Here is a 57,671-nt window from a genome sequence, read left to right as displayed (position 1 = left end):
TCTGGTAATCGTTCTTTGATTTCTGATAATACTTGAGGGTTGTCTGATTTGATTTCTTCTGCCAAGTAAATGCGCTGAACTTCTAATTCTTCTAAAACATTATTCAGTACTTGCATAAAACTTGGAATACCATTATCCACAGCTAGATCGATTTTTTCAGTAGTCATTGGTACAGGCATTCCTGCATCACCAATACTCAATTTATCAAAATGACCCATTTGTGCGATAACTCGAGAAATATCTGAATTGATTACTTTTGACTTTTTCATACTAAAAATATCCTTTCTTTAATCCAATTCATTTTTATAAGGAATCGATGGTTGTGCGCCAAAACGTTGAACAGTAAGTGAGGAAGCTTTATTTCCATAACGAATTGCCTCTTCCAAATTACTAAAATCTTTTGCCAATAGACTACTCATTGCACCAATGAATGTATCACCAGCTGCCGTTGTATCCACAGCGTTTACTTTAAACGCTTTAACGATACCATTTTTCCCATCTTTTAGCGCGTAAAAAGCTCCTTTGCTTCCAATCGTGATGATCACGACTTCTATTCCTAACGCATGAAGTTTAGATGCTGCTTCTTGTAGACTTGCTTCGTCGCTGATCGTCACGCCAGTTAAAATCTCTGTTTCTGTTTCATTCGGTATGATCATATCTGTTACTTTTAGTAATTCTTCTGGTACATTTTCTAATGCCGGTGCTGGATTCAAAATCGTTTTGACTCCTGCCTTCTTCGCAATCTTGAAAGCTTCAATCGTGCTTTCTATAGCGCTTTCAAATTGAGCAATGATAAAATCGCTCTTTTCGATGATTGCTTGGCTTTTTCTAACTTGTTCTGGGGTAAACGCGTTGTTTGCGCCCGCATGGATCATGATACTATTTTCACCTTGATCGTCAACGATGATGTAGGCTTGACCAGTCGCTTCGTTTTCTAATGTAGCCACACCAGTTAAATCAATTTCTTCTTGGCTTAACAGCTCACTCATTGTTTTTCCAGCTTCATCCGTTCCTACTGCTCCAATAAAATAAGTATCTGCTTCGGAACGTCTAGCGGCTACAGCTTGATTTGCTCCTTTTCCTCCACCTGCTGAAAAGGTTTCTCTTGTATGGATCGTTTCTCCAGGTTTAGGCATATGTTTCACTCGAATCGTACGGTCTAGATTGATACTACCGATAACTGTTACAGTGTTCATTTTCACCACTCCATTTACATTATAAATTAGTTCAAACACTCTTTTAACAACGATTAAAACGTTTTAATTTTTACAAAAAGAATATACCACAGATTGAAAGTGATTTCAAGAACTCTGCTACTAAGTGTAATTTTTCTGAATTTTCTGTCGCAATTATATGACGAAAAGAGAATATGGAACAAATCTAAAAATCAGGTTTGCTACCGACTCTCGAATAAACGGCATCCAAAAGTCAGTTTTTTCGGAAATTTCAAAAAAAAAAGATCGTGAGGCAAAAGTAGGGAATACTTTTGCTTCACGATCTAACAAGAATAAACAGTGGGCGCAGAAACAACTCTTACGAGAAATAAACCGAAATTCACAAAAAGTTGAAAGCCCGTGAATCTCTACTTATTTCTCGGAGTGAAATACCTCTGGTCCGACCACTTGCTTCTATACGTTTTTTTCAAAGAAAAGAACATTTCCATCACTGTTACTTTTGCACGAATTATTTTCCTGGTTCAGAGGCAATGATTGTTAGTTCTCCTTGAACAGTCCATTCGTTGATCTCGTTCGGTAGAATGAAGCTTGTTCCTTTTTCTAACAGGTATGTCTGATTATCCACGATCAATTCCCCAGCGCCATCGATTACCGTCGCCAATGTATAAGGTGCTTGTTTTTTGAAGGAAGTGATTCCTTTGATATCCCATTCATACACATTGAAAAAATCAGTTTCTAAGTAAGTAACAATAGAAGATTGTCCTTTTCGAACTTCTTTGATTTGTAATTCTGGAGTTTTTGCAGGTACAGTAGTCACATCGATCGATTGTTGGATGTGTAGCTCCCGTTTCTGACCGCTTGCATCTTTTCTATCATAGTCATACACACGATAAGTCGTGTCTGAACTTTGTTGTGTTTCTAAAATCATGATCCCTTTGCCGATTGCATGGATCGTTCCACTAGGAACATAGAAAAAGTCACCTTTTTTGACAGGAACTTTTTTCAACAAATCGTCCCAACGGCCTTCTTTGATCATTTCAGCCAATTCTTCTCTGGTCTTCGCATGATGACCATAAATGATCTCAGCACCTGGCTCAGCATCTATGATGTACCAGCATTCTGTTTTTCCTAGTTCTCCTTCATGTTTCATTCCATAGGCATCATCTGGATGGACTTGTACAGAAAGTTCATCTTCAGCATCCAATATTTTGATTAACAATGGGAAAACTGGTTCCGTTGGATGACCAAATAACTCCTTATGTTCTTTCCATAGATCATCTAATTTTTGACCTTTGAATTCGCCATTTTCTACAACGCTAACGCCATGTGGATGTGCGCTGATTGCCCAATCTTCCCCGATTTTGTCATTAGGGATATCAAAACCAAATACGGATTTCAGCCGGCTACCTCCCCAGATTTTTTCTTGAAAGACTGGTTTTAAAAACATAGGTTCTTGCATCATTCTAACTCCTCTCGATTTTCATGATTATTATAGCATTATTTGTTTAATAACGCTTTCTCTTTCAAAAAATTTTCAACGATCTCATCGCGACATTCAATATACGCCTCACGATGGTCTTCTGGATGGACACGATTGGATAAAAAGATGAACGTAGTTTGATCGATCAAGTCAATCAATAAAAATGTACCCGTATAACCAGTATGAAAGAGAATTGGATGATGATCGGTCACATCTCTTTTCAAATCCCATCCCAATGATCGATCCCCGTTTTGAAGTGGTGTTTGATCTTTCAAAAGCTCCTGGATGGTTTTTTCTTCTAAAAACTGACCATTCGCAGTTTTCCCTTTATCCAGATACATTTTGACAAATTTGATGCTATCTTCTAAATCGATAAATAAACCTGCATTGCCTGCATGTTCTGCTAAGACTCTTGCTTTTGGATCGTGTGTGATTCCCCGCAAGACTTCTCCTGATGCCAATTGTTGCGTGGGTACGATTCGTTTGGATGGATATGGTAAAAAAAGGCTATTCATCATCCCTAATGGTTCCAACACTTGTTCTTGGAACAATTCTGTTGCTGGTTCTTGGAAAATCTCTTCCAACATGAACCCTAACAAGATCGTGCCTGCATCAGTGTATTTCACAGCCTTTCCTAACTGATCTCCTGGTTGAAGTTTAAGGTAAGCAGCAATCAACTCTTCTTGTGAAAGTTGATCACGATCAGGAATCCACGTTTGGATATCAGATGTATGGGTCAATAAGTGACGGATCGTGATTGTTTGATTGTCAAAAGCTGGTAAATAATCTGCAAGCGGACGATCCAACTCAATTTTTCCATCTTCCCACAAGCGCAAGACCAAACTAGTTGTCGCAATCACTTTTGTCAAAGATGCTGCATCAAAAAGCAAGTCTTCTTCCATAGGCTGGATCTCTGGGACAACCTGAGCGTTTCCAGCAAAGAAACGTTCAACTTCATCTTTTCGGATGAATGCGCCAACGACACCAGGATAATAGCCTTCTTCTAATTTTTTTAAAATCAATTGTTTTGTTTCTGGATACATGTTCCTCTCCCTTTCTTTCGAAGGATACTCTTTCATTCCATGCCCAAAGCATATAGCTTTCTTTCAGGAGAAACAAGATTTTTCCAATATTTTAGACTTTTCTGCTAAAAACTAAGGATGAAAAATATAAATAAAAAACTCCTACGTATCACATGTCAATACGCTAGGAGCAACTTTCACACGCTAATTTATTTTTTTTCTTCTTTAGAATCTGTCACAAACCACCATTCGATTCCTATAGCATCATAGATGGTCAATACTGTATGCTTTTTATCTAAGAAGAAATCAACTGAATATTCTTTTAAATGTTGGACAAGTTCTTCCATATTCTCTTGGCTGATCACAAACTTCAAAAAGTCTAAACCAATCACTTCGTGGGTCGGAAGTTGGATTGCTTCACTCGTTTCTTCAGTCAGACCAACATGGAAGTCCCCTTCATTTAAAACATACCATTCGTTTTTTTCGTTATGGACTTTTAAACCAAGTAAGTTTTCAAGAAACTTACGTTCTTTGGCACTATCGATTACATTTAAGTGGATTTTTTCAAAATAAGAGCCTGCTGATAATTTTTCGTACTTTTCTTCAGATTTTCGCAACAACGATTCTTGATCCAAATTTTCTGGATCTGCAGACTTCTCTACTGTTCCATCTTCGTGATAGATCTCTAATTCATTACCTTCTGGATCTTTTAATAAGATACCCATACGGCCTTGGTCTTCTAATGCTTTTTCAATTACGTAATTCGCCTTGCGGATACGGCATAGAATATCTGCCATTTCTTCTACGCTTGGAATAATCAATGAGAAGCGGTTGAGCTTTTTGATCTCCCCGAAGTGATCATCTGCTCTGGGGCTTTCTTCAAGCAATAGCATTTCACTGTCACGCTCTTCCGTTCCTAGAATAGCTAGTTCGTTTTCTTCCCGTTTCAAATCAAAGCCAATTGTATTCTTATAAAAATCAATCATTTTATCTCGGTCTTTCACCCGGATTGCCACGCTTTTCAAATAGGTAGCAGACCCCAATTTAAAATCTTTCATTATTCTTGCTCCCCTCTACGTCAAGCTTTATTTTAACGATGGTTCCCATTTCTTTCAAGCGATAAATAGCTTTTTATAAAAAAATGTGAGAATTCTCACTTTTTCATATAATTTTAATAAAATAGTGAAAAAACGATAGTTATAAACAATAAAACGCACGAAACAATCTATGTCTCGTGCGTTAATTTTCATTTTATGAGGCTTCTTCCTCTGAAAATTGACTGTTATACAAATCAGCATAAAATCCATCTTTTTCCATCAAAGCATCGTGATTACCTGTTTCAACGATCGAACCGTGATTCATAACGATAATGTTATCTGCATCACGAATCGTTGACAGACGGTGAGCTACCACAAAACTTGTTCGGTTTTCTAATAAACGATTCATCGCTTTTTGAATCAATATCTCAGTTCGTGTATCTACACTAGAGGTAGCTTCATCCAGGATCAAGACATCTGGATTAGCAAGGAATGCTCGTGCAATCGTAATCAATTGTCTTTGACCTTGAGAAATGTTGCTGGCATCTTCATTTAATACTGTATTATAGCCTTCAGGTAACTTGCGAACAAAGTCATCGACGTGGGCTGCCTTAGCTGCTTCGATTACTTGCTCATCCGTTGCATCTTCGTTCCCATACTTGATATTGTCATAGATTGTCCCTGTGAATAACCAAGTATCTTGAAGTACCATGGAGAACTGTGCACGTAAAACATCTCGTGAAAGATCTCTCGTGTCAACACCATCGTAACGAATGCTTCCGCCCGAAACATCATAAAATCGTTCTAACAGGTTGATCAAGGTTGTTTTCCCTGCCCCTGTAGGTCCTACTATAGCAACCATTTCTCCCGGTTTTACATCTAAACTGAAATCAGTCATCAATAAACTATCTGGAGAATAGCCAAATTGAACATTTTCAAAACGTACTTTGTAAGGTGTATCTTTTTCTACTGGCAATCCTGATTTTTCCTCTGTCATCTCTGCTTCGTCTAAGACTTCAAAAACACGTTCTGCAGAAGCAACTGTGGATTGGATCGTGTTCATCAAACTTGCTAGCTGTGTGATTGGTTGTGAAAATTGTGTCGTATATTGCAAGAAGGCTTGAACATCACCAAGGGACATATTCCCATTCGCAACTTTGACACCCCCAAGAACAGCAACAAATACATACCCCAAGTTTTTAACAAAGTTCATCAAAGGCATGATGATTGCTGAAATGAACTGAGCTTTCCAGCCTGCCGCGTATAGTTTTTGATTTTCTTCTTCAAAAACTTCTTGGTCTTTTGCTGTATGGTTAAATGTTTTAACGATCGTATGTCCACTATACGTTTCTTCTACCTGATTATTTAAAAGTCCTAGACTCTTTTGTTGATCAGCAAAGAATATTTGTGATTTTGGCGCAATGATCATGACGATGATCAAACTTAAAGGAATCATCAATAATGCGACCAACGTTAACTGCCAACTGATAGAAAGCATCATGACGATAACCCCGATCAATGCGACAGCACTCGTTACAAATTGCGTCAAGTTTTGTTGAAGCGTACTTGCAATGTTATCCATGTCATTGATAGCTCTAGACATGATGTCCCCATTTGTATGTGTATCATAGTAAGAAATAGGTACTCGGTTCATTTTTGCTTCTAGATCATGTCGTAATTCATACACTGTTCGTTGTGAAACTCTAGTCATGATAAATTGTTGTAAAAAGTTGAATACCGCAGAAATCAAATACATTACCATAACTGTCGCAATGATTTGTGCAATTTTGTCAAAATCAATCGGAAATTTTGATATCTGTTGGCCTGCTTGTATCTGTTTAGCACCTGCCATGACACCATTGAATATTTCCGTTGTCGCTTTCCCTAATACTTTAGGCGTTTGGATTTGGAAGATTACAGCTGCAATCGCCAACACAAAAACGGCAATGATTGCAACTAAACGTTTGGACATATACCCAAATAATCGTTTAACTGTTCCCCAAAAATTCTTAGGTTTTTCTCCTTTAACGCCAATGTTGCGTCCAGGACCATGTCCGCCACCCATTGGTCCATGAGAAGGTTTCGTATTTTCTTTACTCATGTAGATCCTCCTCTCTCAATTGCGAATGAACGATCTCTTGATACGTTTCATTTGTTTTAAGTAATTCATCATGTGTTCCTTTACCGACTAATTTCCCTTCATCTAATACTAAGATCGTATCAGCGTCCATAACAGTACTTACACGTTGAGCAACTAATACCGTAATGCTTTGTGTCATATTTTGTTTCAATGCTTGGCGAAGATTTGCATCTGTTTTAAAGTCTAAAGCTGAAAATGAATCATCGAAGACATAGACATCTGCTGGTTTGACTAAAGCCCGTGCAATAGCCAGTCGTTGTCTTTGACCACCAGAGAAGTTCCCGCCGCCTTGTTCTACATGGCTGTCTAACCCATCTTCTAATTCTGAGACAAATTCTTTCGCTTGAGCAATTTCTAATGCTTTCCAAATCATTTCATCAGTTGCATCTGCTTTACCATATTGCATATTTTCTCTGATCGTTCCAGAAAAGAGCATCGCTTTTTGTGGAACAAAGCCCATCAATTCTCTCAAATCATATTGCGTCACTTCACTGATACTTGTTCCATTGATCTTGATGGCACCAGATTCAATATCATACAAGCGTGGGATAAGATTGACTAAAGTCGTTTTCCCTGAACCAGTACCTCCGATGATTGCAACGATCTCCCCAGATTTGGCAGAAAAATCAATATCTTCTAAAGCTAATTTCTCCGCCCCATGATAGCGATAATTGACATGCTCAAAGGCAAGTGTGGCATTTTTTCCTGCAAGAGCCAATTTTTTAGGATCTTTAGGGTCATTGATTCCTATTTCTTCATCTAGTACTTCATTGATACGATCAGCAGATGCTTGTGCTCTAGGTACCATGATAAAAATGGCTGACAGCATCATGAAGCTAATCAAAATCTGCATCGCATATGTCATGAATGCAATTAGGTTCCCTACTTCTAAAGTCATATCTGCTATGTAGTGACCACCAAACCAGGTAATTGCTACATTTGTTCCACTCATGATCAATGTCATCATCGGCATCATCAATGCAACGATCGTGTTTACTTTAATCGCTGTATTCGTATAATCTTTATTCGCTAAATCAAAACGATTTTCTTCAAATCGTGTTTTATCAAAGGCCCGAATAACACGTACGCCTGTTAATCCTTCACGAAATACCAAGTTCAAGCGGTCTGTTTTTTTCTGCATACTCTTGAACAAAGGAACAGCAAAATACATGATCCCACCAATCAAGACTATCATGACAGGGATAACTACTAAGAAAATTTTCGTTAATTCATGATCTTTTTGATAAGCTAAGAAACTTGCACCCACCAATGTAATCGGGGCATTGATCATCATTCTTAGAAACATTTGCGTAACCATTTGGATCTGGGTCACATCATTGGTTGTTCGTGTAATCAAAGAAGCTGTTCCATATTTATCAAAGGCGTCTTTGGTCAAGCTTTCTGATTTTTTATAAACATCTGTACGTAACTGTTTTCCTAATTTCTGTGATTCTCGTGTTGCAAAATAGGTATTTGCAATTGCTGCAAAAATACTGATCAAAGAAAAGCCGATCATGACAAAACCAGTCTGCCAGATATAATCGACATCTCCTTTTGCTACCCCTTTATCAATAATATTAGAGGTCAGTGTCGGCAAGTAAAGATCTGCGAAGACTTGGATAACCATAAATATCGTAGCAGCAATTGCCGAAGTCAATGATATCCGTTTAAAAATTTTTAGCATGTAGTACCCTTCTTTCTATTTATATACTCCATTTTTCAACCAAGACAATTTCAATTTGAATTCTTCGATTGCTTGATCAACAGAGTAATCTTTGGATTTTGAGAATGTTTTATAAGAATGAGCGATTGTCGTAAAAAATGTACTCATCACTACTTGGATCAGTAATTCCATCTCATGGTCATTTTTGATTTTTAGTGTAGTGCGATCAATCAACTCAACCAATTCTTTCGCATCTTGTTTATGCTCTTCATGGGGGTGATGCTGATCTCCTCTAGCGTGGGGCACCACTTTACGAGAAGCACGATAATCCATATTCATGAACAAATTTCGATAAAAAGCAGCATTTTCTCCCACTAAGATATCGCGGATCATCTTTGTAAAATATAATTCGAATCCCTTGAACAAATCACCATCGGCTTCTTTCATCAATTGGATCATGTCTCTAGAACTATCACGTCGCACTGTTTCAAAGTAATAGAAATAAAGATCTTCTTTGTCCTCAAAATATTGATAAAAACTACCGCGAGGAATTTCAGCTATCTTCACAATATTAGCGATAGAAGCATCTTTTAACGAGACTCTTGAGAACTCAACTCTTGCTGCTTCTAACAGTCGTTTCTTTTTTTCTTCAGGCAAATGAAAAAAAGTCTGCTTAGGCATAAGTAGCCTCCTCCCTTCCAAAAATGACACACCGTCATATGACACTATGTCATTATAACACCAGGTAATTGTTTTGCAAGTGATTTGCATGATTTTTTTCATGAAAACAACTTTTTTTTTATTTAAAATGGAACCTTTATAAAAAAGCTTGATAGCCTTTTCCCTTTCAAGTAAACTTATTTTGTTAGTCACATAACAACAATTATAAAAGGAGAGATATTATGGCATCAGTATTAGTAGTAAAAGGTCACCCTTTAACTGCACAAGAATCTCGTTCAGTTAAAGCATTATCTGCTTTTTTAGATAGTTACAAAGAAAATCATCCGGACGATGAGGTTACCGTCCTAGAACTTTACCGTGATGATATCCCAGAAATCGATGAAGAATTGCTTTCAGGTTGGGAAGCCCTTCGTGCAGGTGCTGAATTCTCTACTTTATCCGAAAGCCAACAACACAAAATTGCTCGTTTCAATGAATTGACGGATCAATTTCTTGCTTCAGATAAAATCGTTATCGCCAATGCTTTATGGAATCTGAATATTCCTACAAAACTAAAAGCTTGGTTCGATACTGTCAATGTAGCTGGTAAAACATTCCGCTACACTGAAAATGGTCCAGAAGGATTAGTTTCTGGTAAAAAAGCATTGCATATCCAATCAAACGGCGGAGTCTACAATGGTCAAGACTTTGCTTCACAATATGTCAAAGGGATTTTGAACTTTGTCGGTATCGATCAAGTCGACCAATTATTTATTGAAGGTATCGACTATACTCCTGATCGTGCAGAAGAATTGATGCAATCAGCTTTGGATAAAGCCACAGAGTTTGGTAAAACATTCTAAATCGATCATCAAAAAAATTTTTTAAAAGAAAAAAGATTCAAAAATAGGAATTTCTGAACCGATCTCTAAAAAGTTAGTGAACTAGCTTTTAAAGATCATTACAGCCTATTTTTGAATCTTTTTTATAACTCGTTGTTTTTTTCTTCATATAAACTAGAAATAGTAGTGTACCATTCGAAGACATGTGAAATAATCACTTTCGCAGCAGCATATACTGGAATCCCTAAAATCACACCGATGATCCCAAATAATTTACCAGAAGTCAGCAACACTAGTAAAATGGTGACAGGATGAATTGCTAACTGATTTCCTAGAACAAGCGGAGAAATCAAACGCCCTTCGATTGTTTGCTCCAAAGCAAAGACGATCAGCACTTTCACTAACATCACTGGCCCTGCAACGATTGCTAAAAACACTGCTGGAATCATTGCTAAGAATGATCCTAGATAAGGAATAAGGTTTAAAAATCCTGCGACTATCCCTAGAGTAACTGCATAATCCAGACCAATAATCGCAAAACCGATCATAAACATGATTGCTACAGCAAACGCAACAGTTAATTGTCCACGGATATAAGAAGACACTTGGTCATTCATTTCCGCTAAAACTTTTAATGTTGGTTTCCGCATACGAGTTGGCAAGAATTTAACAAAATACGGTGCAAGTTGTTTCCCGTCCTTTAATAGATAGAAGAGAATAAATGGCATCGTCAACACAGCAACCAAAACCGTCGCTACAGCCCCGACAAAACTACCCAAACTTTGAACGGTACTTTTAGAGATATCTTGTAACATATCTCCAGCTGAGCTTACGAACTTTTCTCCCGCAGATTCCAATTGATCTCTAAACTGATTAAATAGTGGGTCCCTTAAAATCTCCGTCAATTTATTATCGATCGTATCTACATATTTAGGAAAATTCCCCACAAAACTGACTGTTTGCTCTTGGATTTTAGGAATGATAACCACTGATCCCCAAACGATCAAAGCCACAACGAGAACAAATAATCCAATGATACTGTAGATTCGCGGTATTCGTTGTTTCTCTAAATAATCGACCACTGGATTCATCAAATAGTACAAAATACCCGCTAAAATAATCGGCAAGCCAACAATCGCTAAAAACTGCCAGATTGGTTCAAATAAATAGGATACTTTCGTAAATAGAAAAACGATGAGTAACACTAAAAGCACCACTAATAATGACGTCACGACCTGATTATTCAAGAACCAACGCCAGAACCAAGAAATAGGTCTTGATTTTTTATTTTTTTCTTCCATTTTTCCACCTACTTGTATTTAATCTCTGTACCTACATGGAGTTCTGGAAGTTGATGTGGTGATAAATAGATACCATTTGCAATACCACTGTCTTCCGTATGACTATCAAAAATCAACGTGACGTGTCCAACAGAAGTCAAATTTTCATTCGCCATCGTTCCCACATAATCGATTGTATATTCTTGCTGATCAAAAGAGATCATTCCACCTTTCTTCAATTGAAAGGCTTCTTTTGAACTGATTTCTTGAATAATTGAGTAATTTCGCAAGGCAGATGTCGCTGTTTGATCGAATAGAATCAAGATTGGTTCTTGATCGCTCACTGCTTTGGCGCCAATTTCTTTTATCGTTGCATGAATCATAACATTCTCTCCCTCACTACAAAAGATTTCTTTGCGTACAAAACAAGTATAACATATTCTCTTTGTTTAACCGCCATGAATAGTTATGTGCTAAAATAAAAAAAGAAACCTATTTCATAAAATTTCAGGAGGGATAAAATGATGGAAAAAATCATTTTAGGGACATATACAAGACGTGTCAGTGAAGGAATTTATACAATCAATCTGGATAACGAAAAGGGTGAATTGACAGGTATAGAATTAGCAACGAAAGAAAATAGCCCTACTTATTTGACGAAAAGCAAGGCTGGTAATCTTTACACTGTCACAAGTATCGATGGACTAGGTGGAGCTGGTGCATACGATCATGAATTTCAGTTTTTGAATGCGGTAACAGAATCAGGAGCTCCTTTGTGCTATGTAGCCGTTGATGAAACAAGACAACTTGTTTACGGCGCAAATTACCACAAAGGTGAAGTAAATGTTTACCGTATTCTTGAGAATGGTGGATTAGAAGCTACAGATGCAGTGTTTCATCAAGAAGAAACTGGTCCGCACAAAAATCAAGAGCATGCTCATGTCCACTACACAGACTTGACGCCTGATGATCGATTAGTTGTTTGTGATCTGGGAACAGATCGTGTCTATACGTACGATGTGTCAAAAGAAGGAAAATTGACTGCTGTGGCTGAATTCGTTGCAGAACCCGGAACTGGCCCACGTCATCTTGTTTTTCATCCGACAAATCAAAAGATTGCTTATTTATTTGGCGAATTAGATAGTACGGTCCGCGTACTACAATATGATGCAGCACACGGAAGCTTTACTGAAAAACAAAAAATCAGTACTTTACCCGAAGATTTCCAAGGAGAAAACGGTGGCGCTGCGATCCGTATCTCTAAAGATGGCAATTATGTCTATGCTTCAAATCGTGGGCATAATTCGATTGCGGTGTTTGCTGTTTCGCCTGATGAGTGCACCTTAGAAAACATTCAAATCATTTCAACTGAAGGGGATTTTCCAAGAGATTTTGCACTGAATCCAGAGAATAACTATCTAGTATGTGCAAACCAAAACACGGATAACCTTACTCTTTATTCCCGTGATGCAGCTACTGGTTTACTGTCAGTACGCCAAAAAGATATTTATGCGCCAGAATGTGTCTGCGTTTATTTTGACTGATCATGGAGGAACGAAATGGATAAAGAAGAAGTTTTAGATCGTCTACGAGAAGACTTGGAGATCCCTTTCTTTCAAGGAAAACTTGAGGACAAAATCTACAGTGAAGAAGACTATCAGAAAATAAAAAATGATTTGATCAAGTATTTTGATGATTATGTGAGAAATGTGGAAAATTAAAAAAGCGTGTTGGTTTGAGTCACACTGAATCAAAACCATAACTAAAACGAACGAGGATGGTCCTTCTTACTGCTTGGGGCCATCCTTGTTTTGAATTCAAGATATCCCACATACGTTCTTTGCTCTTCCTTCATTTCGTGTAGTTTTTTATCATTGAGCAATGTTAAAAACATCCAAGTCCGTTGTCATTGAGAACTTCTACAACATTCGCCATTTGTTCATTTGATTTCTTTCAATAGCAAGCACTAGAAATAGCCCCTGTAAAAATAAGAAGGCAACCACAGAAATCGAACAGTAGATTCTCGTGCTTGTCTTCTTATTTCTCAGAGTTGGATACTTATTCGAACACGCTCTTTACTTAATAGCACCGACTAGTTGCTGAATAAATTTTTGAATGTCTTCTTTCGTGTTGCCATAACCAAAGCTGATCCGAATCGATTCTTTCAAGATTGGTGTGTCTTTTCCATACATTGCTTCTAATACATGGGAAGGTTCGATATTCCCCGCTGTACAAGCTGAACCAGTGGAAATAGCGATACCGTTAAGGTCTAATTTCATTAACAGCAAATCATTTACGACCCCTGGCAAACGAAGGTTCAGCACGTGAGGCAATTTATTTTCTAGGTCCCCGTTTACTTGAACGTCAATCCCTTGTTTTTCTAATTCCTCTAAAATCATTTGTTGGAATCCTGCGTATTTTTCACTTCTCGCTTCACGTTCTTCAACCGTTAGAAGTTCCGCTGCTTTTGCCATTCCCCATATTCCTGCAAGATTTTCTGTTCCAGCACGGCGTTTTTCTTCTTGTTCACCACCTAGAAGCATTGCGGGAATATTGGCCCCGTCTTTCTTATATAAAAAGCCGACCCCTTTAGGTCCATTGATTTTATGCGCTGAAACGCTTAGTAGATCAATACCTAGATCTTTGGGATGGATCGTTTGGTTGCCATAAGCTTGGACTGCATCGGTATGGAAATAAGCAGGATGCTCGCGCAGTCTTTCTCCTATCTCCTTGATTGGCATCAAGTTTCCGATCTCATTATTACCGTACATGATCGAAACTAGGATCGTATCTTCTCTTAAAGCTTGTTCAAAGTCTTCCAATGAAATATTTCCTTTTTCATCTACAGGTAAATATGTAACCTCAAATCCTTTTGTTTCTAAATACTTCATCGCATTCAAAACTGCAGGATGTTCGATGGCTGTAGTGATCAGGTGCTTGCCTTTCGCTTTTCTTGAAAAAGCTGTTTCTAGGATTGCCGTATTATCTCCTTCTGTTCCACCGCTGTTAAAAATGATTTCATGGTCATTCACCTGCAAAGTATCTGCAATGATTTGTCTAGCGGTCTCTAATTTTTCGTGCGCTAAGCGACCAAAACCATGGATACTTGACGGATTTCCGAATGTTTCTTGCATGATCATAGTCATTTCAGTGATTACTTGTGGATGCATCGGTGTGGTTGCCGCATGATCCAAATAAATTTTTTCCAACTTTTTTCATCCCTTCCAGATATAACTAGGCACATTCTAGCACAGAATATCAAAGTTACCAAAAATAAAAAATAAATTCGCTCAACTGCTTACTAAATAGAAGCTAGTTGGGCGAATTTCTATTTGTTCTATCGCTAACGATTAATCAAACTCTTTTTCTTCTAGACGGAACAATGGACTCATTGGTGTATTTTCGTGGATACGTTTTACCGCTTCTCCCATCAATTCAGAGCATGTAACGATCGTCAAGTTTTCTGGATGACGATCTTCAGTTGTGAAGACAGAATCAGTGATACAAATATCTTTGATTGGCGCGTCATCTAAGATTCGTTTTGCAGGAACAGATAATAATCCATGAGATGCACAAGCATAAACATCTTTCGCACCATTTTCTTTCAATACATTCGCTGCACGGGCAAATGTCGCACCAGTATTAAGGATATCATCTACCATGATACACGTTTTTCCTTGTACGTTCCCGATCACATAACCGCTATTCACATCAGCATCATCTGCGTGGTCTACGATTGCCAGTGTACTATTCAGATATTCAGAAAGGCTTCTAGCACGTTGGACACCACTATTTTTTGGTGAAACAACAACAATATCATCTCCCGTCAAACCAAGTTGACGATAATAATGAGCAAACAAAGGCATTGTAAATAAATTATCAACAGGGATATCGAAAAATCCTTGTACTTGGACAGTGTGTAGATCCAAAGTCAGCACACGAGTTGCACCAGCTTCTTCAATTAGATTAGCAATCAATTTCGCTGTGATTGGTTCGTGTGGTTTTGCTGTGCGGTCTTGTCTTGCATACCCATAATAAGGTAGTACGACATTGATCGTTTTGGCGCTTGCACGTTTCATCGCATCGATCATGATCAATAATTCGAGATAGTGATCATTTACAGGCGCATTGGTTGACTGTACGATGTACACATGATCGCCACGGATACTTTCTTCAATATTGATCGAAATTTCACCATCACTAAATTGTTTTACGACACTTTTTCCTAGTTCTGTCCCAAAGACCTTCGCAATTTTTTCTGCTAATGGACGATTCCCATTCAAACTAAAGATTTTCAACGTGTCATCCTGATACTTTTTACTCATGTAGTCCTCCCCAAACTTCTCTATTCTTCGATAGTTTAACATACTTTGCCAATATTTTCTGGTAATTTCTGCAAATAATTACGGAAGGGAAACTGTTCCATTCCCCCAACTTGCAGGAATTATTCGTTGATAATCTCCCCAATTATCGTGGACTTTATAAAAACGTTCACCAGAGACAGATTCATAATACGCATATGCTGCCACCCAATGATTGCCATAAGGACTGCCAAGTATTTTCAAAATCCCAACCATCACTGGTTTTCCTTGACGGATTCTTTTGGTGGCCCGCTGCCAAGAACCGATGATCGTATTTCTAGCAGAAAAAGGATTGCCTGTTTTTTTCAAGAATCTCGATAGCCCACCACTTACTTGAAGTGGAATGGTCGGTAATCCTAAAGGCTGGATCCTTTTTTTCAATTCACTGCTGATGGGCTCATCTATCGGTGATCCTTTTTTTCGAATCTCTTCAGGAAGTGATAACTCATCGCGAAAGTCTTGATAATAAGCAAGTAAAACAGCTGCTGCATAAGTTCCGCAAAGATAGCCCGAAGGTGTGCGCCATTTTTTATAAGAAGCGAAACGTTTTGCAGGTAACCCCACCCAACAATCGAGCAGATATGCTTTGCCTTTTTTTCTTCGATTCCATTCCAGTGCTTTTTCTAGCAAATCATTTTCTTCAGAAAAACAACTTGTCTTTTCTGCCATCGCAGTAAAAATGGTCGAACGCCCAATAGCATCAGCGTACGTATCTTCTGTCGGGCAATATTCTACTGGCTTTCCAGTCTGATCAACAATGAGATAGCTTTCATTCTGAAAAATCATGGCTAGATACACTTGTCCCTGATCCGTGAGCAACTTTTCTGTCGCCGCTATGCTCTTTGCTTCACCATCTATTATAAGATACGCAGATCGTTCGACTTTATTTTTCAAGCTCAATCACCTCCATTTCTTTTATTATAAGGGAAATAGGGGCAAAAACAAATCAGTTTGACTAGGGAACAGTGCCTTCTCTTTTCATAGAAATCCCCATTATTTCTAAACTTCTATTCCTTTCCATTGTTTATTCAGTGATTTTATACGATAATAAAAACATTAAATAAAAAGGAGCGATGAGTAAATGAACAAAGAACTTTTAAAACAAGATTTTTATGAAGCAGTAAATGAAGAATGGCTCAAAAATGCCAAAATACCAGCGGATAAACCCGTTACTGGCGGATTCCAAGAATTGGTTGTTGGGATCGATGACCTATTAATGAATGAAATTGACGAATTACTCGCACACCCCGAATTCGTTCCATCTGAAAAAATGGCTCATTTTCTTCGCTTTTACCAAATTGCAAATGATTATGATAGAAGAAATCAATTAGCAGAAAAACCATTACTTCCACTACTTAAACGGATTGAAAAAATCAACTCATTTGATGCATTAAACCAACAACTTCCAGAATGGGTACTTGATAGTTTACCCCTCCCATTTTCACTTAACGTAGATGCGGATATGAAAAATGCACAAACAAATGCCTTTTTTGCTTATCCACCTTCTTTATTCTTACCTGATAAAACATATTACGCACCAGAACATCCAAATGGTGCAGAACTATTAAACGTGTTCTTTGATATGATGGTCCAATTATTGGAGCTTTCTGGAAAAGATAAAGGTCAAGCTGAAGCAATCGTAGAACAAGCCATTCAATTCGATAAACTGATTGCTCCTCATGTAAAAAGTGCGGAAGAAAATGCAGACTACAGTAAAATGTACAATCCTCAATCATTTGAAGAATTTATCGGTCATACGGCTACGATCGATTTAGAAAAACTATCTGTTGGTTTACTTGGAACAACACCAGATAAAGTCATCGTGACTGATCCAGGATATTTTGACCATTTAGCTGAACTATTAACGACTGAACATTTTCCACTGATCAAAAGTTGGATGATCGTGCGAACGGTTCGCTCTTTAAGCAGCTATTTATCAGAAGAATTCAGACAAGTCAGCGACATTTTTTCTCGTACACTTTCAGGTACCGAAGAAGCAATGGCACCAAAGAAAGCTGCGTACTATTTGGCTTCTGGACAATTCGACCAAGTCGTTGGTGACTATTATGGGAAAAAATATTTTGGTGAGATTGCTAAAAAAGACGTAGAGAATATGATCAAAAAAATGATTCGTGTGTATAAAAAACGTCTGGAAGAAAATAGCTGGCTTAGTCAAGCAACCAAAGAAAAAGCTATAATCAAACTAGACAAATTAGGGGTCCAAGTTGGTTATCCTGAGAGCATTCCAGCTCGTTTCGATGCATATAAAACAGTCACTGCAGAAGACGGCGGCACACTACTCTCCAATGCCTTAGCTTTTAGTAAAATCGAAGCTAAAGATCGTTTTAGCAAATGGAATCAACCTGTTGATCGTTCAGAATGGGAAATGAGCGCAGATACTGTGAATGCTTACTATCACCCATTTAGAAACGTCATTGTTTTCCCTGCGGCTATCTTACAAGCACCTTTTTATAGCTTAAAACAATCAAGTTCCGCAAACTTTGGTGGGATCGGCGCAGTGATCGCCCATGAAATTTCACACGCTTTTGATAACAACGGCGCCAAGTTCGATGAGTTTGGTAATTTGAATAACTGGTGGACAGAAGAAGATCTGGAACAATTCCAAAATAAAGCCCAAGCGATGATTGACGAATTTGACGGCTTATCCCTTGCAGATAGTACTGTGAATGGCAAGTTGACCGTTTCAGAAAATATCGCTGATGCTGGTGGTTTAAGCTGTGCTTTGGAAGCAGCCCAATCTGAAAAAGATTTTTCATTTGAAGAATTTTTTGTCAGCTGGGCAACGATTTGGCGTACAAAAGCAAAAAAAGAATACCAACAGTTGCTTTTGCAAATCGATGTTCATGCGCCAGCTAAACTAAGAGCCAATGTTCAACTACAAAACATTGATGAATTCTATGAAACTTTTGCAATTACTGAACAAGATGAAATGTATAAAAAATCAGAAAAACGCGTGCATATTTGGTAAAATTGTGAACAACATGCCTTGACCAAAAAGAGAACGAGGAGGCTGGGACAGAAGGGTTTAACTCCGAGAAATAAGAAGAAATTAACGAAAATTGCTTTTCAAATTTTTGTGAATTTCGGCTTATTTAAGAAGGAGTTGCTTCTGCTCCCACCGTTTATTCGTTTTTAAAGGATGAGACAAAAGTGTTTCTTACTTTTGTCTCGACCTCTTCCTCTAGATTTGAACACCAACGAAAATCAGAAGTCAAAAAAATAATTCAAGTTTCACACTTCGATACTAATTTCTTCCATTTCATGAAATCCGTTAACTATTTTCATTCCTCTGACAATTGAATATAGCGTGGAAGAACCTATTTTCGGATGATTCTCGCCCCTAAAGTAGTCTCAAAATGTTTCAATGCCCACGCATGTCCGATTGGATCAAAGCTTGCAACAGCATCTTCATAAATGAATAATTGATAACCTAAATTATAAGCATCCACCGCTGTATGCAAGACACAAATATCTGTACAGACACCAGTCAAATAAAGGTCAGTGATTTTTCTTTCTCGTAAACGGATATCCAAATCTGTTCCGCTAAAAGCAGAATAATGTCGCTTATCTATCCAATAGACATTTTCTCGTTGCTTATTTTCATTATACAGATCCTTCAATTTGCCGAACAGATCTCGGCCACTAGTGCCTATAAGGTTATGTGGTGGAAACAACTGATTTTCCGAATGAAAGTGATCTGCACTATCATGTCCATCGACTGCGAATACGACAAACTCTCCCTTATCGATAAAGTCTTTCGTGTGTGCAACCAGCTGGTTTTCAATGGCTTGGCCCTCTTTAGCTGTCGTCAGCTTTCCATCATCTGCAACAAAATCATACGTGTAATCTATCGAAATCAAAGCTTTCATATTAGCCTCTCCTTATACAAGATGTTTGACAAATTCAATAACCATCTCAGCTGAACGTTTCCCGGCATCTTCGATAAATTCGTCAAAGCTTTGTGTCGCTGAATGATCTGCTGTATCACTCATTGCTCGAACGATTAAAAATGGGATATTGAACTGGCGAGCTGTTTGTCCAACCGCTGCCCCTTCCATTTCACAAGCAAGTGCCTCTGGGAAATTAGTCAAAATTTCTTTTACTTTATCTGGCGAGTCGACAAAAGTATCCCCTGTAACGATCAACCCTTCTTTAACATTAAGATTCGCCGATTTGGCTGCTTTAGCCATCTCTGTTCGCAAATAAGTACTTGCTTCATAATATAGCGGCATGCCTGGTAATTGTCCCGGTTCGTAGCCAAATCCAGTTGCATCCGCATCAAAATAAGCTACTTTATCAGATATAACAATATCACCAACTCTTAAGCCTTCACCGATTCCGCCAGCAGAACCAGTATTGATCACCATATTTACACCATATTGTTGGATCAATAAACTTGTTGTCACTGATGCCAATACTTTCCCAATTCCTGAACGAACAACGATTACCTCATGTCTTCCGAGTGATCCTGAAATAAATAATGCTCCTGCTCGTTCCCAAGATAATGGTTCACTTAAATTTTTTCTTAAGATTTTTACTTCTTCTTCCATAGCGCCAATAATACCGATTTTCATTTCATTTCCTTCTTTCTAAATAAATGCCACTGCTAAAAATACAGCACACAATAGTACAATAACAATAATCAAGGATTTCATCAAAAATGAATTCCATTTTTTTGTTTTTTCACGTTCACTGACACGCGTTTTTGTTATGGGTTTATTTTTTTTGTTTTCTTTACGATAAAAACTAGCGATCTTTTTTTCTTCTTTTTGGTACGCGGCCTCTTCTTTCCTTTGCCTCTTTAGTGATTCTTGGGCTTGCGTCTGCTGTCGTCTACGTAGTTCACTTCTCGTAATCAGCGGTCCTTTGGCCATCAACCGATCCCTCTTCCCTTCATCAATAATTCCCAATATTGAACAGCATAAATCGTTTTTGCATCACAGATCAATTGATCTGCCATTGCTTGCTTTGCTTCTTCTAATGTAAGAGCATATAATTCCAAAACTTCATCTTCATCTTGCGCAAGTGGCTGTGCTATTTTCTCTAAATCAGTTGCATGATAAATATGCAGCAGTTCATTTGCAAACCCCGGTGACAGATACATAGACGTTAAATGCATCAGTTTTCCAGGGCGATAGCCCGTCTCTTCTTCGAGCTCTCTGGCAGCTGTTCGCTCCGGTTCCTGTCCTTCACCTGGATCTATTTTGCCTGCTGGAATTTCTAATATCACTTTTTCTAATGGTTTACGGAATTGCTTTACTAAGAGCAATCGGTCAGCTGTATCAAAAGCGATGATCCCCACTCCTCCAGGGTGAAAAACCAATTCACGCTTTGCCGTTTTTCCGTCTGGTAATCTGACATCATCCAATGCCACGTCGATGATAGCACCATGATAGATTTCTTTACGATTGATCGTCTTTTCTTCAAACTGTTCAAATTTAAGCATCGCTTTCCCTGCTTTCTTTTGTAATGATAACTGCTTTCGTTTATTTTTTCAATTTTTCTTGAATCGTCCTATTTAGTTTACCATAGCAAAGCTTAGAAATTCTCTAAATCTTTAAAATCCTTCTTTAGTCCGATACTATTTATGACAGCTATTGTGCTAAAATAAGGATGTAGATGATAAGAGGAATTCAGTTACTCATGAATGTAAGAAAAGATGGAGGGCTTAATATGTTAAAACGAAATTGGCGATGGATAGTAGCTTTACTAATAGCTTTTTTTTATATCCGTGTGAACGGTTATTCTTTGATCACACTACTGCTGATAGTAGGAACAGTTTTTATCATTTGGGGACTATTCGGTTCTAGCAAAAAGAAAAAAAGACCGGCAGAAATACCTGATCTTTCAAAAGAATTAGAAGCACATTACGAAGAAAGCGGGATGACCCCAAGCGAAATCACTTTTTTCAGACAAACAATGAATCAGACAAAGACAGAGATCAGCCAACTACAACAAAATATGCAGCAAACAGCAAAACTTAAATCAATCGATCTTCGACACGATACGGTCAAAGCAGCCAAGGCACTCTTTAAAGAATTAGTGAAAGAGCCCCATCGTTTGCATGAAGCAAGTCAGTTTCTTTATACACACTTGCCAAATCTAATTGATTTGACCAATAAATATATCGAGATCAATGATCATGAGATCAAAAACAAACAGACTTATGCAAAACTAGAAGAAAGTGCAGTGATCATCGATCAATTAGCTAGCCTGATCTCGCAAGATTATCAAAAATTCGTATCCGATGATCTAGATGATCTAGATGTAGAGCTATCAATTACCAAACAAAGCTTAAAACGAGATAATGAACTAGAACGAGAATCGAATCAATAGAGGCAGTAAGTTACTCTTTAGCCCCTTAATCAGAAAGTTAGGACACTCGTTGTCTTAACTTCTCTTATTTATTCTATATCCGATTCGCCCGTTATGCGCAAAAATATGTCACTTAAATCCAAAATAGGATGTTTGATCCACTATCACGCGATTGCATTCCTATCACTTTATTTATATGATGAAAGAAAGTAGTTTCAACGAACCACAAGGAGGAGTTTTAATGGTAAACAATCATCCAAGCGAACCGAAAGATATTACCCCTGTCAATGATACGTTAGAAGACTTATTGAACAATCCGTTTTCTACTCCGACAGATAAATTGACCCAAACGCAACAGAACGAAATCAATGCGCTTCAAGAACAGCAAACAGCGACACGACTAATTGATAAATTACCTGCTGAAAGACAAGAACAAGCCAAAGAATTAGCAGCAAAAATCGATGCAAATGATGCGCAGTCAGTCATTAGTTATGGTTCTGCCGCCCAAACAAAATTGAGTGAATTCTCGCAATCGATGCTGAACCATGTCCAAGCACAAGATATTGGTCCGGTTGGTGATTCTTTAACGGAATTGATGTACCGTCTTCAAGAAGCAAATCCAGATGAACTACATGCAGGCGAAGGCAATATTTTTCAGCGTGTCTTCGGAAAAGTCAAACAATCCATTTATGAAGTCACTGCAAAATATCAAAAAATCGGTGCACAAATCGACAAGATCTCTATTAAATTAGATAAAGAAAAAGATGGCTTATTAAAAGACAACTTGATGTTAGAGCAACTTTACCAAAAAAATAAAGATTATTTCGATGCACTCAATATTTATATTGCTGCCGGTGAATTAAAGATGGAAGAACTTCAAACAACGATCATTCCTGAAGCAATGAAAAAAGCGGAAGAAACAGGAGATCAAATGGATGTACAGATTGCAAATGACTATACGCAGTTTCTAGATCGTTTAGACAAACGAACACACGACCTACGTTTAGCAAGACAGATCACGATCCAACAAGCACCACAAATCCGTTTGATCCAGAACACGAACCAAGCATTGGCAGAAAAAATCCAAGCATCGATTGCTACAGCGATTCCTCTATGGAAAAACCAAGTGGTCATTGCCTTAACGCTTCTTCGACAAAAAGATGCGGTGACTGCACAAAGACAAGTGTCAGAAACAACAAACGACTTATTGAAGAAAAACTCAGAAATGCTTAAAATTTCTGCTATTGAAACTGCAAAAGAAAACGAACGTGGGATCGTTGATATCGAAACATTGCAAACCACTCAAAATGATTTGATTGAAACAATCCAAGAAACCCTACGTATTCAACAAGAAGGAAAAGAAAAACGTCGTCATGCAGAAGTTGAATTAGGCAACATGGAAGATGACTTGAAACAAAAATTATTGGATTTGACACAATAAATTTTCTCTTCTTCCTTTGAAGAAGAAAATTCAATCTATACGAAAAAAGAAGGAGAATGACAAAAAACTTGTCGTTCCCCTTCTTTTTTCGTATAGTTGGTGAGAAATAGCTTTTTCGAATAGCAAGTCAAGATAAAGCTACACTAGGATTTTGTAAAGTCCGTCTTTTTTTCGAATCAGCATCTAGCAAGACATCTCTTTTATTCATTCATCTTACTGTGTTTATACCCGTAACCAAAATAAATGATCAAGCCAAGCACCATGACGATGCCAAAAACAAGCCAAGTTATAGGTTGTAACCGCAGCATCAAAACGAAACATGTGAGAATTGAAATGAGTGGCAGGATAGGAACAAAAGGTACTTTGAACTCACCTGCTTTGGGTTTTCCAAACATTTTTCTTAATTTCAAAAGTCCTAAGCTGACTAGCATCAAATATGTCAGTGCCATGATGTTCGTTAATTCAGCTAAGATGTTCAAAGGGAAGAAGCCCGCAAAGAATAATGCTGCTCCCCCTGCTACATACGTCGCTTTTCTAGGCGTTCGATGCTTCTCATCAATTTCTGTCATAAATTTAGGTAATAGTCCATCTTTACTTACAGCAAATAATAAGCGAGCCAAAGAATACATCATCGAAATCGTTACGGTGAGTAAGGTCAAGATAGCGCCCACCGCGATGATTGCACCAATCGTTCCATGACCAACATAGCGCATCGCAAATGCCACTGGGTCTGTTACACCTAATTCTGTGTAAGGTACGATCCCAGTCAAGATTAACGTCACGATAATATAGAGTGCCGTAGCAATCAAGATCGACCCAATAATGCCTCTAGGTACATCCTTTTGCGGATTCTTCACTTCCTCCGCTGCCATCGCCACAGAATCAAATCCTAAAAAGGCAAAAAAGACTAAAGCAGCTCCATCTAAGACACCAGAAAAGCCAAAAGGTGTAAAAGGCTGCCAATTTTCAGGTTTAACGAAGAAAATACCAACAACGATGAATAACGCGATGATGCCGAATTTCACGAATACCATCAGGTTGTTCAATCGTAATGCTTTTTTCGCTTCTAAAGAAACGATATACGTGACAAAAATCACGACAAGCACTGCAATCAAATCAATATAAGTTCCATTCTCAGAATTGTAGCCCCCAGTCAATGCATGTGGCAAGCCGACCCCTAAACTCTGTAAAAAGCCTTGGACATAGCCTGACCATCCTGAAGCAACGGATGAGACAGCTAATAAAAATTCACCAATCAATAGCCAGCCTGTTAGCCAGGCAGCAAATTCACCAAATACCACATATAAATAGGCATATGGTCCACCGATCACTGGGACTCTTGAGGCAAATTCAGCAAAACTCATTCCTGATAAAATGACAACGATTGCAGCCAAGACAAATGAAAGTGACAGTGCTGGACCCGCATTTTGATTAGCCGCAACCCCTGTCACTACAAATATTCCCGTACCGATGATTGCACCGATACCTAACATGATCAAATCCGTCGTTTTAAGTTCTTTCTTCATCCCACTCGTCTGATTGATATTGATTTCCTTCTTACGAAACAAATCCATTGAAGTTCCTCCCCATTTTAGGTTGGAAAACAGCAATTAAGCCGTTTTCATATACCCTAAAAGGATACCACCTAAAATGACTAAAAGGCAACCAACAATAACATAAACAAGTTCTTTTTTCGTTTTCTTTTCTCCTAAAATGAAAATACCACCTAGAGTAGAGATGATGATCCCCATTTGAGAAAGTGAGAAACCTACAGCTAAACCAAGAGATTTCACTGTTATAAGCATACACACGTTCCCAATTCCCCACAGCAATCCACAGATCATGTTTTTCCAAACAAATTGATCGACTTTTACTTTACGGAAAGCAAAGAAACTTGCACCTAAAATCATACCGATACTTTGAGGAAGGATGATTGACATCGCATCCAAATTAGCCCAGTTGACAATGATCGTATACACACCGTAACCAATCGTAGAATAGATCAATGCTCTAAAGCCTTTACCAAAATCAAGCATTTTATTGTCTGTATCTACTTTTCCTTCATCATCTTGGCGCGCGGTTAAATAAGCACCGCTTACAAGAAGAGCTAAAGCAATAATACCGTATACATAATCTTTCGTTTGTGTCCACTCATGGAAGAAGACAGCACCCGCAATCGTATTCAAAATCAATTGAAAACCAGTAGAAAGTGGTAATCCAACAGAGACGCCCATAAATTTCATCCCATGGAATTGACCGTTTTGTCCAACACTCCAAGCAAGACCAGATAAAAAGCCGATCAAGAAAATCCAAGGTGTGATCGTAGGACTAACAATGAAAAAGACAACTAATGAAAAAATGAATGCGCCAATCGTCATTCCTAATGTTTGCTGATTGGCATCGCCACCAATTTTTCCACTTACTAAACCGATACTACCCCATGCTAACATAGGGATTAATGCTATTAAAATTTCCATAACTAGTCTCCTTTTATTTCACATGATAAGAAACTTATCAGCGAAAACGTTCACAACACAAGAAGTTTTTTTCGATTCTAACTGTTTTCTAACGTTTCTCATTATAGAAATTTAAAATTGGGAAAAATAGGGTCATTGTCGTCCCTTCTCCTTCTGTTGATTCAGCGATTAGTTCAATACCGATTTTTTCAGCGAGGGATTTAGCTAAATAAAGACCCAGCCCAGTGGAATGAGTTTTGCTCAGACGTCCGTTTGCGCCAGTGAATCCTTTATCAAAGATACGAGCTAAATCTTCTTTGGGAATCCCTATTCCCGTGTCTTTGATGGCTAAAGACACGCCACTTTTGCCTTTTTCAATTGAAATAATGATTTCTTTGTTGTCAGGAGTGTATTTGATTGCATTACTAAGAATTTGTTTGAAAATAAAAGTCACCCATTTCGCATCAGTCAATACTCGCTGATCTTCGCCCACGATTTCATAGCGCAAGTTTTTTTGGATAAAATAATTGGCTTGGCTGCGCATCACTGGTTGGATAATGCTCTTCAATTCGTACTCTTGGATCAAATAGTCCTTTGAAAAACTATCTAATCGAGCGTAGTACAACACCTGCTCTACATATTCATTGATTTTTGCCAATTCATTTTCTAAAAGTGTATATTTTTGATCGTCGATATCAAATTCGATCGAGCGTACTAATAATTCAGAGGCTGCCAAGGGGACCTTGATTTCATGGACCCATGAATCAATATAATCCTTTTGATCTTGTTGATTAGTGATCGCTTCTTGCATGACTGTTTGGTGTTCACGGATCAGTTGATTGATGTATTCTTCCACCAATTTTTCTTCTTGCGTATGGCTACCACTCAAGTAATTTTGTAATGGGGATGTCTGCTGTAAATTAGCTAATTTCCCCCACCAACGGCGTTTACTCAAATAATTGACAAATAAATAAAAAATCAAAAAGACTCCTTGGATCAAGGCAAGATATCCCACAGTTCCCCAGTCGATCATAATGTTCGGTGCCAACCACATGACGAAGATCGTCAGTCCAACAAAAAAAAGCCAGCCTAAGATCATAGACCATTGATCTTTTAAATAACTTAAAAATTTCATCTTCTACTGCTCATCCTTTCAGGGAACGATATACCCCTGGCCGACTTTTGTTTCGATATATCCATTGATACCCGCTTGTTCGATTTTTCTACGCAACCGATTGATGTTCACCGTCAATGTGTTGTCATCAACGAATCGTTCGTCATCCCACAATGCTCGTAACAGTTTTTCTCGGCTTAGGATCTTTCCATGTTGTTTCATGAGAATAAATAGCAAGCGATATTCATTTTTACTCAAATCGATGATTTCTCCATTGATTTCCATGCTTCCGTTATCAACATTCAGTGTGATCCCATTGTGGCTCATCATTTCACTAGACAGTTCAGCATAATTATAAGAACGGCGAAGTAGTGCATTGATTTTAGCAATTAATACATCGATTTGAAATGGCTTGGTCACAAAATCATCTGCCCCCATATTCATTGCCATGATCATATCCATATTTGTATTTCTGCTTGAGATAAAAATGATAGGTACTTTTGAAACTTCCCGGATTTTCTGACACCAATAGTAGCCATCAAATACAGGTAAATTGATATCTAATAACACTAGTTGTGGTTCTTCCTGTTCAAAATCTGTAAATACTTGATTGAAATCTGTTGTACCATATGTTTCGAATTGCCATTTTTCCAACTCTTCCATGATCAACTGCCGAATGATTTCTTCATCCTCTACCACCATAATTTTCGCCATGATGTAGCCCCCCTACTTTTTGCTTATTTTTACCATATCAAAGAAGACGTGATACGACAAGCAAGTTTCTTTTTCTATTTTCCTGATTGTTCAAGAATAAAACAAGAGGCTTCAGACCGATTTTACTTTCTCCTATTCATTTTTAGATTTTTTTAATTTCTTGATTTTCCTAAAAATAAAATAGCTGAAAAGTAGTAAAAATAATAATGCTCCAGCCGAAAGCAAGACGGCTAGCCAAAATTGATAGTTTTTTGTTTTTTTGATTCGTTCATTGTCAGATCCATCCATCTGCGTTCTTTTCGCAGTGACAAGTAAGCGATGGGTGTTGACCGCATAAGGTGTACAGGTAACTAGTGTGATCAAATCTTGATTTTTTTTGATCGATAATTTTTCCACGTTTGTAGGTAACACAACGTTTTTTTCAACGACTTTATACGCTAATTTTTCCCCCATCACGTCTAAATAGAAAACGTCCTCTTTCGCTAATCTATTTAAATCAGTAAACAGCTTCTTTTTACCCATTCCACTATGGGCGGTAATAACCGAATGCGTTTCATTTCCGCCAATTGGAAATGAACTCCCCTGTAATACAGTGGCACCTTTTTCCAATAATTGGTCGTTCGTTTCATCAAATAAAGGCAAACTCACCTTGATTTTAGGAATATAAATCGCTCCGATCAAATGCTCCTTGTAGAGATTTTTTTGAGATTCTTTTTCATTTTTCACCACTTGTTTAAACGGATCTTTGACTTTACCCATGCCTAAAAAACGCCATTCTTCCGCAAGTTCTTGGTTTTTAGCTTGATACTCTTCTAGTATTTTCTTTTGTGTCTCATCTTTTTCTTTTGTGATTCGTTGTTGATAGCTTGCAATTCGTTGCTGATCGCAATAATTACTGATTGCATTTACCAAAAAAGGATATGTAAAGACCGCTGCACCGATAAAAAAGGTCACTGCCATCATCAATTTTAAATATATTGTTGCTTTTTTTTCTCGCTGTTTTTTTTTCATTTCAAACACTTCCTTAAAAAATCGCAGCAGCTAATCACTTTAACTGCTGCGACTTCGGATTTATCATTTTTTTCAATAGTAGCCGATTATTCTGTTGCTTTTGATTTTCTATACCATGTATAGGTGCCGATCATTAGACTCAGTCCAACTAGTAAGAAAGCTAAAATACCATTGCCCCCAGTTGATGGTAGATACCCTTTTTTAATGTTCGGAATACTTTCTTCCCCAGGATTTTCTTGACCTAAAACAGATACACTTTCATCGTAGCTTCCAAAGAAAACTGTGAATGTTGTATATGCTTTATCGCCAGTTGGCAAAGCATAGCCACTTGGCGCTACGACTTCTTTTGCATGATACGTATCGTAATCTAATCCTTGTACTTCAAATTTTCCTTGGTCGTTAGAAGTGAATTTCGTTGCAGCAACTCCTGATCCTGAGTCTGCCCAAACGGTTCTGTCTGCACCCGCTTCATAGGTTGTTAGCGCTGCGCCATCTTTGTAAAAGACCGCAAATTTATCCTTATTACCATTCCAGATCTCAAACTGGGCACCACTCAACATCTGTTTACTTGAAGCATCATACTTTTCAAATTTTCTACCGCCAGTAGCTACTTTTTCGTCTGGAATCACTTCTTCATTGTAATCATAGGCATCATTACGTCCGATCAAGATCGTTGCAGTGTTATTATGAAATTCATCTGCTTTGATCGTTGCTGTTACTAGCATATTGTAGGTGATCATTAAATCACCTCCACGTCCTTTGGCTAATTTAGCTAATGTTCCTTCATTCGCAGTCCCATCTTCTTTTTCTGTTAAGATCGTTACTGCAAAACCATTACCGCTTTGTGCGACAGAATAATCTGTTCCCTTGATTAATATTTCATTTCCGACTTTTACTTCTATCTCTTGGTCAAAGTAGCTTAATCCTGTGGTTGGTGTATCTGTTATTACAAAGTTTTTAATGACAGCGTATGATACTTCATTGACCGTATTGACTGAATCAATAAAATAAGGAATCGGTGCAGTGATCGTATACGAAACTTGTTTTCCTTTTTCTAGATCAAGATATGAAATAGTTTCTGTTCCTTCGGCACCTTTATCTAGGATAACTTCTTTTAGTTCATCATCATCAGGTACATTCATTTTTTTTTCTGCTTCTCGCACTTCATTTTTGGGATAGAGATGGACATCTTTGTTGAATGTGTCTTTCCAAGAGCTGCCATCCCACGTGCCATCAACCACATTTGGCATCATCACTGGCATCATCACGACCATTGGCGTAGCAACTTTAGAAATATGGGCTGGCGAATAAGTTTCTAAAAATAGATAGACTTTATCTCTCCCGTCGCCTTCACTGACTTGTACATTGGTAAAGACTGCTTTTCCCTCATCGTCTGTGGTATGACTATCAACTGGGTCTGCACCATTAAGGATCGTGTTCCAATCTTCGTAATCTTTCCCCTGCATCCATGCAATTGCAGCAGCAGCAGTCATTCCATCATCATCATCTTGCGTATCTGGATTATCATTTAACAAACCGTAATACACCGCAGTCACATCGAATTGCTCAAAATCGACGCCAGCTATATTCTCTTCCCCAAATTCCTTCGAAACCAGACCACTGTTTGCTTGGTCAGTTGGCAAGGACTCAAATCCCTTTTTGTGTAATGTGATCGTGATTGCACTTGGTTTTTCTGACACTTCTTCGGCTTTCGTATCCTGGCTATTCCCAAAGCCCACAGTTGCAAGTAACAATATACTGAATCCTTTTATCAAATTCAACTTATTCATTTTTTTCTCCCCGTTCCTTTTTTAGTTTTAAACCTGCTCCTATGATCAAGACTATTCCGATTAATGAAATCAATGATTTTGTCTCATTTGCTTTTGGATAACTCAACCAAGTGGATCCCTTTGGCTCTTGTTTATCTGGTGTAATATTCGCTTGCTTGTTGCTATCTTCGGTAGTTTTTTTGTCCGTTTTTTCATTGTATACCCGTGGCTTGACTTCGTTATAAGCTACTTTAGGCACATTTCCGGATTCTAGTTCTGCCATCTCTTGTCCATTGACTGTGACATAGTTTGGTTGTCCATCGGCATTCTGCCAAGACCTTGGAATCACTACTTCGATTTTTTGATTTTCTTTACTAATGGTATAATCGTCCACACTTTTTAGTTCTTCAAAATAGTATGTGCCTGCAGGTAATAATCGCCCACCTGTGGTGACCAGATCATCTTTATCAGAAATGAATTTACTAACGTTCACATCCCCCAAAGGATCATTAGCTTGTGGCTCAATCCATTTATTCTTCAAATCAATCGAAGGTGACATGTCTAAATAATATTTCTTCCCCTCAATCAGTTGATACAATGCAAAGACCACACCTTGCAATGGAACTCCCGTTTCTTGTGATCCTTGTTGACGCCCGTATTTAAAGAAATACGGATCACGTAGATATCCGACGTTTTTCGGATAGATATGAATCTGTGATAGTTCATTTGTATGGTCCATTGGATCCATGATTGGCAAAATGGCAACAATTGGGATCGCATATTGATCCAAGTCAACATCTAAGCCAGTTTCTCGATCGATCGATTCTTCAAAAATCAGATACACAGCATCTCGGTCTTGGTTTTTCTTAGGTGCAGTGATTCGTGCAATTCCATCCCCTAAATTTCCTACCTGATCGAATGCCGTGGTAACTGGCGGACCTACTTTTTCTAAATTTTCGCTCGCAATCAGTTCGTTGATCGTTGAGCGATCCATTGCAGCAAAATTTTGTACAAATTCTTCGCTCGTCATTTGACCTTTTTGCTTCTCATAATAATCAGTCAGTTCGTACATCTGGAAAGTTGCACCATTCAATGGCTCAGTTTGCGAGAGTAACGTGTTCTTTTGGTCAGTAGCAATCTCTAATCCATCATTTTGATGAAAGACTTTTTCTGTGTAATCCACATCGCGGATCATTCTCTTATGCAAAATGAATTCAACCGTGTTTCCCGTATTTTCTTGCGCATGACTCTTAACAGAAAATAACGTTGTTATGATTGGCAAGAAAACAAGTATTGGGAGAAGTAGCATGCCTACTTTTTTCATGATCAGACCCTCCCTTTCCTATGACTCTTAACATACAGTACGCCACCAATCATTGCGGAAATCCCTATAAGGAGTGCCGCAATGATGAAATAGAGGTAAGGGCCTGTTCCACCAGTAGCTGGCAATGGCTTCTCTGGATCATTTCCAATATTCACTAATAATTGGATGCGGTTGTCCACTGTCAACTCATAGGTTACTTCTTGCGTAACTGACGGGTTATCCGTTCCACCATCTGGATAATAGGCTATCTCGGCTTTCAAACTGCCTTTTTCTTTCCCAGGGATAACTTCTCCTCCTGATGTTTCTGCCGTTTCTCGATAACTGATGGTCAAAATAAAATGTCCCGGCAAACGCATGTATCCGTCTGGAGCTGTTTCTTCTTTGATCCGGTAATTTCCTGCAGCTAAATCTTGTGAAAGAAACTTCGAAAGGTCGGCTTGATCGGGTGTCAAGCCATCATCAATCATCTCATACTCCCCAGGATTCACTTCATGTTCAAGTGAGAATGCAGCTCCTGGCAATTTTTGATTATTCGTACTATCTAACTTGAATAGCGTTAAATCAAGCGGTGCGAGTTCATTTTTCAGCGTAACTTGTAATACGCCATCAATAATCGCATAGCCCTCTCCTAAATCGGCTGTTTCATCAATGATTGGCTCTCCATTGATCACAAATTGACCTTCTTCATTCAATCCAAATAAAGCAGTCTGATCAGACAGTTGGTAGCCATTTGGTGCAACTGCTTCAGAGATTTCATACTTACCCACAGCTAATTTCAAAGGATCGGTATATTCAAGATCCTCATATTTGTCGAGACCAACTCTATAAAGATAGAAGGAGCCAATGCCTGGTTCTTGAGAAGTTAGATCACGTGGATTACCTGTATAAGCTCGATAAAGTGGGAATCCTAGATCGTCTGTCTTTTTGATATCGAAGCCCGCCCCATCTAATGGCTCACCATTTTGATCGATTTTTTTCACTCTGACTTCACGGTATCTAAAGGTGTTATACACCTCATGATCGATCCACAGCAACCCGTCGTCGTCTTCGATAAATGTTAAGTAGTGCCAATTTACTTCGTTTAACCGTTGATATTTGATTGTCCCCTCACTGTTTCCAGAGATTTGCAAAAGCCAACCATCATTTTCTGTAGGATCTTCGAAGCCTTCTGGACTTTTTGTTTCTATAATCTTGTATTCTGCATACTTATCGCCTTCATCGCCATGTTCAAATGAATCGGGATCACCAAATGGATGAATAATTTTATCCTCTCCATCTAGGATATAGTCTCCGTCTTCATTGACACGATAGAACGTCAAGAGACCTTTTTTGTCTTCTTTTACATTGCTCCCAGAAATACCTTTAGCAATCGCATTTCCTTGTGCATTCCCTTCGCCATCTGTCTCATAGACTTCAAATTCTGCGCCATTGATTGGTACGTCACTATCTTTGACCAGCTTTTCAATATTCAAATGAACAGGTTTGAACTCATTCCGTATTTCTAGTTTGACGTAAAGATCTTTATAATCTGTTTTTTCATCGTTTAAATTTTGAACAACCGAGAATGTATGGTATTCTCCTTCATTAGTGGCATTTGGGTCTTTTCCTTCAGGACCACCCTTCCGGTCTCCTGAAGTACTCGCATTCACCAATTCATAATGTCCTAGAGTGTCTCCTTCGCCGGCAATATATTTTCTTACTTGAAACGAATACGTCTCATCACTCAATTGATAACGTGGCGGACCTGAAATTTCTCTTACCCAATAAACAGCACTTTCTGCGCCGCCTTCATCTCCAAGTATAGGAATCTTGGTTTCAAAAATAGCCATTCCATCATCTGTTGTCCGACTCGTTTCAATTGGTACAACCTCAGTTCCAGCTTCACCAGGATCTTGATTGTATAAAGCAAATTCGACGCCCGCTAGTGCTTCACCATCTTGCCCAGTCTTTTTGATTTGCAGATTTCTATCCTTGTGTTCATATCGAATCGACGGAGCTGGTAGATACATCCGACCTGTCGCTCGATCGTTTTGATAATCCTCTAGATTTTGTAGATAAGCCATATTATTCACTGTATAGAATTTACCATCTTGTGCCCCACCATCTAATTTGACTTGGTACTTGATCCGAACCATTTCGCCTTCTCCTAACGAAATCGGAGAAAACGCATATGCATGATTTTCATGTCCTGCATATTGCGTTGGTGTTGCTACAACCTCTGGTGGCTTCGTTCCATGTCTTGATACATCCCAAACTTCTGGTGCTTCATATTTTGTTCCTGATTCGCTGTTCTCTAAATGGTAATACTGGATTTCTGCCGAATTTCCTCCCCCAAACAGTGAAACATTGAATCCCGTTTCATCATAAAGTGTCGCTTGTTCGATCGTTTTTTTGAACGTTGCCGAGATATTTTCTAAAGCATCTACAATTTCTGCTTTGTTATTGGCATTATAATAATAAGGATCTGTCCCATTCGGCTTCGTGTCAGCAATATTTTTCAACACATTTCGACCAATCGCATCTAATCGTTGCCTCCCAGAAATATTTCCTTCAATCCCTAAACCGATCGTAAAAATATTCGGTGGCGATTGATAGGTATTTTTTAACCAATGATGATACGCCACAGTATTGATTGCTGAAGATTTTTCTTGAGTAGTAGCTGCTCCGGTCGTATTATTATCTGCGCCTCCAGTTCCTGCCCAATGCGTTGCTTTACTGTCGCCATCTTTTACTTCCCCATAGCGATATTGAATTTGATTCGTGTTAGCTGGCCGGTTGAAATCTGTCGCATAGGTTACAGGATACGTAAAACCAGCATCAGAAGTATTTCCGGAAAAGGTTTCAAAATTTTTAAAGAGGGTACCGTTATCTGTTACCACTTTATCTGGCATCACATTCCAACTGTTCCAATTATTGCCTCCCCTCGAAGTTCTTGACTCAATAGGTGCATAGCTAAAGGTAGGGGTGCCGTCTCCCACAACAATCAAAATCTTCTCAGGATTTCTCTCTGCTCCTCCATTATCCTTGTAGAGAACTTCATAGCCTTTTCTCAACCCTAATGTCAAAGGCGTTCCTCCAATAGGTGTTCTTGTCAATACAGTACTAGTAGTTATTGAATTGAGGTTATCTGTCATCGCTAAGGTATCTGAATTGATCTGATCCTGATTACCCGTTGATGTACTCGAATGGTAAAAATTGACTAACCCGATGCGGGCATCCATTTCCGGAGCAGACAACAAATTTCTACTGATTTCAAGAACTGATTCGCGTAAGGCGGCATCTTTACTTTGACTTCCCGAACCTGTTGTTCCTTCATTCATACTTGCTGATTTATCAAGGACGAATACCACATCGACCGGCGTGATACTTTTATCTTCTCCCCCAATCACATCTAAATAAACATTGTAAAGTGTGGTTGTGTCTTGTGGAGAAACACCCTCTTCTGTAGTACTTGGTAAAACTGGTTCCACCCATTTTTTCACATATGCACTATTATAATCTAAATAACTATTGGCAAAATTCCGTTCCGTTCCCCAAAGCTGAACTGTTTGAGCAGGGGTATTTGTATCTCCTTCGGTGGCAGTAGAACCATTATCCGTGGCGTAATTATAATTCCGCCAGTTTGCGCCCCCAATCGAATAATCAGAATCATCGATCAATTGATTATTATCATAAAGCGAACCTTTATACCCACTGTAGGCCTCGCTGCTTTGACTCCAATTATCTAACACACTAGTGAAGTCATTCGTGGCAAACAATGGATACCGATTTTGTTTGCTGGTTGCGGAACCTTGTGGATAAACATAGGTATATGGATCGTCAGTCGCAGTCGGACCAAGACGCGCTAAAATACCACTGAACAACGGACTCTGGACTCTTGCTAAGGGTCGTCCACTCGGAATGATCGGTTCGTCTGATTCTACAGATATGTCATCTCGTTGCGTTTCAGCGGTTTCTTCTTTATTTTCAATAGCTTCTTGATTATCAGTTCCTTCGTTATTGTCAGCTGCTTCATTATCAGTTACCTTAACTTTCTCATCTACAACGACTTGAAGAGGCAACTCTCCTTCTTTGGTGTCTGGTAATTTTTCTGTTTCAAAAATCAACGTTCCAGTTTCTTGATCCTTTGAATACACTTTTCCAACATACCATTCTTGTTCATTGATCGTTTCGGTTTTTAATTCTGCTCCCTCTTCATCGTAAGAAGCTAATCCGCTCCCGCGGATATTGGTTACTGTGCCAATACCAGCTGCAGCGGTATCGATGGCGATACGGATCCTCCCTTCATTGTCACTTTTTTTCTTTTCAAATTCCAATGTCCATTCTAGGGTGTCTTCTTTCTCAACATATTTTCCTTCAATCTGCGCATAATCTTCATCTAGATAAACTTTCTTTTCTGTATTTGCAACAGTATCTGCAATTACATCTCGATCAGCTAGATGAATGATCGATTGAAAGGATGGACCTACCAACATACACATAGCAACAAACTGTAGCACCTTCAAGCCGATTTTTTTCACTTTTTTTACTCCCTTCCTCATAATTAAAAAACATGCGTGTTTTTTCACATAAATCAAAATGAATAATCACATAAACTTTCTCCTTTTATTTTAATGTATTTTTAATCATTATTCAAATGATATCCTAAACGCCGAAACCTTCGCATTTATAAACAAGGAAAAATGAAAATAACTCTAACTATATTAAAACATTTTAATATAAGCAATGATAACCTAACAACAACAAAAGAATAATAGGCGTTTTATAAAATGATCCTCATCAATAGTAATAAAAAAGACAATCAGCAAAATAACTAAAATGAGAATAAAGAATAAACGATTAGAAAAATAAAATAACACTAATTCAAAAAGTTTAATAACTGTCAATTTTCTAAAATTTTATCTATATTTTTATATTCGTTCTATCTACTTTCTTTACACGATTCATAATCCTCAATTTATTCTTGCTTTTACCGATCATTTCACCCTCAAAATTATTTATAAAAAAAGAAAAATAACTTTTTTGTTTTCAGATAACGTGTTTTATACTACAAAAATGATTTAGCAATCGTTTTCTTTGAAGTTTTTATCCATTCGTATCAAAATAGAGAGGTATCAAAAAAAGATTAGGAGGCATTTTGATGTTCAGACACCAAAAAGAATTGCAGTTTGAAGCAAAACCAGATCGTCCCAATCTGTTGATCGCGAAATATTTACAAGAACTTATCGGTGGACAGTATGGAGAAATGAGCGTGGCAATGCAATACCTTTTCCAAGGATGGAGCTGCCTAGGAGAAGAAAAATACAAAGATATGCTGATGGATATTGCTACCGAAGAACTTGGCCATGTGGAAATGTTGGCTACGATGGTCGCACGTCTATTAGAAGAGGCACCTGTGGAAGATCAAGAAGAAGCAATGAAAAAAGATCCAACGATTGGTGCGATTATTTCAGGAATGAATCCGCAACAGGCAATCGTTGCCGGCTTAGGACCACGTCCAGCAGACAGCGTTGGTAACCCTTGGAGCGGTAGTTATATTATTGCAAGTGGCAATTTACTTGCTGATTTCCGTGCCAATCTCAATGCGGAATCACAAGGACGCTTGCAAGTCGCACGCATCTATGAAATGATCGATGACCGCGGCGTAAAAGATTTACTCTCTGTGTTACTTGCACGAGACAGCTATCACCAAAATCTATGGGCTAGCGCAGTAAAAGAATTAGAAGAAAATGAAGGTTCGATTCTTGTTCCAAGTACCTTCAATCGTGAAAATGAACGTAAAGATATCGCCTACGACTTTTATAATTTTTCCGAAGGTGATGAAAGCAGTAAAGGCCCTTGGGCTAGCGGTAAAGCATTAGACGGTGAAGGCGAATATCAATGGTTGGACGAACCAAAGATCGAAGGAGCTAAGCCTAAGCTAAAACGTGTCACACCGAAAATGTATGGCACCCCTCCAGCTAAAAAGTAAAAAGAACGCCTCTAGCAATCGGTTTCTGATTGCTAGAGGCGCTTTTCTTTTATTCATTTATGATCAAACGACCGTAACTTCTACATCGATATTGCCTTTGGTTGCCTTGGAGTAAGGACAATAGTCGTGCGCTTGCTCTGCTAATTTCATTGCTTCTTCTTCACTGACATCCTCTACATGGACTTCTAGTACCACACCGATTTTATATCCGCCTTCGTCAAGGGTATAAAGGGATACACGTGCCTTGACAGTAGAATCAACAGTTAGGTTCGCTTCTTTGATCATATGCTGTAATGCACCGTTAAAGCAAGAAGCATATCCTGCTGCAAATAATTGTTCTGGGTTGGTTCCATCCGCGTGGATGCCTGGGGGAGTGATCTTCATGTGCATGGAACCATTCGGTGCTTCAACTTCCCCTTCTCGCCCACCGTGATTGATCATCGCTGTTTCGTATAATTTTTTCATTGTACTACTCCTTTCTATAGTTCACTTCATATTACTAGTGTAAGTATATTCAGAAGTTTATACAAAGATTCTGCTTGTTATTCGAAAAGTAAAATACCATCTTCCACCAATTTTCCAAAGAATAGAAAGATGCAACTTGTAAGCAGCAATGTCATATTTGTTCCAAAATAAATGGCGATTTTTTCTACGTAATCCTTGATATGATTGATTTTAAGATACATGAAAACCAAAAAATTCACCCCGTAGACCAACACTGTTAAAAAGATGATCATATTCATAACCATTTTTATCCCTTCCCCTCACTTTTTACCCTTCATCCTCCGCTAATATCAGTGGCTCAACATCTGGAAATGTTGCTAATTCTCGCGAGAGCACTTGTAACGCTGTGCTATTTTTTCCCTTTATATCATTTTCAATTTGTAAAACTAATAGAGGTTCATGAAGACTTGGACGAAGTAAGAACCAACCGTTGCCATAAACTCCTTTTAAATCATAACGAATGCCTTCTTGATTTTCTGGCTGTAATTTCATCCCCGGATATTTTTCTAATGTATCGGACAAACGCTGAATGATTTCTCTTCCTCTTTGTTGTGTATGATCACTAGTCAACCCTAAGCGAATTTCTTGCACTTCAATCGGTTGCCTTAATCCTTGAATGATTGCTTCTAATGTCAACTGTTCCTCTTTTAATCTTGGGAGAAGCATCAATATTTTGGCGATCACGTAGGCACCATCATCTAAAAAATAATTTTCTTTAAACGCCGCATGTCCACTTGTTTCAATGGCTAACTGTGCATCGACACCTGATTCATTTAATGCCAACGCTCTGTTGATAACATTTCGATAGCCTGAGATATAGCGATCTTGTTTTCCCCCTTTTGATTCGATAAATGCTTGTAAATGTGTCGATGTTGGAGAATTTGTCACTATCGTCGTTCCTGGATGCTCATTCAAGACAATCATACTTAATAAGGCAATCAAATTATTTCGATTGATCACTTGACCATTCCCGCTCACTACTGCTGAACGATCCACATCTGTATCAAAGATCACACCTAGATCCGCTTTATTTGCCAGCACTGCTTTTTTGATACTAGCCATTGCTTCTTGATTATCAGGATTAGGGATATGATTTGGAAAATGACCATCTGGCTCTAAGAACTGCGAACCAGTCGTATCCGCACCCAATTCTTCAAGAACAAGTTCAGCGAAAAAACCACCTGATCCATTCCCAGCATCCACAATGATTTTCCAACCGGCTAATGGTTTTTCATTTGTCTTTCCGATACCGTTCCTGATTTTCTGGACTAGATCTTTGGCATAGATAGTTACTAAATCTGCTTTACGTACCGATCCTGTATATCCATTTTTATTCTTTTCAGTGGCTTTTGTCAATATGAAGGCGATATCTTCTTTTTCGGCTCCACCTTGCATTGTAAAAAATTTCATGCCATTGAAGTAAAAAGGTAAATGACTTGCCGTCAACATGACGCTCGCATCACACTGGAATTGTGAGAACTGAGTTGCCATGAACATGGCAGGAGTAGTGGCTAAATCAAAGTCGATGACATTGACTCCCTGATCGACTAGTCCTTTAATCAACGCTTCCTTTAACAGTGGTCCACTGATTCTGCTGTCACGCCCAATGCCGACAGTCAACTTTCCATCTTGATACTTTCGTCCATTTGCTTTTTTTAGCCAGGTAACAAATCCACAACTAATTTTTTCCATCTCTTTCGCTGTTAGATTTGCATCAAATTCCTCTGTTGAAATAGCAATTCCTCGAATATCCGAACCATTCTGTAGCGCTTTCATAAAAGACATTTTGTATCTTCCTCCTTTATTCTCTCATTTTTTCTAACTTTTCTGCAAATGCTTGTGCATCTTCTTCAGAACGGCAAATCACAATAAATGTGTCTACACCAGCGATCGTTGCAGCAACTTCTGGGTAGGCTGCTTCATCTAACCAATTCGTTACGACATCTGCGCCATCTTTTTCTGTTAACACGACAATCATGAATTGTACGATTTGAATTTTTAACACTTCTCTTTTGACAGCTGATTTTAGTCGTTCTTCATTCAATGTTTCAGATGGTTGACTAAATAATGCATAACGTACTTGCTTATTCTCATCATGGGATTTCACCAGCTTCATTTCTCGAATATCGCGGGAAATCGTCGCTTGGGTTGCTTTAACACCAACTTCTTGTAATTTAGCTAAAAGTTCTTCTTGGGTACTGACTGGTTGTTCCGTAATGATTCTGCGAATCAATGATTGTCGTTGGATTTTTTTCATACTGGACACCTCTCGTCTTTATTATAACAAAAAAACTGATTTTTTAGTATTTTTTACTTTTATTTTCTATGAATCAACGAATTGATTTTGGAGCAATCGACACACGCAAAATCGTCTTCATTTTTTCTGTATTTGCTCTACGTGGATCACTCATATAGATTTCTTTATGCTCTTTAGACGTCCGTTCATAGCCTTCTTTTTGAATAAAATCAGCCAACTTTTTAAATGTTGCGGGTTCATCATCATATGGACCGATGTGTACCATTTGCGCAGTCAATCCCTCTTCGATCGTTACAAACTGCAATTGGTCTATCAGCTCGGACGGTAGTTTATGCGCACTTCGGACAAGAGCCTCCTGTGCCACTTCTTTGGTTACAAAACCAGGTTGTTTGATCATTAATTGATAAGAAAAATGTTTTTTTTGCATTACTTTTTCGTTGAGGTACTTCTCTTGTAGTCCCCATAGACCTTCTAGCGGATACACCGTATAAGGCTGATAGTTTGGGATAAGCCAATCTTTCTTCGGTGACATTCGAACAGCATAACTCCATGCGTAAAGAGAAGCAACACGTCGCTGGAAATCTTCATCATTTGGGTCACCGACCCCATTGATACTAAAAAAATGCTGCTCAGGTAATACTAAGATCTGTGGTCTTTTCTTTATACTATAACCAGCCTCACTTTTTTTCCAATCGATTTTTTCCATTCCGTCCTCCTGTTATCTATCCATTTCCTACTATCATAACTCTTTTACTCAGACTTGGCTAACGTTGTTGACACTAATTTTCATTCTATGCTAGAATATGCGTTGTAAACAAATCGTACAGATAACACGTCACTGGCGTGTCGAGAGAGAGGCGATTTCTATTTTTTTAAATAGAAATCACTCTCTTTTTTTTACGAAATTTTTTTGAGGTGAACACGATGACAAAACAAAAACATATTTTATTAGTACCTGCGGTGATTGCTACAGGTATGATGTCCTTTGCCGGGGTGTTGATTGAAACGGCAATGAACGTAACCTTTCCAACTTTGATCAACCAATTTCAATTAACTACAGCACAGGTACAATGGGTTACGACTATCTATTTATTGATGATCTCGATCATCGTCCCCCTGTCGACTTATCTTACTAAAAATTTCAGTATACGCAGTCTTTTTCTACTGTCCAATCTACTGTTTTTAGCTGGAATTATCATTGACTTTTTTTCTCCAACTTTTTTGATTTTACTCCTTGGTCGACTTCTGCAAGGAGCGGCGACAGGAATCGCATTACCTTTGATGTTCCATATTATTTTAACTTTTGCTCCGATGAATCGACGTGGCGCAATGATGGGAGTCGGGACTTTGACTACCGCTATTGCTCCTGCAATCGGACCGACTTACGGCGGTATTTTAACTTCGAATTTTACTTGGAATCACATTTTTCTTTTTCTTATTCCCGTATTACTGCTTTCATTAGTCATTGGGTTAGTTTCTATCCCTACTGTTCCAGTTAAAAAGAGTGGCCGTTTGGACCTATCAAGCGTCTTAGGTTTATGTCTCCTTTTTAGCGGAAGTTTGACTTTCTTGAGTATGTTAGGCACAACGGTGGGTTGGCTTGCGTTAGTTATCGCTATCATTGGGTGTTTCATTTTTTATCGACGCACTCAAAAAGCAGCATCCCCTTTGATCCAATTGACTATTTTTCACAATAAAACCTTTCGTTTATTTTTGTTTAGTTTTTTGATTTATCAGTTCTTATTGTTGGGTATTTCCTTTGTCCTACCTAATTTTGTACAGATCGTTCAGGGAAGTAGTCCATTCATCGCTGGCATCGCTATGCTTCCAGGAGCAGCTGTAGGAGCTTTGTTATCGCCTTTTTCTGGAAAATTACTAGATCAGTACGGACCAAAAAAACCGATTCTAACTGGGTTGCTCCTTGCGCTTATCGGTTGGTCTGCACTTGTTCTTCTCATCGGACATGTTTCTCTGCTATTCTTGGTTCTTTGCCATGTGATCTATATGGTGGGTATCGGCTTATCTTACAGTAATATGATGACTACCGGGATGAATGCGTTGCAGGTAGATGCGCAAAGTGATGGGAATGCTGTATTCAACACCTTACAACAATTTTCTGGAGCTGTTGCAACTTCTCTAGTAGCGATTATTATCAATCTTATCCAAGACCATACAACATTAAACTACCGAGATGCTACTACATTAGGATCAAAAATTGCTTTAGGCGTATTGCTTTTCTTACTGATAATCAGCTTTATCCAGTTCATCCAGTATAGTTTAGCAAAAAAGAAAGCATGATTTCTCTGTAAACTATTTCCCAGCAGTTTCTTACCTAGACGAGTACTGTTTCTCTAATCAACACTTCAGTCGTCTTAATATAAAGCACACACACTGTTTCTAATAAGGAGGAACTGTCTCAACACTTTCTTGATCGACGAGTTTATGGGAAAATAGAGACTGAAAAAAGGAGGCTTTCTTTATGGAAAAAATTGCCATTATCGGTGGTGGGATCATTGGAATGACTTTAGCCAATTATCTTGATACAACAAAGTTTGAGATCGTACTTTACGATCATGGAGTAGGTCAAGCAACAAAAGCTAGCGCCGGGATCATTTCTCCTTGGCTCTCCAAAAGAAGAAACAAGAAATGGTACCATTTAGCAAAAGACGGCGCCGCTTTTTTCCCGAAATTAGTTCAAGATTTTTCACTTGGTCAATCGATCTATGCACAGTCTGGTACCATCATACTACGGAAAACGGAACAATTAGCTGAACTAGCGGATTTGGCCGAAGAAAGAAAAAAAGAGGCACCAGAAATCGGCAAGATTCGTTTACTGAAACCTGAGGAAACATCTGCACTTCTTCCTCTATTGAAGAGAATGCCCGCTTTGTACATCAGCGGTGGTGGAAAACTTGACGGAAAAGCGTTTTTAAATGAACTGTCTAAAAGACTTACTCATAAAGGGATTAAACAACTCCATGAAAAAGCGCACTTAAAGAGAGCTCAGGATAATTGGGTGATCGAAAGTAAGTCAGGAAAACAGAACTTCGACCGAGTGATTGTATCACCAGGACCTGCATTAAAAGCCTTATTGGCTCCTTTAGGTTATCAGACAGATATTCGGCCTCAAAAAGGACAACTTGTGGTATTTGATACAGCTTCTTCCCAGAGCCAGGATTGGCCTGTCGCGATGTTGGATGGAGAAGCGGATTTGATCCCCTTTACTGATGGAAAAATTTTATTAGGCGCTACCCACGAAAATACTGGTGGTTGGGACTTGTCCCCTACTGAAGAGGCTTATCGACAATTGAGTGAAAATGCTGCTAGTTTTTTGGAAGAACCACAAAAACTTTTTGCTCAATCACATCATCTCCAAGTAGGCACCCGTGCTTATACATCTGACTTTGCTCCATTCTTTGGTCCATTGCCAGATGATCCAGAACTCCTTGTTGCTAGCGGTCTCGGCTCATCTGGATTAACGACAGGCCCCTTTATTGGTTATCTTTTAGCTATGTATCTGAATACTGGCTCTTGGCAAGGGGCTGATTATCAAAAGGAAATCCATACTTATATAAAGATCAATCAATAAAAAGCCAAGATACCCAGAAATAATGACACTATTTCTGGGTATCTCGCTTTTTTATTATAGCTTATCTATCCTACTGAATAAATCAAATCCAAGTGCTATTTTGCTAATTGGCCAATCAAATTTTCAATACTTTCTGCTGCTTCTTTTGGCAACGAATGATAGGCATTTAATGAGCGAATATATTGTGTACGTATCCGTAAACGTTCCTGCAATAGTTGTCTATATGCTCTATCATCAAAAGGCACTTCCATTCCTTCAATCGGCAAGTAAGAAATTCTAGGTAGCATGCCAAATGGAATAAACTTTCCAGTTTCGCGAACAATTTTCTCGATACTCCCTAAGGTGATTGCTGGTGTTACTTTTTTTCCATTATAATTTCCTGTATTCAATACATAGCATTTGGTACGCCCTGATTCAAAAAGCGTTCGAAATGCCTGATAGTCTTCGCCTAAAGGATAGGCACGGAAGGGATTGGCAAAAGGTTCTATAATCAGTTGGTTAGCGTCACCGTTTGTCACATTTTCTGCACTCGAACGTTTCGTAGCTAATGTCGCTCCAAAGGCGGTAGCTAATGTGGGATCATCGATTCTTAAAACGGGTGGTAAAGAGTCATCTTTCATGATCCAAAAAACAGCGTCTATCGGTTCATCCAAATGGTCTACGCGATTAGGAGTGACAAAACGAGATTTCACTGTCCGACCATTTCCATTACGAATATCTTGTGTGATGATTATTTTTTCTTGCATTTCATTCGTTGTCACTCCAACATTTTGACAAGTAAGAAAATAGGCGATGGTAGGATCATCGGAAGAATAATCTTGTGTTTTATCAAAATAGGAGGGTTCCAACGCAGTTGTCGAACCTTTTTCGCGAGAAATAATAAACGCATCATCATGAAGGATCGTTACGGGTAGATCTTCTGCATGTTTCGCCAATGTAATCGTGGATTTTCCAGAGCCAGATAAGCCAAAAACAGCCATCGTATAAGTTCTATCATCTAAAACATATTGCTTCATCCCTCCATGGCAAGCAACAAATCCATTTCTGTTTGCCATCGCCCACGCTAGCGTCAAGGTAGCTTTCTTCAGTTCCCCAAAATAGCGCAACCCTAAGACAGCTGCCACGTTATGATGAGGATCAAACAATACTAAGCCATCAGGATACTCGCTGTCTGTCCAATAGGGATCACAAAAAATATAAAGGTCCCCTTCATCATAAACAGTGGAGTTTTGATAGATTTTTTCAATCTCATCCGTAGCAAATTGAAAATTCAACAGATAAGAATAGAGATTGTTCTCGAACCCTTCAGGAATCAGCAAATGTGACTTGACTGAAAACTCATTGTCCAACCCAACGATTACTTCACCATGATAAAATACTCTATTTCTACTTTGATAAACAGCTTCACGTAAAATACCTTCATATTTCTTTTGATCAATTGTCGGTTCTCCGATAACCCGTCTTGCTGATGCTGTTCGCCCTACGACCTTACCATCATTGAACACCAGTATTTTTGCATCTTGTGGTAACTTAAATTCTTCAGTATGCATGATTGGTAAATCTGTGACAATCGTTCCTGGGCTTTCTTTTGCTAACTGATAAGCGATCTGCAAGTTGGGGATCTGCTCGACATTGTTTCCATAAAACGCCGTCTCGATTATGGTGCGAATACCTGATAGCAGTGGATTCTCAGGCTCTATATCTTTTGCCTTTAAAAATGATTTTGTACTCATTCTATCACCTCATTTATGTTTTTTAGATTAAAGCGTTTTCTTAATTATAACTTAACTTCTTTCTTTCTTACCAATCATTTCCTGTTTTAGTTGTTCTAACAGTGTTCTATTACAAAAAAAACAAGAAATCGCTGTAACGATTTCTTGGTTCATCTGATTATTATTATTTGCTAGACTCGACTTAGTACCAACCGTTAGCTAACCAGAATGCTTTTGCAGCATCCCATGAACCATAACGTGAAGTAACGTATTGGTCAGCTACACGTTCTTGGTTTTCAGCAGAGTAGTCACCATTCAAGTATGATGCATCTAATTGGTAACGTCCGATATAACGGCCGTTAGTTGCTGTATAAGAACCGCCTGATTCTTTATTGGCAATCCATTCTTTTGAAGAACTTGTATTGCTTGGAGTTGTTGCTGTTGCAACAGCGGGAGCAGCAGGTGCTACTTCAACTGTTTCAACTGGCGCAACGTATGTATATTCTTGCGTTGCTGTTTCAGTTGTCGCTGGAGCTTCTACTTTTGGTGTTGCTTCAGTTTTTGCTGAAGAATCGCTAGAAGTTGGGATCGTTAATTCTTCACCAACGTAAATGCGGTTAATGTCAGCAATATTATTTTTTTCAGCAATTGCTTTGATCAATGAATTGTCACCAGCAAATTTTTGTGAAATCTTTGATAGCGAATCACCAGATTGGATTGTATAGATTTCATCGGCATGCGCATTTGTTGTTCCTACAAACATAGCAGTTGCACCAGCAGCAAAAGTTGTACCTAAAACGATCTTTTTAATTGAGTTCATATTTATCTCCTTTATTTTTCCCATGTATTTATCAACGTCATTAACTTTATCATCTAAAAATATTTCATAGGTAAAAGAAGTGTGACATTTAATGACAAAATCGGCATTTTTTTAATATTTGTAACATAACTCAAAGTGAAAAAAATACAGAGCTCTCCCAAAAGCCTTATTTATCAAGCAATGAAACGCTTTTTAACTATTTCTTAACTTGTTTAGAAAAACTTATATTTTGTAATATAAGCTCATTTTTAAAGCTTATTTTTTTCCATTTTTCTTTAAATAACTCTCATTTTTTTAAAAATTTTACTAAAAATGCAAAAAATCCAGCAATTGTTACAACAATTACTGGACAAAAATCATGATTTGTGGAAGAAACCTCTTAACTATTTGGTCGTTTTTCTTTGTTTTTCTTTTGTAACATTGTGATTGCCTGTGCTATTTCTATTGAAACTTCCTCGTTATCTTCTTTTTGATCGACAACTTCTAAAGTTTCTATCCATTTTTTAGGTTCTTTTCTCCCTAAGCGACCAATTGCCCAAGCTGCCGTTGCACGGATCACAGGTCTAACATCCGTTAAGCATTTCTCGATCTCAGGTAAAGCAGAAGTATCACCTAAATTAGCTAAAGCAATGAGGGCATTTCTTTGCAGCGGTTTTTTTCCACGCCACGAACCGGCTAAATGACCAAATTGTGCGTTGAACTCCTTATTTGATAATTGGAGCATTGGTTTCAATTTGGGATAAACTTCATCAACTTTTGGTTCCATCTCGTCATGGAAATGGAAATCTTTTCCTCTATTATAGGGACAGACAAGTTGGCAAATGTCACAACCATAAATGACATTACGCATTTTCTTACGATATTCTTCAGGCATTAATCCTTTCGTCTGTGTCTGATACGACAAGCACCTTTGAGCATTCATCCGTCCATCACCTAATAATGCTTTCGTAGGACATGCCGTGATACAACGTGTACAGTCACCACAGCCAAATACACCGGGCTCATCAGGTTCAAATTGGATATTTGTAACAACTTCACCAAGATACACAAATGAGCCGTATTCTTCTGTGATCAACAAGCCATTTCTGCCAATAAATCCTAATCCGGCACGTTGCGCCACCGCTACATCGATCAATTCTCCTGTATCGACTTGCGGTGCAAATCGCCAAGCATCCTCTTGTTGCCATACGACTGCTCTTGTTTTGATGAAATCGATCAGTTTATTTAAGCGGTCACGCAAGATATCATGATAATCGACTCCCCATGAAGCACGTGCAAATTGCCCACGTTTTTCATCTTTGGGTACTTCTTCATGAATTTTTGTAGGATAAGCTAAAGCAATCGAAATGATCGACTGCGGAGATTCAAATGTTTTTTCTATATACAAACGTTCATCAATCACTGGATGCTCAAAACCAGAAGTATGTCCCGCTGCTTTCTGTGACTCTAGTGATTCCTTTAGATGGTCAAATGGTTCAGCTGTAGTAAATCCGATTTTATCGATCCCTAGACGCTTGCTCTCTTCTATGATTTCATCTTTTAATGTTTTTGTCATTTTCCCCACCTATCTATCATGACCGTCAACGACTATATAATCCGTAGTATAAACGATCTTTTTTTAGTTGGACAAATTGGATTTGCTGATCTGCAATTTTTCGTTCAGCCATCCAGCGTTTTCTCGTGGCAAATATTTCCCAATAATTGACAGAAATCCATTTTCTTTGGTTATCTAATGCCTGAAAAAAATTGAGAGAAACAGGTTTAGTATGCAATAATTCATGGAAGCGAACTTGTTCTTCCTGAGAAAAAGTGGATAGATCTCTCGAATAAAGTGTTTCTTCATACAGACATTTTTGTTGTGTATACGTAAACGTTTGGGGGATTTTCCCTGGACGTGCAATTTGGACTAGTCGATTATAATAGCTATTCATCAATTTACTATTTGCGATAAATGCACTTTTGTAATAAGCCGATTGTATTTTCTCAATCACACCTTCTGTTCCCATCACTGAAAACAATGCAGGCCACGCCTTGATAGTCACTTCATTATTTTGTTTGACTAAGACACCTGGTACGAAACCTCCAGAAGAGATCGAAACGAAATAGCCGATTCCTGTTGTTTCATCTAATGACTGAAATTCATCGAAAAGCCACTTCGCAGGATAATGCTCTTCATTATCCGCTTCATTTGGATTTGCTATGAATAATTTAGCCATTTCGGATTCTAAAAATTGTAGATCTTGATCCTTTTCAGAGTTTTCATGCTGTTCGATCAGCTTAATCACTTCTTCTTTGATTTGATGCTTGTCTTTACGCGTAAAATTCATAGCTCCACCTTCCTTTCATACCTCTAACTATAACGGAAATCCGCTAAAAAAGGTATCTGTAAGCTGTAAAAAGAAAGAGTTTTTAGTCATTTTTTCGTGAAAAAGAAGCTGAAACATTTTTTGTATGTCTCAGCTTCTTAAAACAAGTCAAATGTAGGCTTGCACTATACACCAAAAAACAAGGTATACAAACTTTTACTCCTCTTTGAACATCTTGTCGCCACATTTCTTTGTTGAACAAATCGCTTACCTAATGTGATTCTTCCATTTTTTCTTGACTTAACCCATCATGGATCGTCTGGATATTCCACTGCATCATCTTGTAATATGAATCGCCTTTCCCCCCTTTTTTATCAATCGAATCCGTGTACAATTCGTCATAGATCGTTAGTCCCGTTTCTTTAGCGACACGTTCCATACTTCTCGGATCTACACTCGTTTCGACAAATAGAACAGGCACATTTGAATCCCGCACTTGGTTAACGATCGTTTTCATCTGTTCAGGTGTCCCTTGGCTTTCTGTATTGATCTCCCAAATATAGGCAGCCGGCACATCATATGCTTTTGAAAAATATTTGAATGCTCCTTCACTAGTTATAAGCAATCGTTTATCTTCTTCGATCGAACCAAGATTGTCTTTTGCTTGCTGATCTAATTTTTTCAATTGTTCGATGTACGCTTTGCTGTTCTTTTCATACTCTTTCTGATTATCTTCATCTTTTTCAGAGAGAATCCTTGTTATTTCTTCTACGTACTTCATCCCATTCGACAAATCTAACCATGCGTGAGGATCTGCCTGAGTTTTAGTAGCTCCTTTTGCCAAATAGAGTGGCGTAACTTTTTTACTTACTGCAAAATAGTCTTTTCCTTCCTCTTTTTTCGCTGTTTCCATCAAATTCATAAACCAGCTGTTCCCGGTTTCTAAATTTAACCCATTGTATAAAATGACATCTGCATCACTTGCCTTTTTGATATCTTCCGGCAACACCTCGTATTCATGGGGATCCGTGCCCACCGGAACAATACTATGAACAACTACATGCTCTTTTCCTACTTCTTTAGCCATATCTGCTAAGATCGAATTTGTTGCCACTACCGTTAATTGATTCTCCTGCTCTTTGTCGATTTCTTGACTCCCACAACCTGCTAAAAGTAAGAACCCTACAAATAACAACCAATAAATCTTTTTTTTATTTTTCATTGTGCCACCTCTTTTACTTTATTTTTTTAATTTTCTTTGATCGTACTTACGCTTGCTTTGACCGAAATAAAATTCCTTTTGTCGGCGAAAACAAGAAAGCAAGTGTAAAGAACAGCGCACATGCCAACACGATCGTAGCACCAGAAGGCCAGTTGTAACTATAACTGAAAAAGACACCGACAATAGCACTTAAAACGCCGATAGTTGCCGATAGAATAATCATTTTTGCTAAATTGTTCGTTAACAAATAGGCTGTCGCAGCCGGAGTGATCAGCATAGCGATCACTAGGATCGTTCCTACTGTCTGCAAACTAACAACTGCAACTAAAGTCAAGAAAAACATCAGTACATAATGGATCAACGTAGTATTCAACCCATAAGCTTTGGCCATCATTGGATCGAATGATGTGATCTTCAGTTCTTTATAAAAAATAAAAATGAGCAATAGAACGATCCCACTCACGATAGCAGTCATCTGTAAATCATTTTCTCTAACCGCTAACACATTTCCAAATAAAATATGGTAAAGATCGGTTGCACTTTGGGCAAATGAAATCAAAATGATTCCAAGTGCAAAGAAAGAGCTGAATACGATCCCGATCGCCGTATCATTTTTTAACTGACTACGTTGCGTTACAAACCCAATAATCCCCGCTGTCAACATTCCAAAAGCAGTCGCACCGACAATGTAACTGAACCCAAACATATACGAAATAGCAACCCCTGGTAAAACCGCGTGAGAAATGGCATCTCCCATCAATGACATCCCACGTAATATAATAAATGCGCCAATCACTCCTGAAGCCAATCCAACTAAAATGGACGTAAGCAATGCGTATTGTAAAAACTGATAATTCAGCAGACCTTCATAAAAAGATTGAATCATTTCTTTTCTTCTCCCTTCACTAATTGACCGATCACTTCGCCATAGGCCGCTTGTAGATTTTCTGATGTGAACGTTTCAGCCACAGGACCGCTGGCAATCAAGGTTTTGTTCAGTAGGATCAATTCATCAAAATACTCTTCCACTTTATGTAGATCATGATGAACAATAACAATTGTTTTCCCACTTTTTTTCAACTCTTTTAAAAGAAAAAAAATCTTCTTTTCACTTACTGCATCTATCCCGACAAAAGGTTCGTCTAAAAAAATCCATTCTGCACCTTGAGCAAGTGCACGTGCTAAAAAAACACGTTGCAGTTGACCGCCAGAAAGCTCACTGATCTGTCGTTTTTCATAATCGCTCATCCCGACTTTTTCTAACGCTTGTTTTGCTCGCATTTTTTCTTTCTTCCCTGGGCGCTGTCCTATCTTTAATGAAGGATAGGTTCCTAGTAATACGACCCCTGATACATCAATAGGAAAAGAGAGATCCAACTCATTGCGTTGTTCGACATACGCAATTTGTTTACGTACTTTGTGGATGGGTTGCCCACCAAAAAAAATTTCACCCGATCGTTTGGGGATCAATTCAAGGATAGCTTTCATCAAAGTTGATTTTCCTGCACCATTTGGGCCGATGATCCCAGTGATCTGTTTTGGCTGGATATTTAAATCAATTGTTTCTAACGCTGATTTTCCTTGATAAGCAGCTGATAGATTTTGAATTTCAATCATATATTTAGACATGCGCAATCTCCTTTTTAGGTTAACCTAACTTTCAATTTAAATGTAGTTTAACTTAAAACGAAAGCATTTTCAAGTTTTCAGCCAAAAAAAAAATTAAAATTCACTCGCATTTTACGTAAAGTTTCTGTAAAATCACATCAAGAGTCGATAAGCGAATTTATTTTATTTAATACTTGTTCTCATTTGAAGTATGCGTTGCAATTATTAGTATTTGCTTGTTTTACTCAAAAATCGAAAGGAGTTTTAGTATGGAAGAAGAAAAATTAACTCGAAGTCTTAGTGCACGTCATATACAGATGATTGCTCTAGGCGGGACTATTGGCGTTGGATTGTTTATGGGTGCTTCCTCAACCATTCGCTGGACTGGTCCTTCAGTTATGATTGCTTATGCAATTGCAGGATTCTTTTTGTATTTGATCATGCGTGCGCTTGGCGAGATGCTTTATATCGATCCTTCAACCGGGTCCTTTGCAAATTACGCTAGTGAGTACATCCATCCTGTTGCTGGTTATCTAACTGCTTGGAGTAACATTTTTCAGTTTGTCGTAGTTGGAATCAGTGAAGTCATCGCTATAGGTGAATATATGAATTATTGGTGCCCTAACTTGCCAACCGTTATTCCAGGAATCCTTGTTGTCCTTTTTTTGATGCTTGCAAATCTAATCTCTGTTAAGGCATTTGGTGAATTAGAGTTTTGGTTTTCAATTATTAAAGTAGTAACGATCATCTTGATGATCATCGCAGGTCTGGGAGTCATTCTATTTGGATTTGGAAACCATGGTGTGGCTGTAGGTGTTTCAAATCTGTGGAAAAATGGTGGCTTCTTTACTGGTGGTGTAAAAGGATTCTTTTTTGCTTTGTCGATCGTTGTTGCCTCTTATCAAGGAATCGAATTGATCGGTATGACAGCAGGAGAAGCAGCTGAACCGAAAAAGACGATCATAGAAGCAGTGCAATCAACACTTGGTCGGATCTTGATCTTTTACATTGGTGCGATTTTTATCATTGTAAGTATTTATCCATGGAATCAATTAAGTGAGATCGGGTCACCATTTGTTCAAACATTTTCTAAAATCGGCATTACTTTTGCTGCTGGTTTGATCAATTTCGTTGTTTTGACTGCTGCATTATCTGGATGTAATTCAGGTATTTTCAGTGCAAGCCGAATGATCTATGCTTTGGCTGTCAACAACAAGATGTCAAAGAAATTTTTGAAACTTACAAGTCACGGTGTTCCATTTTATCCAGTTGTCGCAATCTCTGGCGGTATCTTCATTGGATTGATCCTAAATTATTTATTACCGATGGTCGTACATCATTCAGAAAATCTATTTGTTTTTGTTTATAGTTCGAGTATCCTTCCAGGTATGGTTCCTTGGATCGTTATTTTGATCAGTGAGATCAAATTTAGAAAGTCACATCCTGAAGAAATGGCTGATCATCCGTTCAAAATGCCATTTTCTCCTTACACGAACTATCTTTCTTTGTTATTTCTCGCCATTGTTTTAGTCTTTATGTTTATCAATCCTGAAACAAGAATCTCTTTACTTATTGGCTTGGTTTTCTTAGTTTACATGACGATCCATTATTTTATTCGAGAACGCAGATTAGCAAATAGAGCTTAGAAAGAGGACTGAACAGATGTGTTTACACGCGTTTAGAGCACAGCTTCCATTCCCTCGATATACTCTATAAATCACCTCCCCTTCAAAAGGATGGTTTGCACTAGGACTATTCCCCCTTAACACCGGCCAGCGCCTAAAGACGCTGGCTTTCTCATTTCATATTCAAGCCATATTGTCTTTGCCACTTTTGACTGAATGTGGGACAAATCTAAAAATCAGTTTTGCTGCAAACTCTCGAATAAGCAGCGTTTAACAGTCAGTTTTTTCGGAAATTTCAAAAAAAAAAAAACGAGCAATACAAAAAACGTACTGTTCATTTTTTTCGATTTCTCAAACCTAAACGACTTTTGTTTCGACTTCATTTTTAGTATGTTTAATCACTTCAGTTTCAAAACTTCTCCCGGATTCAAAAAGTAATCGTCCATTGTCATGCCATTCAATGATAAAATCGTTTCTACTGGAACCCCTGTTCGTTCCGCAATTTGGTTTGGTCCTTCGCCTTCTCGAACAACTGTTGTTGCCGCTGAAGCGCTTTGATCTGCACTTTGTGAAGAAGAAGTTCCTTGTGCATATTGATCAGTGGACATTTGGCTTTCTGTTGTTGACTCCGTTGTTTGTGCTGTTGTACTGGTTTCAGTTCCACTTGTTTCCTGACTTGTAGATGATTCAACCTTCAAAGAAGCACTCGTACGCAGATAAATATCTGATATTCTAGCAACTTGTGCAGTGTATGTTGCAGAAAGTTGATTGATCATCGTATCAAGATCCACACCATCTTTTTCATGCGCTGTTTGATACTTTTCACGTAGTTTGCGGATTCCTTCGTCAGAGATTGCTTGTAACTCACTCGCTTTTTGGTTTGCAACAGTGGATAGCCCTGTGAGCCCATCCTGATTCTTTTGGATCTCCGTCTGATATTCTTCAATCAGAACAGGTGTCTGATCTTCGATTTTTTTTGAATAAGTTGTAAGAATCGTTTGTAACTGTTCATCAAGTGTCCCCTCAGCGGATGATTGTGTCGACTTCATTGTTTCTTTTGTTTTCGATGTTTCCGTTGATGCTGACTCTTTTTTCTTTGCTGTTTTACTTGTACTTATAGTTGTACTTTTGGCACTAGTATCATTCTTATTGTGGAGATAAAGCCCAGTAACAGCCCCCACAAGCAATAGAACGACTGCAACTGCAGAACCTACTTTCAGCATACGTATACGGGATTCTTTTTTTTTTTGTTGTCGACGGGCCGTACGGACATTTTCTCTTTGTTCGTTTTTTTCGTTCATTTTGTACCACCACCCATTAGTCATAAAATAGCGTTATCAATTCTCTCATATGTCCATTGTAGCAAATTATCCGAGTAATGAACATTTTAAACTGTGTTATTTAAATGAAAAAATCACCATTTTTGATGGTTCCAAGATTCCCCATCGATCTCTCCTTGCAACTGTTCCATCCGTTCAGTTATTTCAATCACCAATTGTTTGGTTTCATGTAATAATGCTTTTGTTGGATAATCAGCCGTTCTGCTTAATTCATCCAATTGGCTCAACACCCATTCTTCTGTCATAATCTACTCCTTTAATTCGCGTAATGTAAATGTCAGATCTTCAATATCTTCTTTTGCTTTCTCTAAATAGTCGATCACGTATTCTTGCATTGGTTCCCCAATGGATTTTAAGGTATCGTTGGCTCTCATTTGTGCAATAAACCAGTCAATACGATTCGTCAAAGTAGGTTTCTCCTTTAAAGTTAAATACTGTTGATACGCAATCAGCCGTTCCCATTTTTTTTCCTTTGATTGATACATGAATTGAGACATGACATATGGTGGTAAAAAAGACATCATCAGTTTATTAGCGATTCGTTGATACGGCCGCAAAAATTCTGAAATCGTATATTCTTCTTTTCCTCCGGATTGATACTCTTTTTCGGCAACTCCTGTCGTCAAAACGATTCCTAGCTCTTTTCCTCTTAGTTCTAGCGATGCATGCTCCAAAACAGTATCTTGCCATAATTTTAAATGTGCAGGGGCACTGTACCAGTAAAATGGAAATTGAAAAATGATTCGATCATGTTCTTTCAGTAATTGTAATTCTAAAGCTAAGTCTATCTGACCATCAGGATACATCTCTTCCAGATGATGCCAAGTAACATTCGTTCCGTTCATTGCTTCTTTAAAAAATTGTTGGTTCAATGATGTATCGATTGCGGGGTGGCTCACGATAACCAAACTTTTCATGTCAAAAACTCCTATCCTTCATTCATTGTGTTCTATATAGTTTAGCATAAAAAGAAAAAAGGACATTTCTATCGCGCTTGTCTCTAAGTCGTCCATGACACAATTTCTTGCGTTTCTAATTGTTTTTTTAAGGCTTCCAAGGAATGGTATCTTGATTCCTCATTTTTCATTCGTTTCCGATAACTTGTTGCTGTTTCGCCAGTTGTTTTTTTGAACATTCGACTAAAAACGACTAAACTATTGAAGCCAACTTGATAAGCGATATTCTCTACTGGGCTTTCTGTTAATGAAAGTAAAAAAGCCGCCCGATTGATACGTACACCAATCAAATACTCTTTGATACTCGTTCCCAAATGATTTTTGAATACTCGCGACAAATGGCTACGATTGACGGATAATTCGCGAGCAATTTCTTCTACTGTCAGTTGTTGTGCATAATGTTCTTCGATGTATTTCACTGCATCGATCACTAAAGGAGAATACACTTTTTGCTCTCCTAATCTCACTTTCCCCCCATCTTTCAATAGAGTTGCCAAAAGCCGATAAGTTAAAGCAGTCAATTCTAACTCATCTGCTACATCTTCTTGCGAGTAATGGATACATTCCAAAATAAGATCGACATATGCGGAGATACCTGCTGATACCATCGTATATTGGTCATCCTTAAATGGTGAGCGCCGAATGATCTCTTCAGCAGCTGCTCCTCCAAATGATAACCAGCAGTAGACCCAAGGATCTTCTCCATCTGCTAAATAAAAGGTGGACTCGCCTGGACGTATCAAAAAAAGATCTCCTTTTTTCAATTCATATCGTTGTTCCCGCACATGGTATGTTCCTTTCCCCTCCATTATGACATGCAAAATAAAATCTTGTCTGATCGCAGGACCGAAAGAGTGAAATGGCAACGTTTTTGAAAAACCACAAAAGTCAAAATTCAATTCTTTTTTTATCTGTTGTTGTTCCTTTTTTAGAAAAATAGCCTGTTCCATCGATACACCTCCACACTTCAACTTTACTCTAGTCTCCTAAATATGCAACAAAAAGTTAAATAGTAGTCACAGAAATACATTAACAAGGAAGCGTTTTCTTATTAATATTGAAATCAATAAGAGATCTTTATTATTGATTGTAACCGGTTAACAATCTGTTGTATATTTATTTAAGAAAGGACTAGAAATTATGAATAACAAAATGGTACAACGTGTTTCATACGCTTTAGGGGCATTCGGTCACGATACTTTTTACGTTACATTAAGCACTTATTTCATGGTTTTTGTTACAAGTCAAATGTTTGCAGGAGCAGATAAAGCCACCACTGCTCGGATGATTGCAACAGTCACAAGTTTAGTCGTTGGTATTCGATTAGTGGAAATCATCTTTGATCCGTTGATTGGTGGGATCATTGACAATACTCGTACAAAATATGGTAAGTTCAAACCTTGGCTGGTCATCGGTGGAGTAGTCAGTTCCGTACTATTAGTTTTTCTTTTTTCTAATTTCTTCGGATTAGCTACTCATAATACCACTCTTTTCATCATCTTATTTACAATCGTTTTCGTCTTGCTTGATAGTTTCTATTCATTTAAGGATATTGCCTTTTGGTCAATGATCCCTGCATTAAGTACTGAAACAAAAGAAAGAGAAAAATTTGCGACTTTTGCACGTTTTGGTTCTTCACTAGGTGCAAACGGTACAACACTTGTGGTAGTTCCAATCGTTACCTTCTTTACTTATTTAGTTACTGCGCGTCACACTGAAGGCGCTTCTGGATGGTTTTGGTTTGGGTTGATTGCCGCTATGATATCTGGCGGAACTGCCATCTTGACTGCTTTAGGTACAAAAGAAGTAGACACAGCGATTCGTCAGCAAAATGAAAAAGCAAACATCAAAGATGTCTTCAAAGCTATCGCACAAAATGATCAATTGATGTGGCTTGCTCTTTCTTATATCGCTTATGCAATTGCTAACGTTGCAA

The 57,671-nt window shown here is 38.2% G+C and carries 52 protein-coding genes (2 of these 52 cut by a window edge); 11 read left to right on the top strand and 41 right to left on the bottom strand.

Annotated elements, in window-relative coordinates; translation table 11 throughout:
* From rbsD to DVW83_RS02310, 8 genes are all read right to left on the bottom strand, one after another.
* Positions 1–269, bottom strand: partial view of a D-ribose pyranase gene (rbsD, locus tag DVW83_RS02345; protein ID WP_104661193.1) — the 5' portion only. 127 nt of this gene lie to the left of the window's left edge; only the first 269 of its 396 coding nucleotides appear in the window; the start codon lies at positions 267–269; its stop codon lies off the left edge, out of view.
* An 18-nt stretch (positions 270–287) separates the two neighbouring features.
* Positions 288–1,196, bottom strand: a complete 909-nt coding sequence (rbsK, locus tag DVW83_RS02340) for a ribokinase (protein ID WP_104661192.1) — start codon at positions 1,194–1,196, stop codon at positions 288–290.
* A 487-nt stretch (positions 1,197–1,683) separates the two neighbouring features.
* Positions 1,684–2,634 (bottom strand): mannose-6-phosphate isomerase, class I, encoded by a 951-nt coding sequence (gene manA, locus DVW83_RS02335; protein WP_137238967.1) that lies wholly within the window; start codon positions 2,632–2,634, stop codon positions 1,684–1,686.
* A 38-nt stretch (positions 2,635–2,672) separates the two neighbouring features.
* Entirely contained in the window at positions 2,673–3,698 is a 1,026-nt protein-coding gene (locus DVW83_RS02330; RefSeq protein ID WP_104661190.1) for a serine hydrolase domain-containing protein, read from the bottom strand.
* Positions 3,699–3,886: 188 nt separating this feature from the next.
* The gene (locus DVW83_RS02325) at positions 3,887–4,735 is read right to left on the bottom strand and encodes a VOC family protein (RefSeq protein WP_104661189.1); all 849 of its coding nucleotides are present in this window, start codon (positions 4,733–4,735) and stop codon (positions 3,887–3,889) included.
* Positions 4,736–4,928: 193 nt separating this feature from the next.
* On the bottom strand, positions 4,929–6,815 hold the full coding sequence (locus DVW83_RS02320; RefSeq protein ID WP_137238954.1) for an ABC transporter ATP-binding protein: 1,887 nt from the start codon (positions 6,813–6,815) through the stop codon (positions 4,929–4,931).
* Positions 6,808–8,538, bottom strand: a complete 1,731-nt coding sequence (locus DVW83_RS02315) for an ABC transporter ATP-binding protein (protein ID WP_104661187.1) — start codon at positions 8,536–8,538, stop codon at positions 6,808–6,810. Before DVW83_RS02315 ends, DVW83_RS02320 begins: the two co-directional genes overlap by 8 nt.
* Before the next feature lie 15 nt (positions 8,539–8,553).
* On the bottom strand, positions 8,554–9,198 hold the full coding sequence (locus DVW83_RS02310; protein WP_104661186.1) for a TetR/AcrR family transcriptional regulator: 645 nt from the start codon (positions 9,196–9,198) through the stop codon (positions 8,554–8,556).
* A gap of 221 nt (positions 9,199–9,419) precedes the next feature.
* Here DVW83_RS02310 and DVW83_RS02305 point away from each other — a divergent pair, with 221 nt between their 5' ends.
* Positions 9,420–10,040 carry an NAD(P)H-dependent oxidoreductase gene (locus DVW83_RS02305; protein ID WP_104661185.1) on the top strand — a complete coding sequence of 207 codons (621 nt, stop codon included), beginning with the start codon at positions 9,420–9,422 and terminating at the stop codon, positions 10,038–10,040.
* 122 nt (positions 10,041–10,162) lie between these two features.
* On the opposite strand, the gene DVW83_RS02300 is transcribed toward DVW83_RS02305, so the two are convergent.
* The gene (locus DVW83_RS02300) at positions 10,163–11,320 is read right to left on the bottom strand and encodes an AI-2E family transporter (protein ID WP_104661184.1); all 1,158 of its coding nucleotides are present in this window, start codon (positions 11,318–11,320) and stop codon (positions 10,163–10,165) included.
* Positions 11,321–11,328: 8 nt separating this feature from the next.
* Positions 11,329–11,682, bottom strand: a complete 354-nt coding sequence (locus tag DVW83_RS02295) for a PTS glucitol/sorbitol transporter subunit IIA (protein WP_104661183.1) — start codon at positions 11,680–11,682, stop codon at positions 11,329–11,331.
* A 138-nt stretch (positions 11,683–11,820) separates the two neighbouring features.
* Here DVW83_RS02295 and DVW83_RS02290 point away from each other — a divergent pair, with 138 nt between their 5' ends.
* Positions 11,821–12,843 carry a lactonase family protein gene (locus tag DVW83_RS02290; protein WP_137238952.1) on the top strand — a complete coding sequence of 341 codons (1,023 nt, stop codon included), beginning with the start codon at positions 11,821–11,823 and terminating at the stop codon, positions 12,841–12,843.
* A gap of 15 nt (positions 12,844–12,858) precedes the next feature.
* Positions 12,859–13,020, top strand: coding sequence for a hypothetical protein (locus tag DVW83_RS15170; RefSeq protein WP_167592425.1), 162 nt, complete (start codon positions 12,859–12,861; stop codon positions 13,018–13,020).
* A 354-nt stretch (positions 13,021–13,374) separates the two neighbouring features.
* Here the strand turns inward: DVW83_RS15170 and DVW83_RS02285 are convergent, their stop codons facing one another.
* From DVW83_RS02285 to DVW83_RS02275, 3 genes are all read right to left on the bottom strand, one after another.
* Positions 13,375–14,508 (bottom strand): cysteine desulfurase family protein, encoded by a 1,134-nt coding sequence (locus DVW83_RS02285; RefSeq protein WP_104661181.1) that lies wholly within the window; start codon positions 14,506–14,508, stop codon positions 13,375–13,377.
* Between the two features lie 141 nt (positions 14,509–14,649).
* The gene (locus DVW83_RS02280; protein ID WP_104661180.1) at positions 14,650–15,624 is read right to left on the bottom strand and encodes a ribose-phosphate diphosphokinase; all 975 of its coding nucleotides are present in this window, start codon (positions 15,622–15,624) and stop codon (positions 14,650–14,652) included.
* A 78-nt stretch (positions 15,625–15,702) separates the two neighbouring features.
* Positions 15,703–16,554 carry a dihydrolipoamide dehydrogenase gene (locus tag DVW83_RS02275; RefSeq protein ID WP_104661179.1) on the bottom strand — a complete coding sequence of 284 codons (852 nt, stop codon included), beginning with the start codon at positions 16,552–16,554 and terminating at the stop codon, positions 15,703–15,705.
* Positions 16,555–16,741: 187 nt separating this feature from the next.
* Between DVW83_RS02275 and DVW83_RS02270 the strand changes: the two genes are divergently transcribed.
* Positions 16,742–18,649 (top strand): M13 family metallopeptidase, encoded by a 1,908-nt coding sequence (locus tag DVW83_RS02270; RefSeq protein ID WP_104661178.1) that lies wholly within the window; start codon positions 16,742–16,744, stop codon positions 18,647–18,649.
* 349 nt (positions 18,650–18,998) lie between these two features.
* Here the strand turns inward: DVW83_RS02270 and DVW83_RS02265 are convergent, their stop codons facing one another.
* Genes DVW83_RS02265 through DVW83_RS02250 form a run of 4 tightly spaced genes read right to left on the bottom strand, consistent with a single transcriptional unit; the run spans position 18,999 to position 21,127 of the window.
* Entirely contained in the window at positions 18,999–19,550 is a 552-nt protein-coding gene (locus DVW83_RS02265; RefSeq protein WP_104661703.1) for a cysteine hydrolase family protein, read from the bottom strand.
* Positions 19,551–19,562: 12 nt separating this feature from the next.
* Positions 19,563–20,255 carry a 5'-methylthioadenosine/adenosylhomocysteine nucleosidase gene (locus tag DVW83_RS02260; RefSeq protein ID WP_104661704.1) on the bottom strand — a complete coding sequence of 231 codons (693 nt, stop codon included), beginning with the start codon at positions 20,253–20,255 and terminating at the stop codon, positions 19,563–19,565.
* A 15-nt stretch (positions 20,256–20,270) separates the two neighbouring features.
* Positions 20,271–20,555: a cell wall synthase accessory phosphoprotein MacP gene (gene macP / locus DVW83_RS02255; protein WP_104661705.1), complete on the bottom strand. Its 285-nt coding sequence runs from the start codon at positions 20,553–20,555 to the stop codon at positions 20,271–20,273.
* Entirely contained in the window at positions 20,555–21,127 is a 573-nt protein-coding gene (locus DVW83_RS02250; protein WP_104661706.1) for an NUDIX hydrolase, read from the bottom strand. The genes macP and DVW83_RS02250 overlap by 1 nt, the downstream gene beginning before the upstream one ends.
* A gap of 227 nt (positions 21,128–21,354) precedes the next feature.
* On the opposite strand from DVW83_RS02250, the gene DVW83_RS02245 reads away from it, so the two are divergent.
* Entirely contained in the window at positions 21,355–22,017 is a 663-nt protein-coding gene (locus DVW83_RS02245) for a 5-bromo-4-chloroindolyl phosphate hydrolysis family protein (protein WP_104661707.1), read from the top strand.
* A gap of 220 nt (positions 22,018–22,237) precedes the next feature.
* Complete coding sequence (locus tag DVW83_RS02240; RefSeq protein ID WP_104661708.1) at positions 22,238–23,437, top strand: toxic anion resistance protein; 1,200 nt, start codon at positions 22,238–22,240, stop codon at positions 23,435–23,437.
* 200 nt (positions 23,438–23,637) lie between these two features.
* Here the strand turns inward: DVW83_RS02240 and DVW83_RS02235 are convergent, their stop codons facing one another.
* The 8 genes from DVW83_RS02235 to DVW83_RS02200 all read right to left on the bottom strand — a co-directional run bounded on the left by DVW83_RS02235 (position 23,638) and on the right by DVW83_RS02200 (position 36,345).
* Positions 23,638–25,011 (bottom strand): APC family permease, encoded by a 1,374-nt coding sequence (locus DVW83_RS02235; protein WP_104661709.1) that lies wholly within the window; start codon positions 25,009–25,011, stop codon positions 23,638–23,640.
* Between the two features lie 36 nt (positions 25,012–25,047).
* Positions 25,048–25,914 (bottom strand): GRP family sugar transporter, encoded by an 867-nt coding sequence (locus DVW83_RS02230; protein WP_123863073.1) that lies wholly within the window; start codon positions 25,912–25,914, stop codon positions 25,048–25,050.
* An 88-nt stretch (positions 25,915–26,002) separates the two neighbouring features.
* Positions 26,003–27,028 carry a two-component system sensor histidine kinase SapS gene (gene sapS / locus DVW83_RS02225; protein WP_104661711.1) on the bottom strand — a complete coding sequence of 342 codons (1,026 nt, stop codon included), beginning with the start codon at positions 27,026–27,028 and terminating at the stop codon, positions 26,003–26,005.
* Between the two features lie 18 nt (positions 27,029–27,046).
* Positions 27,047–27,721: a two-component system response regulator SapR gene (gene sapR / locus DVW83_RS02220; RefSeq protein WP_005879354.1), complete on the bottom strand. Its 675-nt coding sequence runs from the start codon at positions 27,719–27,721 to the stop codon at positions 27,047–27,049.
* Between the two features lie 132 nt (positions 27,722–27,853).
* A complete protein-coding gene (locus tag DVW83_RS02215; protein ID WP_104661712.1) occupies positions 27,854–28,732 on the bottom strand; it encodes a class C sortase in 879 nt (292 codons plus the stop codon).
* Positions 28,733–28,818: 86 nt separating this feature from the next.
* Complete coding sequence (locus tag DVW83_RS02210) at positions 28,819–30,522, bottom strand: SpaH/EbpB family LPXTG-anchored major pilin (protein WP_137238950.1); 1,704 nt, start codon at positions 30,520–30,522, stop codon at positions 28,819–28,821.
* Positions 30,515–31,825, bottom strand: coding sequence for a pilin N-terminal domain-containing protein (locus tag DVW83_RS02205; protein WP_104661714.1), 1,311 nt, complete (start codon positions 31,823–31,825; stop codon positions 30,515–30,517). Before DVW83_RS02205 ends, DVW83_RS02210 begins: the two co-directional genes overlap by 8 nt.
* Positions 31,826–31,827: 2 nt before the next feature.
* Complete coding sequence (locus DVW83_RS02200; protein WP_104661715.1) at positions 31,828–36,345, bottom strand: VWA domain-containing protein; 4,518 nt, start codon at positions 36,343–36,345, stop codon at positions 31,828–31,830.
* Positions 36,346–36,965: 620 nt separating this feature from the next.
* Between DVW83_RS02200 and DVW83_RS02195 the strand changes: the two genes are divergently transcribed.
* Positions 36,966–37,796: a manganese catalase family protein gene (locus DVW83_RS02195; protein WP_137238948.1), complete on the top strand. Its 831-nt coding sequence runs from the start codon at positions 36,966–36,968 to the stop codon at positions 37,794–37,796.
* 63 nt (positions 37,797–37,859) lie between these two features.
* On the opposite strand, the gene DVW83_RS02190 is transcribed toward DVW83_RS02195, so the two are convergent.
* The 5 genes from DVW83_RS02190 to DVW83_RS02170 form a co-directional block, all read right to left on the bottom strand.
* Positions 37,860–38,261 carry an organic hydroperoxide resistance protein gene (locus DVW83_RS02190; protein ID WP_005879366.1) on the bottom strand — a complete coding sequence of 134 codons (402 nt, stop codon included), beginning with the start codon at positions 38,259–38,261 and terminating at the stop codon, positions 37,860–37,862.
* Between the two features lie 77 nt (positions 38,262–38,338).
* Positions 38,339–38,545, bottom strand: coding sequence for a hypothetical protein (locus DVW83_RS02185; RefSeq protein ID WP_104661717.1), 207 nt, complete (start codon positions 38,543–38,545; stop codon positions 38,339–38,341).
* A gap of 22 nt (positions 38,546–38,567) precedes the next feature.
* On the bottom strand, positions 38,568–40,085 hold the full coding sequence (locus tag DVW83_RS02180) for a phosphomannomutase/phosphoglucomutase (RefSeq protein WP_104661718.1): 1,518 nt from the start codon (positions 40,083–40,085) through the stop codon (positions 38,568–38,570).
* A gap of 16 nt (positions 40,086–40,101) precedes the next feature.
* The gene (gene argR, locus DVW83_RS02175) at positions 40,102–40,557 is read right to left on the bottom strand and encodes an arginine repressor (RefSeq protein WP_081135640.1); all 456 of its coding nucleotides are present in this window, start codon (positions 40,555–40,557) and stop codon (positions 40,102–40,104) included.
* A gap of 73 nt (positions 40,558–40,630) precedes the next feature.
* Complete coding sequence (locus tag DVW83_RS02170; RefSeq protein WP_104661719.1) at positions 40,631–41,263, bottom strand: GyrI-like domain-containing protein; 633 nt, start codon at positions 41,261–41,263, stop codon at positions 40,631–40,633.
* A gap of 218 nt (positions 41,264–41,481) precedes the next feature.
* Between DVW83_RS02170 and DVW83_RS02165 the strand changes: the two genes are divergently transcribed.
* Positions 41,482–42,855, top strand: a complete 1,374-nt coding sequence (locus tag DVW83_RS02165; RefSeq protein ID WP_137238946.1) for an MFS transporter — start codon at positions 41,482–41,484, stop codon at positions 42,853–42,855.
* Positions 42,856–43,036: 181 nt separating this feature from the next.
* The gene (locus DVW83_RS02160; RefSeq protein WP_123863065.1) at positions 43,037–44,146 is read left to right on the top strand and encodes an NAD(P)/FAD-dependent oxidoreductase; all 1,110 of its coding nucleotides are present in this window, start codon (positions 43,037–43,039) and stop codon (positions 44,144–44,146) included.
* Between the two features lie 95 nt (positions 44,147–44,241).
* Here DVW83_RS02160 and DVW83_RS02155 read toward each other — a convergent pair whose 3' ends face one another.
* The 7 genes from DVW83_RS02155 to DVW83_RS02125 form a co-directional block, all read right to left on the bottom strand.
* Positions 44,242–45,879, bottom strand: coding sequence for a phosphoenolpyruvate carboxykinase (ATP) (locus DVW83_RS02155; RefSeq protein ID WP_104661722.1), 1,638 nt, complete (start codon positions 45,877–45,879; stop codon positions 44,242–44,244).
* Positions 45,880–46,060: 181 nt separating this feature from the next.
* Positions 46,061–46,678: an aggregation-promoting factor gene (gene apf, locus DVW83_RS02150; protein ID WP_104661723.1), complete on the bottom strand. Its 618-nt coding sequence runs from the start codon at positions 46,676–46,678 to the stop codon at positions 46,061–46,063.
* A gap of 379 nt (positions 46,679–47,057) precedes the next feature.
* Positions 47,058–48,233: a tRNA epoxyqueuosine(34) reductase QueG gene (gene queG / locus DVW83_RS02145; RefSeq protein ID WP_104661724.1), complete on the bottom strand. Its 1,176-nt coding sequence runs from the start codon at positions 48,231–48,233 to the stop codon at positions 47,058–47,060.
* Positions 48,234–48,258: 25 nt separating this feature from the next.
* Positions 48,259–49,005 (bottom strand): hypothetical protein, encoded by a 747-nt coding sequence (locus DVW83_RS02140; protein ID WP_005879387.1) that lies wholly within the window; start codon positions 49,003–49,005, stop codon positions 48,259–48,261.
* Positions 49,006–49,255: 250 nt separating this feature from the next.
* Complete coding sequence (locus tag DVW83_RS02135; RefSeq protein ID WP_104661725.1) at positions 49,256–50,206, bottom strand: metal ABC transporter substrate-binding protein; 951 nt, start codon at positions 50,204–50,206, stop codon at positions 49,256–49,258.
* Positions 50,207–50,252: 46 nt separating this feature from the next.
* A complete protein-coding gene (locus DVW83_RS02130; protein ID WP_104661726.1) occupies positions 50,253–51,092 on the bottom strand; it encodes a metal ABC transporter permease in 840 nt (279 codons plus the stop codon).
* A complete protein-coding gene (locus tag DVW83_RS02125) occupies positions 51,089–51,835 on the bottom strand; it encodes a metal ABC transporter ATP-binding protein (protein ID WP_104661727.1) in 747 nt (248 codons plus the stop codon). Before DVW83_RS02125 ends, DVW83_RS02130 begins: the two co-directional genes overlap by 4 nt.
* Positions 51,836–52,083: 248 nt before the next feature.
* Between DVW83_RS02125 and DVW83_RS02120 the strand changes: the two genes are divergently transcribed.
* Positions 52,084–53,460, top strand: a complete 1,377-nt coding sequence (locus DVW83_RS02120) for an amino acid permease (protein WP_104661728.1) — start codon at positions 52,084–52,086, stop codon at positions 53,458–53,460.
* 377 nt (positions 53,461–53,837) lie between these two features.
* On the opposite strand, the gene DVW83_RS02115 is transcribed toward DVW83_RS02120, so the two are convergent.
* The 4 genes from DVW83_RS02115 to DVW83_RS02105 form a co-directional block, all read right to left on the bottom strand.
* On the bottom strand, positions 53,838–54,740 hold the full coding sequence (locus tag DVW83_RS02115) for a LysM peptidoglycan-binding domain-containing protein (protein ID WP_104660679.1): 903 nt from the start codon (positions 54,738–54,740) through the stop codon (positions 53,838–53,840).
* 113 nt (positions 54,741–54,853) lie between these two features.
* Entirely contained in the window at positions 54,854–55,024 is a 171-nt protein-coding gene (locus DVW83_RS15165; RefSeq protein ID WP_174784244.1) for a hypothetical protein, read from the bottom strand.
* 3 nt (positions 55,025–55,027) lie between these two features.
* A complete protein-coding gene (locus DVW83_RS02110; RefSeq protein WP_104660680.1) occupies positions 55,028–55,696 on the bottom strand; it encodes an NAD(P)H-dependent oxidoreductase in 669 nt (222 codons plus the stop codon).
* Between the two features lie 83 nt (positions 55,697–55,779).
* Positions 55,780–56,685: an AraC family transcriptional regulator gene (locus DVW83_RS02105; protein ID WP_104660681.1), complete on the bottom strand. Its 906-nt coding sequence runs from the start codon at positions 56,683–56,685 to the stop codon at positions 55,780–55,782.
* Between the two features lie 190 nt (positions 56,686–56,875).
* Between DVW83_RS02105 and DVW83_RS02100 the strand changes: the two genes are divergently transcribed.
* A protein-coding gene (locus tag DVW83_RS02100) for a glycoside-pentoside-hexuronide (GPH):cation symporter (protein ID WP_104660682.1) crosses the window boundary here: on the top strand, positions 56,876–57,671 show its 5' portion. Its footprint extends 650 nt past the window's final position; 796 of the gene's 1,446 nt are visible here — the first part of the coding sequence; the start codon lies at positions 56,876–56,878; its stop codon lies beyond the right edge, outside the window.

Origin of the sequence: Enterococcus sp. VV15 (genome assembly GCF_005236045.1) — a bacterium.
In the GTDB taxonomy this organism is placed as follows: domain Bacteria; phylum Bacillota; class Bacilli; order Lactobacillales; family Enterococcaceae; genus Enterococcus_B; species Enterococcus_B durans.
The sequence above is the reverse complement of the archived record's forward strand: the minus strand, read 5'-3'. Positions and strand labels throughout refer to the sequence as shown.

Excerpts from the sequence above, each read along its gene's own strand:
- DVW83_RS02260 (WP_104661704.1), bottom strand. The coding sequence starts at position 20,255 with ATGAAAATCGGTATTATTGGCGCTATGGAAGAAGAAGTAAAAATCTTA.
- DVW83_RS02265 (WP_104661703.1), bottom strand. The coding sequence starts at position 19,550 with ATGAAAGCTTTGATTTCGATAGATTACACGTATGATTTTGTTGCAGAT.
- DVW83_RS15170 (WP_167592425.1), top strand. The coding sequence starts at position 12,859 with ATGGATAAAGAAGAAGTTTTAGATCGTCTACGAGAAGACTTGGAGATC.
- apf (WP_104661723.1), bottom strand. The coding sequence starts at position 46,678 with ATGAACTCAATTAAAAAGATCGTTTTAGGTACAACTTTTGCTGCTGGT.
- DVW83_RS02230 (WP_123863073.1), bottom strand. The coding sequence starts at position 25,914 with ATGGAAATTTTAATAGCATTAATCCCTATGTTAGCATGGGGTAGTATC.
- argR (WP_081135640.1), bottom strand. The coding sequence starts at position 40,557 with ATGAAAAAAATCCAACGACAATCATTGATTCGCAGAATCATTACGGAA.
- DVW83_RS02135 (WP_104661725.1), bottom strand. The coding sequence starts at position 50,206 with ATGAAAAATAAAAAAAAGATTTATTGGTTGTTATTTGTAGGGTTCTTA.
- DVW83_RS02195 (WP_137238948.1), top strand. The coding sequence starts at position 36,966 with ATGTTCAGACACCAAAAAGAATTGCAGTTTGAAGCAAAACCAGATCGT.
- DVW83_RS02270 (WP_104661178.1), top strand. The coding sequence starts at position 16,742 with ATGAACAAAGAACTTTTAAAACAAGATTTTTATGAAGCAGTAAATGAA.
- DVW83_RS02205 (WP_104661714.1), bottom strand. The coding sequence starts at position 31,825 with ATGAAAAAAGTAGGCATGCTACTTCTCCCAATACTTGTTTTCTTGCCA.
- DVW83_RS02155 (WP_104661722.1), bottom strand. The coding sequence starts at position 45,879 with ATGAGTACAAAATCATTTTTAAAGGCAAAAGATATAGAGCCTGAGAAT.
- DVW83_RS02185 (WP_104661717.1), bottom strand. The coding sequence starts at position 38,545 with ATGGTTATGAATATGATCATCTTTTTAACAGTGTTGGTCTACGGGGTG.
- DVW83_RS02250 (WP_104661706.1), bottom strand. The coding sequence starts at position 21,127 with ATGCTTAAATTTGAACAGTTTGAAGAAAAGACGATCAATCGTAAAGAA.
- DVW83_RS02125 (WP_104661727.1), bottom strand. The coding sequence starts at position 51,835 with ATGTCTAAATATATGATTGAAATTCAAAATCTATCAGCTGCTTATCAA.
- DVW83_RS02310 (WP_104661186.1), bottom strand. The coding sequence starts at position 9,198 with ATGCCTAAGCAGACTTTTTTTCATTTGCCTGAAGAAAAAAAGAAACGA.
- DVW83_RS02295 (WP_104661183.1), bottom strand. The coding sequence starts at position 11,682 with ATGATTCATGCAACGATAAAAGAAATTGGCGCCAAAGCAGTGAGCGAT.
- DVW83_RS02290 (WP_137238952.1), top strand. The coding sequence starts at position 11,821 with ATGATGGAAAAAATCATTTTAGGGACATATACAAGACGTGTCAGTGAA.
- DVW83_RS02210 (WP_137238950.1), bottom strand. The coding sequence starts at position 30,522 with ATGAATAAGTTGAATTTGATAAAAGGATTCAGTATATTGTTACTTGCA.
- DVW83_RS02325 (WP_104661189.1), bottom strand. The coding sequence starts at position 4,735 with ATGAAAGATTTTAAATTGGGGTCTGCTACCTATTTGAAAAGCGTGGCA.
- manA (WP_137238967.1), bottom strand. The coding sequence starts at position 2,634 with ATGCAAGAACCTATGTTTTTAAAACCAGTCTTTCAAGAAAAAATCTGG.
- DVW83_RS02330 (WP_104661190.1), bottom strand. The coding sequence starts at position 3,698 with ATGTATCCAGAAACAAAACAATTGATTTTAAAAAAATTAGAAGAAGGC.
- DVW83_RS02115 (WP_104660679.1), bottom strand. The coding sequence starts at position 54,740 with ATGAACGAAAAAAACGAACAAAGAGAAAATGTCCGTACGGCCCGTCGA.
- DVW83_RS02300 (WP_104661184.1), bottom strand. The coding sequence starts at position 11,320 with ATGGAAGAAAAAAATAAAAAATCAAGACCTATTTCTTGGTTCTGGCGT.
- DVW83_RS02280 (WP_104661180.1), bottom strand. The coding sequence starts at position 15,624 with ATGAGTAAAAAGTATCAGGATGACACGTTGAAAATCTTTAGTTTGAAT.
- DVW83_RS02180 (WP_104661718.1), bottom strand. The coding sequence starts at position 40,085 with ATGTCTTTTATGAAAGCGCTACAGAATGGTTCGGATATTCGAGGAATT.
- DVW83_RS02315 (WP_104661187.1), bottom strand. The coding sequence starts at position 8,538 with ATGCTAAAAATTTTTAAACGGATATCATTGACTTCGGCAATTGCTGCT.
- DVW83_RS02160 (WP_123863065.1), top strand. The coding sequence starts at position 43,037 with ATGGAAAAAATTGCCATTATCGGTGGTGGGATCATTGGAATGACTTTA.
- DVW83_RS02235 (WP_104661709.1), bottom strand. The coding sequence starts at position 25,011 with ATGGATTTGTTTCGTAAGAAGGAAATCAATATCAATCAGACGAGTGGG.
- DVW83_RS02170 (WP_104661719.1), bottom strand. The coding sequence starts at position 41,263 with ATGGAAAAAATCGATTGGAAAAAAAGTGAGGCTGGTTATAGTATAAAG.
- sapS (WP_104661711.1), bottom strand. The coding sequence starts at position 27,028 with ATGAAATTTTTAAGTTATTTAAAAGATCAATGGTCTATGATCTTAGGC.
- DVW83_RS02120 (WP_104661728.1), top strand. The coding sequence starts at position 52,084 with ATGGAAGAAGAAAAATTAACTCGAAGTCTTAGTGCACGTCATATACAG.
- rbsK (WP_104661192.1), bottom strand. The coding sequence starts at position 1,196 with ATGAACACTGTAACAGTTATCGGTAGTATCAATCTAGACCGTACGATT.
- macP (WP_104661705.1), bottom strand. The coding sequence starts at position 20,555 with ATGGCCAAAGGACCGCTGATTACGAGAAGTGAACTACGTAGACGACAG.
- DVW83_RS02110 (WP_104660680.1), bottom strand. The coding sequence starts at position 55,696 with ATGAAAAGTTTGGTTATCGTGAGCCACCCCGCAATCGATACATCATTG.
- DVW83_RS02245 (WP_104661707.1), top strand. The coding sequence starts at position 21,355 with ATGTTAAAACGAAATTGGCGATGGATAGTAGCTTTACTAATAGCTTTT.
- DVW83_RS02190 (WP_005879366.1), bottom strand. The coding sequence starts at position 38,261 with ATGAAAAAATTATACGAAACAGCGATGATCAATCACGGTGGGCGAGAA.
- DVW83_RS02240 (WP_104661708.1), top strand. The coding sequence starts at position 22,238 with ATGGTAAACAATCATCCAAGCGAACCGAAAGATATTACCCCTGTCAAT.
- sapR (WP_005879354.1), bottom strand. The coding sequence starts at position 27,721 with ATGGCGAAAATTATGGTGGTAGAGGATGAAGAAATCATTCGGCAGTTG.
- DVW83_RS02215 (WP_104661712.1), bottom strand. The coding sequence starts at position 28,732 with ATGAAAAAAAAACAGCGAGAAAAAAAAGCAACAATATATTTAAAATTG.
- DVW83_RS02320 (WP_137238954.1), bottom strand. The coding sequence starts at position 6,815 with ATGAGTAAAGAAAATACGAAACCTTCTCATGGACCAATGGGTGGCGGA.
- DVW83_RS15165 (WP_174784244.1), bottom strand. The coding sequence starts at position 55,024 with ATGACAGAAGAATGGGTGTTGAGCCAATTGGATGAATTAAGCAGAACG.
- queG (WP_104661724.1), bottom strand. The coding sequence starts at position 48,233 with ATGACAAAAACATTAAAAGATGAAATCATAGAAGAGAGCAAGCGTCTA.
- DVW83_RS02165 (WP_137238946.1), top strand. The coding sequence starts at position 41,482 with ATGACAAAACAAAAACATATTTTATTAGTACCTGCGGTGATTGCTACA.
- DVW83_RS02140 (WP_005879387.1), bottom strand. The coding sequence starts at position 49,005 with ATGAATTTTACGCGTAAAGACAAGCATCAAATCAAAGAAGAAGTGATT.
- DVW83_RS02105 (WP_104660681.1), bottom strand. The coding sequence starts at position 56,685 with ATGGAACAGGCTATTTTTCTAAAAAAGGAACAACAACAGATAAAAAAA.
- DVW83_RS02130 (WP_104661726.1), bottom strand. The coding sequence starts at position 51,092 with ATGATTCAATCTTTTTATGAAGGTCTGCTGAATTATCAGTTTTTACAA.
- DVW83_RS02305 (WP_104661185.1), top strand. The coding sequence starts at position 9,420 with ATGGCATCAGTATTAGTAGTAAAAGGTCACCCTTTAACTGCACAAGAA.